55 protein-coding genes (2 of these 55 cut by a window edge) are annotated in these 57,542 nt (G+C 62.8%); 23 read left to right on the plus strand and 32 right to left on the minus strand.

What is annotated here, in order from left to right; all coding sequences use genetic code 11:
- The 3 genes from gatB to APH25_RS13125 form a co-directional block, all read left to right on the plus strand.
- On the plus strand, positions 1-504 hold the end of the coding sequence (gatB, locus tag APH25_RS13115) for an Asp-tRNA(Asn)/Glu-tRNA(Gln) amidotransferase subunit GatB (RefSeq protein ID WP_060482230.1). The gene continues 942 nt to the left of window position 1, outside the view; 504 of the gene's 1,446 nt are visible here — the last part of the coding sequence; its start codon lies beyond the left edge, outside the window; the stop codon is at positions 502-504.
- 128 nt (positions 505-632) lie between these two features.
- Positions 633-1,007 carry a septal ring lytic transglycosylase RlpA family protein gene (locus APH25_RS13120; RefSeq protein ID WP_060482231.1) on the plus strand — a complete coding sequence of 125 codons (375 nt, stop codon included), beginning with the start codon at positions 633-635 and terminating at the stop codon, positions 1,005-1,007.
- Between the two features lie 60 nt (positions 1,008-1,067).
- Positions 1,068-2,111: a calcium/sodium antiporter gene (locus tag APH25_RS13125; RefSeq protein WP_060482232.1), complete on the plus strand. Its 1,044-nt coding sequence runs from the start codon at positions 1,068-1,070 to the stop codon at positions 2,109-2,111.
- A 51-nt stretch (positions 2,112-2,162) separates the two neighbouring features.
- Here the strand turns inward: APH25_RS13125 and APH25_RS13130 are convergent, their stop codons facing one another.
- The 4 genes from APH25_RS13130 to APH25_RS13145 all read right to left on the minus strand — a co-directional run bounded on the left by APH25_RS13130 (position 2,163) and on the right by APH25_RS13145 (position 6,425).
- Positions 2,163-3,521 carry an amino acid permease gene (locus tag APH25_RS13130; protein WP_060482233.1) on the minus strand — a complete coding sequence of 453 codons (1,359 nt, stop codon included), beginning with the start codon at positions 3,519-3,521 and terminating at the stop codon, positions 2,163-2,165.
- Between the two features lie 55 nt (positions 3,522-3,576).
- Complete coding sequence (locus APH25_RS13135) at positions 3,577-4,518, minus strand: AEC family transporter (protein WP_028631554.1); 942 nt, start codon at positions 4,516-4,518, stop codon at positions 3,577-3,579.
- 90 nt (positions 4,519-4,608) lie between these two features.
- Positions 4,609-5,169, minus strand: a complete 561-nt coding sequence (locus APH25_RS13140) for a response regulator transcription factor (protein WP_028631555.1) — start codon at positions 5,167-5,169, stop codon at positions 4,609-4,611.
- Positions 5,166-6,425, minus strand: coding sequence for an ATP-binding protein (locus tag APH25_RS13145; RefSeq protein WP_028631556.1), 1,260 nt, complete (start codon positions 6,423-6,425; stop codon positions 5,166-5,168). Before APH25_RS13145 ends, APH25_RS13140 begins: the two co-directional genes overlap by 4 nt.
- A gap of 203 nt (positions 6,426-6,628) precedes the next feature.
- On the opposite strand from APH25_RS13145, the gene APH25_RS13150 reads away from it, so the two are divergent.
- The 9 genes from APH25_RS13150 to APH25_RS13190 all read left to right on the plus strand — a co-directional run bounded on the left by APH25_RS13150 (position 6,629) and on the right by APH25_RS13190 (position 18,264).
- Positions 6,629-7,345: an SIMPL domain-containing protein gene (locus tag APH25_RS13150; RefSeq protein ID WP_028631557.1), complete on the plus strand. Its 717-nt coding sequence runs from the start codon at positions 6,629-6,631 to the stop codon at positions 7,343-7,345.
- A gap of 330 nt (positions 7,346-7,675) precedes the next feature.
- Positions 7,676-9,301: an ABC transporter substrate-binding protein gene (locus tag APH25_RS13155; RefSeq protein WP_060482234.1), complete on the plus strand. Its 1,626-nt coding sequence runs from the start codon at positions 7,676-7,678 to the stop codon at positions 9,299-9,301.
- Between the two features lie 144 nt (positions 9,302-9,445).
- A complete protein-coding gene (locus APH25_RS13160; protein ID WP_028631558.1) occupies positions 9,446-11,038 on the plus strand; it encodes an ABC transporter substrate-binding protein in 1,593 nt (530 codons plus the stop codon).
- 173 nt (positions 11,039-11,211) lie between these two features.
- The gene (locus APH25_RS13165) at positions 11,212-12,591 is read left to right on the plus strand and encodes an OprD family porin (RefSeq protein WP_060482235.1); all 1,380 of its coding nucleotides are present in this window, start codon (positions 11,212-11,214) and stop codon (positions 12,589-12,591) included.
- 77 nt (positions 12,592-12,668) lie between these two features.
- Positions 12,669-14,279 (plus strand): ABC transporter substrate-binding protein, encoded by a 1,611-nt coding sequence (locus APH25_RS13170; protein WP_060482236.1) that lies wholly within the window; start codon positions 12,669-12,671, stop codon positions 14,277-14,279.
- An 89-nt stretch (positions 14,280-14,368) separates the two neighbouring features.
- On the plus strand, positions 14,369-15,379 hold the full coding sequence (locus APH25_RS13175; RefSeq protein WP_028631561.1) for an ABC transporter permease subunit: 1,011 nt from the start codon (positions 14,369-14,371) through the stop codon (positions 15,377-15,379).
- Between the two features lie 10 nt (positions 15,380-15,389).
- Positions 15,390-16,316 carry an ABC transporter permease subunit gene (locus APH25_RS13180; RefSeq protein ID WP_060482237.1) on the plus strand — a complete coding sequence of 309 codons (927 nt, stop codon included), beginning with the start codon at positions 15,390-15,392 and terminating at the stop codon, positions 16,314-16,316.
- 11 nt (positions 16,317-16,327) lie between these two features.
- The gene (locus APH25_RS13185; RefSeq protein ID WP_060482238.1) at positions 16,328-17,296 is read left to right on the plus strand and encodes an ABC transporter ATP-binding protein; all 969 of its coding nucleotides are present in this window, start codon (positions 16,328-16,330) and stop codon (positions 17,294-17,296) included.
- Complete coding sequence (locus APH25_RS13190) at positions 17,296-18,264, plus strand: peptide ABC transporter ATP-binding protein (RefSeq protein ID WP_028631564.1); 969 nt, start codon at positions 17,296-17,298, stop codon at positions 18,262-18,264. Before APH25_RS13185 ends, APH25_RS13190 begins: the two co-directional genes overlap by 1 nt.
- A 183-nt stretch (positions 18,265-18,447) precedes the next feature.
- Here APH25_RS13190 and APH25_RS13195 read toward each other — a convergent pair whose 3' ends face one another.
- Positions 18,448-19,347, minus strand: a complete 900-nt coding sequence (locus tag APH25_RS13195) for a hypothetical protein (protein WP_028631565.1) — start codon at positions 19,345-19,347, stop codon at positions 18,448-18,450.
- A gap of 212 nt (positions 19,348-19,559) precedes the next feature.
- On the opposite strand from APH25_RS13195, the gene APH25_RS13200 reads away from it, so the two are divergent.
- The 4 genes from APH25_RS13200 to APH25_RS13215 all read left to right on the plus strand — a co-directional run bounded on the left by APH25_RS13200 (position 19,560) and on the right by APH25_RS13215 (position 23,333).
- Positions 19,560-20,360 (plus strand): nuclear transport factor 2 family protein, encoded by an 801-nt coding sequence (locus APH25_RS13200; protein WP_060482239.1) that lies wholly within the window; start codon positions 19,560-19,562, stop codon positions 20,358-20,360.
- 63 nt (positions 20,361-20,423) lie between these two features.
- Positions 20,424-21,830, plus strand: coding sequence for an FAD-binding oxidoreductase (locus APH25_RS13205; protein WP_060482240.1), 1,407 nt, complete (start codon positions 20,424-20,426; stop codon positions 21,828-21,830).
- Positions 21,831-21,859: 29 nt separating this feature from the next.
- Positions 21,860-22,201: a cupin domain-containing protein gene (locus APH25_RS13210; RefSeq protein WP_028631568.1), complete on the plus strand. Its 342-nt coding sequence runs from the start codon at positions 21,860-21,862 to the stop codon at positions 22,199-22,201.
- Between the two features lie 52 nt (positions 22,202-22,253).
- On the plus strand, positions 22,254-23,333 hold the full coding sequence (locus APH25_RS13215) for a polyamine ABC transporter substrate-binding protein (RefSeq protein ID WP_060482241.1): 1,080 nt from the start codon (positions 22,254-22,256) through the stop codon (positions 23,331-23,333).
- A 133-nt stretch (positions 23,334-23,466) separates the two neighbouring features.
- Here the strand turns inward: APH25_RS13215 and APH25_RS13220 are convergent, their stop codons facing one another.
- Positions 23,467-25,050 (minus strand): peptide chain release factor 3, encoded by a 1,584-nt coding sequence (locus tag APH25_RS13220; RefSeq protein ID WP_060482242.1) that lies wholly within the window; start codon positions 25,048-25,050, stop codon positions 23,467-23,469.
- A 509-nt stretch (positions 25,051-25,559) separates the two neighbouring features.
- Between APH25_RS13220 and APH25_RS13225 the strand changes: the two genes are divergently transcribed.
- The 6 genes from APH25_RS13225 (at position 25,560) to APH25_RS13250 (ending at position 33,388) form a co-directional block, all read left to right on the plus strand.
- The gene (locus APH25_RS13225; protein WP_028631571.1) at positions 25,560-26,270 is read left to right on the plus strand and encodes an ABC transporter permease; all 711 of its coding nucleotides are present in this window, start codon (positions 25,560-25,562) and stop codon (positions 26,268-26,270) included.
- Between the two features lie 16 nt (positions 26,271-26,286).
- Positions 26,287-27,198, plus strand: coding sequence for a glycine betaine ABC transporter substrate-binding protein (locus APH25_RS13230; RefSeq protein ID WP_060482243.1), 912 nt, complete (start codon positions 26,287-26,289; stop codon positions 27,196-27,198).
- Complete coding sequence (locus APH25_RS13235; RefSeq protein ID WP_028631573.1) at positions 27,195-27,848, plus strand: ABC transporter permease; 654 nt, start codon at positions 27,195-27,197, stop codon at positions 27,846-27,848. The genes APH25_RS13230 and APH25_RS13235 overlap by 4 nt, the downstream gene beginning before the upstream one ends.
- Entirely contained in the window at positions 27,845-29,002 is a 1,158-nt protein-coding gene (locus APH25_RS13240; protein ID WP_028631574.1) for a betaine/proline/choline family ABC transporter ATP-binding protein, read from the plus strand. Before APH25_RS13235 ends, APH25_RS13240 begins: the two co-directional genes overlap by 4 nt.
- A 469-nt stretch (positions 29,003-29,471) precedes the next feature.
- Positions 29,472-30,635 carry a type III PLP-dependent enzyme gene (locus APH25_RS13245; protein WP_028631575.1) on the plus strand — a complete coding sequence of 388 codons (1,164 nt, stop codon included), beginning with the start codon at positions 29,472-29,474 and terminating at the stop codon, positions 30,633-30,635.
- A 197-nt stretch (positions 30,636-30,832) separates the two neighbouring features.
- Complete coding sequence (locus APH25_RS13250; RefSeq protein ID WP_060482266.1) at positions 30,833-33,388, plus strand: sulfite reductase flavoprotein subunit alpha; 2,556 nt, start codon at positions 30,833-30,835, stop codon at positions 33,386-33,388.
- 33 nt (positions 33,389-33,421) lie between these two features.
- Here APH25_RS13250 and APH25_RS13255 read toward each other — a convergent pair whose 3' ends face one another.
- The 21 genes from APH25_RS13255 to trmJ form a co-directional block, all read right to left on the minus strand.
- The gene (locus APH25_RS13255; RefSeq protein WP_060482244.1) at positions 33,422-34,213 is read right to left on the minus strand and encodes an amidohydrolase; all 792 of its coding nucleotides are present in this window, start codon (positions 34,211-34,213) and stop codon (positions 33,422-33,424) included.
- A complete protein-coding gene (locus tag APH25_RS13260) occupies positions 34,201-35,349 on the minus strand; it encodes a pyridoxal phosphate-dependent aminotransferase (RefSeq protein ID WP_060482245.1) in 1,149 nt (382 codons plus the stop codon). Before APH25_RS13260 ends, APH25_RS13255 begins: the two co-directional genes overlap by 13 nt.
- Positions 35,350-35,507: 158 nt before the next feature.
- Positions 35,508-36,971 carry a ribosome biogenesis GTPase Der gene (der, locus tag APH25_RS13265; RefSeq protein WP_060482246.1) on the minus strand — a complete coding sequence of 488 codons (1,464 nt, stop codon included), beginning with the start codon at positions 36,969-36,971 and terminating at the stop codon, positions 35,508-35,510.
- 117 nt (positions 36,972-37,088) lie between these two features.
- Positions 37,089-38,231 carry an outer membrane protein assembly factor BamB gene (gene bamB / locus APH25_RS13270; RefSeq protein ID WP_060482247.1) on the minus strand — a complete coding sequence of 381 codons (1,143 nt, stop codon included), beginning with the start codon at positions 38,229-38,231 and terminating at the stop codon, positions 37,089-37,091.
- Positions 38,232-38,870 (minus strand): tetratricopeptide repeat protein, encoded by a 639-nt coding sequence (locus APH25_RS13275; RefSeq protein WP_060482248.1) that lies wholly within the window; start codon positions 38,868-38,870, stop codon positions 38,232-38,234.
- Between the two features lie 39 nt (positions 38,871-38,909).
- Entirely contained in the window at positions 38,910-40,199 is a 1,290-nt protein-coding gene (hisS, locus tag APH25_RS13280; RefSeq protein ID WP_060482249.1) for a histidine--tRNA ligase, read from the minus strand.
- A 25-nt stretch (positions 40,200-40,224) separates the two neighbouring features.
- Positions 40,225-41,334 (minus strand): flavodoxin-dependent (E)-4-hydroxy-3-methylbut-2-enyl-diphosphate synthase, encoded by a 1,110-nt coding sequence (gene ispG, locus APH25_RS13285; RefSeq protein WP_028631583.1) that lies wholly within the window; start codon positions 41,332-41,334, stop codon positions 40,225-40,227.
- 3 nt (positions 41,335-41,337) lie between these two features.
- On the minus strand, positions 41,338-42,339 hold the full coding sequence (locus APH25_RS13290; RefSeq protein ID WP_028631584.1) for a RodZ domain-containing protein: 1,002 nt from the start codon (positions 42,337-42,339) through the stop codon (positions 41,338-41,340).
- A complete protein-coding gene (gene pilW / locus APH25_RS13295) occupies positions 42,336-43,097 on the minus strand; it encodes a type IV pilus biogenesis/stability protein PilW (RefSeq protein ID WP_060482250.1) in 762 nt (253 codons plus the stop codon). Before pilW ends, APH25_RS13290 begins: the two co-directional genes overlap by 4 nt.
- Before the next feature lie 14 nt (positions 43,098-43,111).
- Entirely contained in the window at positions 43,112-44,257 is a 1,146-nt protein-coding gene (rlmN, locus tag APH25_RS13300; RefSeq protein WP_060482251.1) for a 23S rRNA (adenine(2503)-C(2))-methyltransferase RlmN, read from the minus strand.
- A gap of 28 nt (positions 44,258-44,285) precedes the next feature.
- Positions 44,286-44,711 carry a nucleoside-diphosphate kinase gene (ndk, locus tag APH25_RS13305; RefSeq protein ID WP_028631587.1) on the minus strand — a complete coding sequence of 142 codons (426 nt, stop codon included), beginning with the start codon at positions 44,709-44,711 and terminating at the stop codon, positions 44,286-44,288.
- 88 nt (positions 44,712-44,799) lie between these two features.
- The gene (iscX, locus tag APH25_RS13310) at positions 44,800-45,000 is read right to left on the minus strand and encodes a Fe-S cluster assembly protein IscX (protein WP_028631588.1); all 201 of its coding nucleotides are present in this window, start codon (positions 44,998-45,000) and stop codon (positions 44,800-44,802) included.
- A 10-nt stretch (positions 45,001-45,010) separates the two neighbouring features.
- The gene (gene fdx / locus APH25_RS13315; protein WP_028631589.1) at positions 45,011-45,352 is read right to left on the minus strand and encodes an ISC system 2Fe-2S type ferredoxin; all 342 of its coding nucleotides are present in this window, start codon (positions 45,350-45,352) and stop codon (positions 45,011-45,013) included.
- Between the two features lie 3 nt (positions 45,353-45,355).
- Positions 45,356-47,218: a Fe-S protein assembly chaperone HscA gene (gene hscA / locus APH25_RS13320; RefSeq protein ID WP_060482252.1), complete on the minus strand. Its 1,863-nt coding sequence runs from the start codon at positions 47,216-47,218 to the stop codon at positions 45,356-45,358.
- A 42-nt stretch (positions 47,219-47,260) separates the two neighbouring features.
- Entirely contained in the window at positions 47,261-47,782 is a 522-nt protein-coding gene (gene hscB / locus APH25_RS13325) for a co-chaperone HscB (protein WP_028631591.1), read from the minus strand.
- 8 nt (positions 47,783-47,790) lie between these two features.
- Complete coding sequence (iscA, locus tag APH25_RS13330) at positions 47,791-48,114, minus strand: iron-sulfur cluster assembly protein IscA (protein ID WP_028631592.1); 324 nt, start codon at positions 48,112-48,114, stop codon at positions 47,791-47,793.
- 28 nt (positions 48,115-48,142) lie between these two features.
- Complete coding sequence (gene iscU / locus APH25_RS13335; protein WP_003248539.1) at positions 48,143-48,529, minus strand: Fe-S cluster assembly scaffold IscU; 387 nt, start codon at positions 48,527-48,529, stop codon at positions 48,143-48,145.
- Between the two features lie 46 nt (positions 48,530-48,575).
- Positions 48,576-49,790 carry an IscS subfamily cysteine desulfurase gene (locus APH25_RS13340; RefSeq protein WP_060482253.1) on the minus strand — a complete coding sequence of 405 codons (1,215 nt, stop codon included), beginning with the start codon at positions 49,788-49,790 and terminating at the stop codon, positions 48,576-48,578.
- 46 nt (positions 49,791-49,836) lie between these two features.
- On the minus strand, positions 49,837-50,328 hold the full coding sequence (iscR, locus tag APH25_RS13345; protein ID WP_028631594.1) for a Fe-S cluster assembly transcriptional regulator IscR: 492 nt from the start codon (positions 50,326-50,328) through the stop codon (positions 49,837-49,839).
- Positions 50,329-50,509: 181 nt separating this feature from the next.
- A complete protein-coding gene (cysE, locus tag APH25_RS13350; RefSeq protein WP_028631595.1) occupies positions 50,510-51,295 on the minus strand; it encodes a serine O-acetyltransferase in 786 nt (261 codons plus the stop codon).
- 3 nt (positions 51,296-51,298) lie between these two features.
- The gene (gene trmJ, locus APH25_RS13355; RefSeq protein WP_060482254.1) at positions 51,299-52,054 is read right to left on the minus strand and encodes a tRNA (cytosine(32)/uridine(32)-2'-O)-methyltransferase TrmJ; all 756 of its coding nucleotides are present in this window, start codon (positions 52,052-52,054) and stop codon (positions 51,299-51,301) included.
- A gap of 151 nt (positions 52,055-52,205) precedes the next feature.
- Here trmJ and suhB point away from each other — a divergent pair, with 151 nt between their 5' ends.
- Positions 52,206-53,024, plus strand: a complete 819-nt coding sequence (gene suhB, locus APH25_RS13360) for an inositol-phosphate phosphatase (RefSeq protein ID WP_028631597.1) — start codon at positions 52,206-52,208, stop codon at positions 53,022-53,024.
- Positions 53,025-53,172: 148 nt separating this feature from the next.
- Here the strand turns inward: suhB and APH25_RS13365 are convergent, their stop codons facing one another.
- From APH25_RS13365 to tgt, 5 genes are all read right to left on the minus strand, one after another.
- Positions 53,173-53,715, minus strand: coding sequence for a glycine zipper 2TM domain-containing protein (locus APH25_RS13365; protein WP_060482267.1), 543 nt, complete (start codon positions 53,713-53,715; stop codon positions 53,173-53,175).
- 119 nt (positions 53,716-53,834) lie between these two features.
- Positions 53,835-54,743: a protein translocase subunit SecF gene (gene secF, locus APH25_RS13370; RefSeq protein WP_028631599.1), complete on the minus strand. Its 909-nt coding sequence runs from the start codon at positions 54,741-54,743 to the stop codon at positions 53,835-53,837.
- 10 nt (positions 54,744-54,753) lie between these two features.
- Entirely contained in the window at positions 54,754-56,616 is a 1,863-nt protein-coding gene (gene secD, locus APH25_RS13375) for a protein translocase subunit SecD (protein ID WP_060482255.1), read from the minus strand.
- A gap of 64 nt (positions 56,617-56,680) precedes the next feature.
- Positions 56,681-57,016, minus strand: coding sequence for a preprotein translocase subunit YajC (gene yajC / locus APH25_RS13380; protein ID WP_016484964.1), 336 nt, complete (start codon positions 57,014-57,016; stop codon positions 56,681-56,683).
- A 42-nt stretch (positions 57,017-57,058) separates the two neighbouring features.
- Positions 57,059-57,542: the final stretch of a tRNA guanosine(34) transglycosylase Tgt gene (gene tgt / locus APH25_RS13385; protein WP_161629574.1), read on the minus strand. Its footprint extends 632 nt past the window's final position; the window shows 484 of its 1,116 coding nt (coding positions 633-1,116); the start codon falls outside the window, past its right edge — the gene reads right to left on this strand; the stop codon is at positions 57,059-57,061.

The raw sequence follows: 57,542 nt of genomic DNA on the forward strand, positions 1-57,542 counted from the left end.
TATGATGCCAACGTGCTGGCCTCCAGCCGTGAGCAGGCCGACTACTTCGAGGAAGTGGTCAAGATCGGTGGCGATGCGAAGCTTGCGGCCAACTGGGTCATGGTCGAGCTGGGCAGCCTGCTGAACAAGCTGGGCATCGAAATCGACCAGGCCCCGGTCAGCGCTGCGCACCTGGGTGGCATGTTGCTGCGCATCCGCGACAACACCATCAGCGGCAAGATCGCCAAGACGGTATTCGAAGCCATGGCTGCCGGTGAAGGGGATGCCGACAGCATCATCGAAAGCCGCGGCCTGAAACAGGTGACCGACAGCGGCGCCATCGAGCAGATGCTCGACGAAGTGCTGGCGGCCAACGCCGAACAGGTCGAGCAGTACCGGGCAGCCGACGAGGCCAAGCGCGGCAAGATGTTCGGCTTCTTCGTCGGCCAGGCGATGAAAGCCTCCAAAGGCAAGGCCAACCCCGGGCAGGTGAACCAACTGCTCAAGGCCAAGCTCGAAGGCTGACTGTTTTACCCATGTAGACCTGCGAGGGCCCGGCCCTCGTTCGCGGCATGACCCGCGCTCACAGCGGCCCCATTCAATACGCTGTGGGCGCGGTTTACCCGCGATGTGGCCACACTGGAGTGCCCCACTTGCTGAAACGATCCCTGGGCACCTTCGCCCTCTTCGCCCTTCTGGCAGGCTGCGCCAGCCATGACATCGACCCACGCGGTTATGACAAGACCGGCACCGCCTCGTATTACGGCTCACGCCACCACGGCAAACGCACAGCCAGCGGCGAGCCCTTCAACCAGCACAGCCTCACCGCCGCCCACCGCACCTTGCCATTCGGCAGCCGCGTACTGGTGACCAACCTGGCCAACCAGCGCAGCGTGGTGGTGCGCATCAACGACCGCGGCCCACATGCCCGCAACCGCCTGATCGACCTGTCACGCGCCGCCGCAGAAAAAATCGGCATGCTGCGTAGCGGAACAGCGCGCGTGCGGGTACAAGGGCTTAGTGACTGACGCGACTGGAGCCCTATCATCTTCGACCTGGCCACCCTTCCCACCTTCAGCCTTCTGCAGTTGGGCATCGCCCTGCTGCTGCTGGTCGGCGGCGCCGAATTGCTGGTGCGTGCGTCGCTGCGCCTGGCGCAAAGGCTGCATGTTCGCCCGCTGATCATCGGCCTGAGCCTGGTGGCCTTCGGCAGCACGGCACCCCAGCTCACCGTCAGCCTGCAGGCCGCCTACCAGGGCGCACCGGACGTTGCCGTAGGCAGCGTGATCGGCAGCAACATCTTCAACGTACTGGCCATCCTCGGCTTGGCCGCGCTGATTATTCCGCTGCGGGTATCGCGCCAGCTGGTACGCCTGGACATCCCGTTGATGATCGTGGCAAGCCTGCTGGTATACGGCTTGGCCGCCAACGGCTACCTGGGGAGGCTGGAAGGGGCATTGCTGCTGCTTGGGCTAGTGGGTTACCTGGCGATGCTATGGCATCAGTCGCGCCACTACGCACGCACGTACCCGGCCCCGCGCACGGCTACCTCCAGCGCCGGCCGTTTCTGGGCGGGCACGGCCCTGCAGGTGCTGATCGGCCTAGGCTTGTTGACCCTTGCCGGCCACCTGTTGCTGGACGCCGTGGTAGAAGTGGCCACCGACCTGGGGCTGTCGGAGCGAGTGATCGGCCTGACCGTGGTGGCCATCTGCACCTCCTTGCCCGAACTGGCGGCGGCGCTGATCGCCGCCCTGCGCGGCGAGCGTGAAATTGCCGTGGGCACGGTGATCGGCAGCAACCTGTTCAACCTGCTCGGCGTACTGGGGCTCACGGCCCTGGTCACACCCGAGCCACTGTCGATATCGCCCAACGCACTGGATTTCGACCTGCCTGTGATGCTTGGCGTGGCGGTGCTGAGCCTGCCCGTGTTCTATTCGGGCTACCGCATCACCCGCGCCGAAGGGCTTGTGTTTCTGTGCCTGTACCTGGCATATGGGCTACACGTTGCAGCATTCACCATGGGCATGCCACTGGCTGGCCGCCTGGAACGCCTGATGCTGCTCTACGTGCTGCCAGTGCTAGCGCTGGTGCTGCTGTACACCACCGTGCGAGCCTGGCGCCGCCAGCATTAGCGGCAGGCGACGCGCTTTTCGCGGGCTTACCCGCGATGAGGCCAGGCCTGCCTAGCTAGCCTGGCGAGCCTTTTTCAGCCTGAACGCCACCCACAACGCAGCAATCCAGGCCGGGATCAGCATCACCGAGATGCGAATCGGCGGGGTCAGGTACATCACCACCAAGATCAACACGATGAACGCCAGGCACAGGTAATTGCTCAGCGGGTGCCACAGGCTCTTGTAGAACGGCGTCACCCCTGCTGCGAGCTTGGCCTTGCGGAACTTCAGGTGGGTAATGCTGATGCTCGCCCAGTTGATCACCAGCGCCGACACCGCCAGGGCCATCAGCAAACCAAAGGCTTCACCCGGCATCAGGTAGTTGATCACCACACACAAGCCCGTAGCCAGTGCCGACACACCCAGGGCTGTAAGCGGTACGCCACTGCGGCTGACCTTGAGCAACTGGCGCGGCGCATCACCCTGGCTGGCTAGGCCGAACAGCATGCGGCTGTTGGCATACACGCAGCTGTTGTAGACCGACAGGGCTGCCGTGAGCACCACGACGTTGAGGATGGTGGCCACCACATCGCTGTTGGCATTGTGGAAGATCATCACGAATGGGCTCCCGCCCTGCACCACCTTCTGCCACGGGTACAGCGACAGCAGCACGGCCAGCGCACCGATGTAGAAGATCAGAATGCGATACACCACCTGGTTGGTGGCCTTGGGGATGCTTTGGCGTGGGTTGTCGGCTTCTGCAGCGGTGATGCCCACCAGCTCCAGGCCACCGAACGAGAACATGATCACAGCCAGGGCCATGACCAGCCCGGTGACGCCATTGGGGAAGAACCCGCCGTACTGCCACAGGTTGGCGACACTGGCATCCGGGCCGCCCGTGCCGCTGGCCAACAGCCAGGCGCCAAAGCCGATCATGCTGAGGATGGCCACGACCTTGATCAGGGCGAACCAGAACTCCATTTCGCCATACACCTTCACCTGGGTGAGGTTGATCAGGTTGATCACCACGAAGAAGATCGCCGCCGTCGCCCAGGTGGGGAAGCCCGGCCACCAGTACTGCACGTAAATGCCCACAGCGGTCAGCTCTGCCATGCCCACCAGCACGTAGACCACCCAGTAGTTCCAGCCTGAAACAAACCCTGCGAACTCGCTCCAGTAGCGGTGGGCAAAATGGCTGAAGCTGCCGGCTACCGGCTCCTCCACCACCATTTCACCCAGCTGGCGCATGATCAGGAAGGCCATCAGGCCGGCGATGGCATAGCCCAGCAGCACGGAGGGGCCGGCCAGCTGGATGGTCTGGGCGATGCCCAGGAACAACCCGGTGCCAATGGCACCGCCCAGTGCGATCAGCTGGATATGGCGGTTCTTCAGCCCGCGCTGTAACTGCTCGGGCCTGTTCTGGTCTTGCATGAAGTGTCCTTTCGCTGGTGAGGCAGTGTTATCGCTTTCGTTGTCGGCCAAGGATCTAGATCCATCCGCCCCACTGCAAGATGAAAATACCAATATTGGTGGTAATTGCCGCCATTAGCGTAGTAATCACGATGATAGAGGCTGCCAGTTCATGGTTGCCATTGGCTGCCCTGGCCATCACGTAGCTGGCCGCAGCGGTGGGGCTGCCGATGTACAGGAACAGGATGCCCAACTCGGCGCCCCGAAAACCGCACAGCCACGCACCCAGGGTGCCGGCCAGCGGCAGCCAGACCATCTTCACCAGGCTGGCATCCATGGCCAGCCGGCCGCTGTCGCGCAGCGCCGTCAGCGACAGGGTGCCGCCAATGCAGATAAGCGCCAACGGCAGGGTCATCTGGGCCAGGTAGTCACCCGAGGTGAGCAACCAGTTGGGCAGCGGTACCTGGCCGTAGGCCATGGGGGTGGCCACCAGCACGCTGATGATCAGCGGGTTGCTGAAGATACTCTTGCAGATGCTCCAGGGGTCGGACTTGAGGTCTGGGCTGTAGACCGCCAGCACCACCGCCGACAGCGAGTTGTACATGAGGATGACCAGCCCGGCGAGCACTGCCCCCAAAGAAATGCCGTAGTCCCCATACAGGCTTGCTGCCAGGGCCAGGCCGATGACGCCGTTATTGCCGCGAAACGCACCCTGGGTGTAGATACCACGGTCTGCGACCGGGCTGCGCCATACTGCCATGCCCCAGGCGATGGCAAACCCGACCAGGGTGGCAATCACGAAGTAGAGCATCACGCCCGGTTTTACCGCGGCGGCCAGGTCGGCGTGATAGATGCCCAGGAACAGCAACGCGGGCATGCAGACGTTGAACACCAGCTGCGAGGCGACCCGGTTGAAGTTGTCGTCGATAAGGTTGATGCGCCGCAGCAGCACGCCCATGAACAGCATGGCAAAGACAGGCGCCGTAATGTTCAGCGTCTGGACGAGAAGGGCAAGCATGCGCGCACCATCCGGATGGGGGTTACCGTTAGGCGGCTAATGATACACCGGTCGGCGCGTGCATGGCGCGCGCCAACTACGGGCAGCGACTCAGCGGCGGACGGGGCGCTTCTGCAGCTTGCGTTGCAGGGTACGGCGGTGCATGCCCAGGGCGCGTGCGGTGGCCGAGATATTGCCCTCGTGCTCATTGAGCACGCGCTGGATGTGCTCCCACTGCAAACGGTCGACCGACATGGGGTTTTCCGGCACCAGGGTGTCCAGGTCGGTGTGCTCCGACAGCAGCGCCGCCAGTACATCATCAGCATCGGCCGGCTTGCACAGGTAATTGCAGGCACCGCGCTTCACGGCTTCCACCGCTGTGGCGATGCTGGAATAACCGGTCAGGATCACCACACGCATCTCCGGGTCCAGGGCCAGCAGCTTGGGCAGCAACACCAGCCCCGAGTCGCCTTCCATTTTCAGGTCCAGGGTGGCGTAGTCCGGCAGGTCCTGCTGGGCCAGCACCAGGCCCTCTTCGGCAGAGCTTGCGGTGCTCACCCGGAAGCCGCGACGGCTCATGGCCCGGGCCATCACCCGGGTGAAGGTGGCGTCGTCATCCACCAGCAACAGGTGGGGCAGCTCTTCGCTTTCGACCTGGTTTTCTTCGCTCATCTTTCTTCTCCTCGCGTGCCGTGGGGCAGGCGCAATTCGGTCAGGGTGCCACCTTGATCATGACTATAGAGTTTCACCGAACCACCCGCACGGGTCACGCTGGCCTTGCTCAGGAACAGGCCCAGGCCAAAACCCTTGCCCTTGGTGGTGATGAAAGGTTTGCCAATGGCTTCGGCAATGGCCGGTGGCACACCCGGGCCATGGTCGCGGATGCTGATGACGATGTCCTGGGCGTCCCAGTCCAGGCGCACTTCCAGGTCATCGGGGCAGGCATCGGCAGCATTGTTCAGCAGGTTCAGCAACGCCTGGGTCAGGTCTGGCGGTGGGGTCAGGCGCGGCACCTGGCCATCGCGCAGGCGCTGGAAGCGGTAGCTGGCTTCGGGGCGCATCAGGTGCCAGCGGTTCAGCGCCTCGTCCAGCCAGGCGGTCACGTCCTGCTCAACCAGCGCCAGGCGCCGATTGGCTTCAGCAGCGCGCACCAGGTGCTGCAGGGTCTGCTTGCACAGCTTTACCTGGTCCTGAAGGATCTGCAGGTCTTCCTGCAGCAGAGGGTCGTGGTGGTCCTGGCGCATTTCGTTCAGCAGCACGCTCATGGTCGCCAGCGGCGTGCCCAGCTCGTGGGCGGCGCCGGCAGCCTGGGTGGCCACCGCCAGCAATTGCTCGTCGCGCAGGCTTTCTTCGCGCCGCTCGGAACGCAGTTGCTCCTGGCGCCGCAGCTCTTCGGCCATGCGTGCGGCAAAGAAGGTGATCACCGCAGCGGCCAAGGCAATGCTCAGCCACATGCCGTACACCTGCATCTTGTCCCGCGCCAGGGGCAGGCCTTCCAGCGGGTAGAACTGCACCAGCAGCAGGCTGTAGGCAGTCAGCGCGATGCCGGACAGTATCAGCGAGTACAGCCAGGGCAGCGTCACCGCCGCGATCGCCAGGGGCACCAGGTAATACGACACGAACGGGTTGGTGGAACCGCCCGAGTAATACAGCAGCGCACTGTGGATCAGCAGGTCGCAGGCCAGTTGCAGGGCGTATTCCAGTTCGGTGACCGGGAGCGACAGGCGCAGGCGCAGGGCCGTGAACGCGCACAGCAACGAGGACAAAGCCAAGGTGCCCGCCAACGATAGCCAGGGCAGCGGCAGCAGTTCGGTCCAGTAGGCCACGCCCACGGAACCCGCCTGGGCGGCCAGGACCAGAACCCGGATGACAGTCAGGCGCCAGAGGTTCTGGCGGGTAGCGGACAGCGGTTGTACGGCGGCGAGCATGAGCTCTCCTGATGAGTGCTCCAGAAAATCGGCTGGAGTATACCGAAGCCGGGCGCCTCGCTGCAGCAATGCGGCAAAGCGCCACACTTTGTCACAGGTTGCCGATGGCACCGCTGAACCCACTACACTGTTTTCCGGTCTGACTGGCCATGCGTGGAATGGATGGCCAACACCCCACGCCTTTCTCTGCCAAGGAGCACCTTATGCACATTCAACGTCGCGGCGCCGCCCTCCTGCTGTCCTGTGGTCTGCTCGCCAGCCTGCCGGCCCTGGCCGCCGATGAGCCGCGCTTCAACCAGGTCTCGCTGCGCGCCGAAGTCAGCAAGGAAGTGGCGCGCGACCTGATGGTCGTGACCCTGTACAGCGAAGCGCAGAACACCGACCCAGGCAAGCTTGCCAAGCAGATCACCGAAACCATGAACAAGGCCGTGCAGCAGTCGCGCCAGGTCAAGGACGTCAAGATCAGCCAGGGCAGCCGTAACAGCTACCCCGTATACGACACCAAGGGCCAGAAGATCACCGGCTGGCGCGAGCGCGCCGAACTGCGCCTGGAAAGCGCCGACTTCCCTGCCCTGTCTCAATTGACCGCCGACCTGCTGCAGGACCTGAAAATGGGCGGCATGGACTTCTCCATCGCCCCGGCTACCCGCAAAGCCAGCGAGGACGCGCTGCTCAAGGATGCAGTGGACGCCTTCAAGGCCCGTGCGCAGCTGGCCACCGAAGCCCTGGGCGGTACCGGTTACAAAGTGGTCAACCTGAACCTCAACAGCAGCGGCTACCCACGCCCGTACCTGCGCAGCGCACCGATGGCGATGAAAGCCATGGCGGCTGACGAAGCGGCACCCGCGCCGGACATCGAGGCCGGTACCAGCGAAGTCAGCATGAACGCCGATGGCCTGATCGAGGTGCAAATGCCCTGACGGCAGCGCGCTGTAAACAGGGGCCCGGTCGTGAATGCGATCGGGCTTTTGCGTGTCTGGGCATACATATCAGCCCCGTCTTACACATCTTTGAGATGTGTCCTACATCATTCCCTAAGCAGAAATAATCCGAAAAACGCCATCATTTTGCCAACGCAAACGTTTAACTTCGCCTAAAGTTACATGAATGCGACATCCATGTACGACCGTACTACCTTTCCGGTGCCATCTATCCTTGTGCCTGTTGCATTGGCAATCAGCCGTGCACGAGTATCCGCAGGTCGGCTCACGAGGCCACCTCATCCGAACAATGACAACAATGAGGCCATCATGCTCAAACATGCAGTCATTCCGTTCCTGCTAGGCGCAGGCATGCTCACCGGCGCACCGTCAGCACTGGCCGCGTCCAACCTGGTGTTCTGTTCGGAGGGCAGCCCGGCCGGGTTCGACCCGGGGCAATACACCACCGGGACCGACTTCGACGCGTCGGCCGAGACCATGTTCAATCGCCTCACCCAGTTCGAACGCGGTGGCACTGCAGTGGTGCCGGGCCTTGCTACCCGCTGGGAGGTGTCGGACGACGGCAAGGCCTACACCTTCCACCTGCGCGAAGGCGTGAAGTTCCACACCACCGACTACTTCAAGCCCAGCCGGCCCTTCAACGCCGACGACGTGCTGTTCACCTTCAACCGCATGCTCGACAAGGACCAGCCGTTCCGCAAGGCGTACCCCACCGAGTTCCCCTATTTCACCGACATGGGCATGGACAAGAACATCGCCAAGGTGGAGAAACTGGACGAACACACGGTCAAGTTCACCCTCAACGACGTCGACGCCGCGTTCATCCAGAACCTGGCCATGAGCTTTGCTTCCATTCAGTCAGCCGAGTACGCCGACCAGTTGCTCAAGCAGGGCAAGCCGGCCGACATCAACCAGAAGCCCATCGGCACCGGCCCGTTCGTGTTCAGCAAGTACCAGAAGGACGCGCAGATCCGCTTCAAGGGCAACAAGGACTATTGGCAACCTGATGACGTGAAGATCGACAACCTGATCTTCGCCATCACCACTGACGCTTCGGTGCGCATGCAGAAGCTGAAGAAGAACGAATGCCAGGTCACCCTGTTCCCCCGCCCCGCCGACATCGAGCCGCTGAAGGCCGACAAGAACCTGCAGATGCCCCACCAGGCCGGCTTCAACCTCGGCTACATCGCCTACAACGTGATGGACAAGGTAAAGGGCAGCAACGAGCCCAACCCGCTGGCCCAGCTGAAGGTGCGTCAGGCGCTGGACATGGCTGTGGACAAGCAGAAAATCATCGAGTCGGTGTACCAGGGCGCCGGCCAGCTGGCGGTCAACGCCATGCCGCCAACCCAGTGGTCGTATGACACCACTATCAAGGACGCCCCCTTCGACCCGGAAAAAGCCAAGCAACTGCTGAAAGAGGCAGGCATCAAGGACGGGACCGAAATCACCCTGTGGGCCATGCCCGTGCAGCGCCCCTACAACCCCAACGCCAAGCTGATGGCCGAGATGCTCCAGTCTGACTGGGCCAAGATCGGCATCAAGGCCAAGATCGTCAGCTACGAGTGGGGCGAATACATCAAGCGCTCCAAAGGCGGCGAACAGGGCGCCATGCTGATTGGCTGGAGCGGCGACAACGGCGACCCGGACAACTGGCTGGGCACCCTGTACGGCTGCGATGCGGTCGACGGCAACAACTTCTCGAAGTGGTGCTACAAGCCTTACGACGACCTGATCAAACAGGCCAAGGCCACCCCCGACCAGGCCAAACGTACCGAGCTGTACAAACAGGCCCAGCACATCCTCAAGGAGCAGGTGCCGATCACCCCGATCGCCCACTCCACCGTCTACCAACCCATGAGCGCCAAGGTGAAGGGCTTCAAGATCAGCCCCTTCTCGCTGAACGCGTTCTACGGCGTCAGCGTGGACCAATAGCCTGACCGGGCACCCGCCAGCATCGGGTGCCCGGGTTTTCCGCTACTCACTGTGTTGCCCGGCCGCCTTTGGCTGCGGGGTCGACGAACTGTTGCCGCCATTCCTGCCACACGGCGGTGCAACCCTGACGCACAAGGATTTGCCATGCGTAACGCTACCTGCTTCACCACCCTGCTCGCCCTGGGCGTGCTGGGCCTTTCCCCTGCGCTGCAGGCCCGCAACCTGGTGTTCTGCTCCGAGGGCAGCCCTGCCGGTTTCGATACCGCCCAATACACCACGGCCACCGACAACGATGCCGCCGAGCCCCTCTACAACCGCCTGGTGGAGTTCGAACGCGGCGCCACCGCGGTGCAGCCGGCGCTGGCCACCCGCTGGGAGGTTTCCGATGATGGCCTGCGCTACACCTTCCACCTGCGCGAAGGGGTGAAGTTTCACAGCAACAAGGGGTTCACCCCCAGCCGCGACTTCAACGCCGATGACGTGCTGTTCACCTTCAACCGCATGCACGACAAGGCTCACCCGTTCCGCAAGGCCTACCCCACCGAGTTCCCTTACTTCGTCAGCATGGGCCTGGACAAGACCATCGCCCGCGTCGAAAAGACCGACCCGATGACTGTGGTGTTCACCCTGAACACGGTCGATGCGGCGTTCATCCAGAACCTGGCCATGAGTTTTGCCTCCATTCTGTCTGCCGAGTACGCCGAGCAATTGCTGGCAAGCGGCCGCCCCAGCGACATCAACCAGCACCCTATCGGTACCGGCCCGTTCGTGTTCCAGCGTTACCAGAAGGACTCGCAGATTCGCTACAAGGGCAACCAGAACTACTGGGCGCCGGAAAACGTGAAGCTCGACAACCTGGTGTTCTCGATCAACGTCGACCCGTCGGTGCGGATCCAGAAGCTGCGCCGCAACGAATGCCAGGTCACCCTGCACCCACGCCCGGCCGACCTGCCAGCGCTGCGCCAGGACAGCAAGCTGCAGGTCATGCAGCAGGCAGGCTTCAACCTGGGCTACATCGCCTACAACACCCAGCATCCACCCTTTGACCGCCTGGAGGTACGCCAGGCCATGGACATGGCGGTGAACAAGCAGGCCATCCTCCAGGCGGTGTACCAGGAGGCCGGGCAGCGGGCGGTCAATGCCATGCCGCCTACCCAGTGGTCCTATGATGAAAGCATCAAGGACGCCCCCTACGACCCGGAAAAAGCCCGGCAACTGCTGGAGCAGGCCAAGGTGGCACCCGGTACCGAAATCACCCTGTGGGCCATGCCCGTGCAGCGCCCCTACAACCCCAACGCCAAGTTGATGGCCGAGATGCTGCAGGCGGACTGGAGCAAGCTGGGTTTCAAGGTGCGCATCGTCAGTTACGAGTGGGGCGAGTACGTCAAACGCCTCAAGAGTGGTGAGCACGACGTGGCCCTGATCGGCTGGACCGGCGACAACGGCGACCCTGACAACTGGCTGGGCACGCTCTACAGCTGCGATGCCATTGGCAGCAACAACTACTCGCTGTGGTGCGACCCGCAGTACGACAGCCTGGTCAAGCGTGCCAAGCAGGTTACCGACCCGGCCCAGCGCACCACGCTGTACCAGCAGGCCCAACAGCGGCTCAAGCAACAAGTGCCCATCACCCCCGTCGCCCATTCAACCGTCAACCAGCCCCTGAGCACACAGGTGAGCGGGTTCAAGGTGAGCCCATTCGGCCGCAACAACTTTTCTGGCGTGAGCGTCGACTGACGCGCCGTCGGCCGCGCCGCCCTGCAGGGGGGAGGGACCTGCAAGGCGGGCCTGCGCAGCAGGCGTAAAACGCTGTTTCAGCCATGGCGATCCCATGGCGCCCCAGGCAACACCGCAGCAACCACCCGGCCCACGAGGCCGGCAATAACTAGAAATGAAAAGGAGCTTCCAACGTGAGACTGTTCACTTCAAGCACACTCGCTCTAGCGATTAGTGCCGCAACCACCGTGGCCCACGCCGAGCCGCAAAGCCAGGCTTACCAACCGCTCACACTTGCCTCAGGCAACGCGCAGAGCCAGGCCAGCGGCTTTCTGGAAGGCCAGAGCCTGTCCGGCAGCACGCGCAACTGGTACGCCCGTGAGCGTGCCGCCCGCGCGCCGCTGTGGAAGTACTACAAAGGCGACGGCACCCGCCACCCGACACACAGCCGCGAGAACTGGGTGCAGGGCAGCATCCTCAATTACAGCTCCGGGTTTACCCAGGGCACTGTGGGCTTCGCCGTGGAAGCCGCTGGCTACAATGCCATCGCCCTGCAGCAAAGCCGCCAGGCCATCGCCGGGCCCAACAACCGTACCCTCACCCACAGCGATGGCGACCCGTTGGGGCAGTGGAGCAAGCTCGGCCTGGGCAACGTCAAGGCGCGGGTGTCCAACACCACCCTTACCCTGGGCCGCCAGTCCGTAGACACCCCGATGATCGCCTTCATCGGCAACCGGGCCCTGCCGTCGAGCTTTCAGGGTGCCTTTCTGCACAGCGCCGAGTTCGAGAACCTGACGTTCGACGTGGGCACCTTCGACCGGGTATCGCCGCGCACCGAGCAGAGCCTGAGCAAGTTTCGCAGCGAGTACGGCGCCCTGGGCGTGGAAACCGACCGCGCCAGTACCGCCGGCATCAACTACCAGCCCTTCAAGAGCCTGACCACCAGCCTGTACGCCACCAAGGTGGACGACTTCTGGAACCAGTACTACTTCGGCGCCAGCCACGTGCTCGGCGACAGCGGGGTGCTAAGCCTGACCACCGGTTTGAACTACTACAAGACCAAGGACGCCGGCAGCCGCAAGATGGGGCAGATCGACAACGATACCTACAGCCTGTCGCTGGGCCTGACGCACCAGGCGCACACCCTGACGGCTTCCTGGCAGCAGGTCAACGGCAACGAGTACTTCGACTACCTGCACGAAACCAACGGCATCTACCTGGCCAACTCGCTGCTGTCGGACTTCAACGGCCCCAACGAGAAGTCGCTGCAGCTGTCCTATGTGCTGAACATGGCGCCCTACGGCGTGCCAGGCCTCAAGTTCAACCTGTACAACGCGCGCGGCTGGGGCATTGACGGCACCCACTACCGAGGCACCGCCTACGACGTGAGGGGCCTGGATGGCGAAACCCATTACGAGTGGGGTATCGGCACCAGCTATGCAGTGCAGAGCGGGCCGTTGAAAGACACCAGTATCCGCGCCACCTACACCACGCACAGGGCCAGCAAGGCCCAGGGCGACGGCAGCCTGGACGAGTTCCGGGTGGTCACCACCATTCCGTTCAACATCCTCTGACCGCAGCCGCCCCGGCCGGCTTCCTGGCGGGCCGGGGCAGCTACGCTGGAATCAGTCACGCAGGGAGACATCAACCCATGCACAAGGTAGTCAACAGATCACTGGCACTGCGCCTGGCGGTGGCCGCAATGATGATGGGCGCCGCCGCGCAGCTGGCGGCCAAACCACTGGTGGTATGCTCCGAAGCCAGCCCGGAAGGCTTCGACGTGGTCCAGTACACCACCGCCGTCACCTTCGATGCAGCCTCCGAAACACTGTTCAACCGCCTGGTCGAGTTCAAGCCTGGCACCACCGACATCCAGCCGTCCCTGGCCGAGCGCTGGGAGGTGTCTGCAGACGGCCTGACCTACACCTTCCACCTGCGCCAGGGGGTGAAGTTCCACAGCACCGGCTACTTCACCCCCACCCGCGACTTCAATGCCGATGACGTGCTGTGGAGCCTGCGTCGCCAGCTCGACCCGGCCCATCCGTGGCACGACAAGACCAGCATCGGCTTCCCGTACTTCGAAAGCATGGCCTTCAAGCAGTTGCTCAAATCGGTGGACAAGACCGACGACCATACCGTAGTCATCACCCTCACCCGCCCGGAAGCGCCCTTCTTGCGGGACATGGCCATGGCCTTCACCTCCATCTATTCCGCCGAGTACGGCGACCAGCTGCTCAAGGCCGGCAAAACCGCCGAGCTCAACAGCAAGCCTATCGGTACCGGCCCGTTCATCTTCCAGCGCTACAACAAGGACGCCCAGGTACGCTTCAAGCCCAACCCTGACTACTTCCGCGGCAAGCCGCCTGCCGACGCGCTGATCTTCGCCATTGCCACCGACAGCAACGTGCGCCTGCAAAAACTGCGTGCCAACGAATGCCAGGTGGCGCTCTACCCCAAACCGGATGACGTGCCGTCGATCATCAAGGACCCCAACCTGAAGGTGGCGCAGACCGAAGCGCTGGTCACCGGCTACATCGCCATGAACACCCAGCACCCGTACCTGAGCGACGTGCGCGTGCGCAAGGCCATCAACATGGCCTTCGACCGCCAGACCCACGTGGACCAGCTGTTCGGCAAGGGCAATGCGCTGGTGGCGGTGAACCCCTACCCGCCGACCATGATGGGCTACAACACCACCAACCGTAACCTGCCCCGCGACCTCGACCAGGCACGCGCCCTGCTGCGCCAGGCCGGCGTGCCGGAGGGCACCGTGATCACGCTGTTCACCCGCAACGGCGGCGGCCCCACCAACCCCAACCCGCGCTTGTCTGCCGAAATGCTGCAGGCTGACCTGGCGCAGATCGGCCTGAAGCTGGACATCCGCGTCATGGAATGGGCCGAGATGCTGCGCAGGGCCAAAAAAGGCGAGGCAGACCTGGTGTCCAGCGGCTGGGCCGGCGACAACGGCGACCCGGACAACTTCCTTACCCCGTTGCTCAGTTGCGAGGCTGCCAAGAACGGCGAGAACTATGCCCGCTGGTGCAACTCGAAATTCCAGCAACTGATTACCCGCGCCCGCGAGGTGATCGACAACGACGAGCGTGCAGCGCTCTATAGCGAGGCATTGAAGGTGTACGATGACGACCAACCCTGGATCAGCATGGCCCACCCCAAGGTGTTCACCGCCATGCGTGACAACGTGGAGGGCTATGTGATCAGCCCCCTGACCACCAACAACTTCGCTACCACCAAGGTGAAGTAGAACAACAACGACCGCCGGCAACCCAGACGGGGACCGGCGGCATTGCCGTGAGGGCGGCCAGCCCCACGGCCTGATGAGGTACCCCGACGATGTTGAGTTTTATTGCCCGGCGCCTTGGCCTGCTGATACCGACGTTCTTTGGTATTACGCTGCTGACCTTCGCGCTGATACGCCTGATCCCCGGCGACCCGGTGGAAGTGATGATGGGCGAGCGCAGGGTCGACCCGGAAATGCACGCCCAGGCCATGGAGCGCCTGGGCCTGAACAAGCCGCTGCCGGCCCAGTACCTGGACTACGTGGGCAAGCTGGCCCAGGGCGACCTGGGTGAATCGCTGCGCACCCGCGAGAGCGTTTGGCGCGAGTTCATGACCCTGTTCCCGGCCACCCTGGAACTGGCCATGGCCGCCCTCCTGTTCGCCGGCATCGTCGGCCTGCTGGCAGGCGTGATCGCCGCACTCAAGCGCGGCTCGCTGTTCGACCACGGGGTGATGGGCCTGTCCCTGGCGGGGTACTCCATGCCGATCTTCTGGTGGGGCCTGATCCTGATCATGTTCTTCTCGGTGAGCCTGGGCTGGACGCCGGTTTCCGGGCGTATCGACCTGCTGTACGACATCGAGCCCAAAACCGGCTTCATGCTCATCGACACCTTGCTCAGCGACGAGGAAGGCTCGTTCAAAGATGCCGTGATGCACCTGATTCTGCCGGCCATCGTGCTGGGCACCATCCCCTTGGCGGTAATCGCGCGCATGACCCGCTCCTCGATGCTGGAAGTGCTGCGCGAAGACTACGTGCGCACCGCCCGCGCCAAGGGCCTGTCACCGGCCCGCGTGGTGTTCGTGCACGGTTTGCGCAACGCGCTGATCCCGGTGCTCACGGTGTTCGGCCTGCAGGTGGGCACCTTACTGGCCGGTGCGGTGCTGACCGAAACCATCTTTTCCTGGCCGGGCATCGGCAAATGGCTGATCGAAGCCATCGGTGCCCGTGACTACCCCGTGGTCCAGAACGGCATCCTGTTGATCGCCTGCCTGGTGATTCTGGTCAACTTCGTGGTGGATATCCTCTACGGCCTGGCCAACCCACGCATCCGTCATCAGCGCTGAGGGCCACGCCATGAACAACCCGATTGCAAAACCCGTGTCGCCGGCAAGCCCGGTAGACCACAGCCTGCTCTACCCCTCGCCCTACAAGGAATTCTGGCAGGCCTTCGCCCGTAACAAAGGCGCAGTGATGGGCCTGGCATTCATGTGCGTGGTGGTGTTCTGCGCACTGTTCGCACCCTGGGTCGCGCCCCATGACCCCAGCGAGCAGTACCGCGACTTTCTGCTGACGCCGCCGGTATGGCTTGAAGGCGGCACCTGGAAGTTCATCCTGGGCACCGACGAACTGGGCCGCGACCTGCTTTCGCGGCTGATCCAGGGTGCGCGGCTGTCGCTGCTGATCGGCCTGTCGTCGGTGGTGATGTCGCTGATCCCGGGCATCCTGCTGGGCCTGCTGGCCGGGTTCTTCCCGCAGCTGCTCGGCCCGTCGATCATGCGCCTGATGGACGTGATGCTGGCCTTGCCCTCGCTACTGCTGGCGGTGGCCATCGTCGCCATCCTCGGCCCTGGGCTGATCAACACCGTGATTGCCATCGCCATCGTGTCGCTGCCTTCGTACGTACGCCTGACCCGCGCCGCCGTCATGGGCGAACTGAACCGGGACTACGTCACCGCTGCGCGCCTGGCCGGTGCCGGGCTGGGGCGGCTGATGTTCGTCACCGTACTGCCCAACTGCATGGCCCCGCTGATCGTGCAGGCCACGCTGAGTTTTTCTTCAGCCATTCTCGACGCGGCAGCCCTTGGCTTCCTTGGCCTGGGTGTCCAGCCACCCACGCCTGAGTGGGGCACCATGCTCGCTTCTGCCCGCGACTACATCGAGCGCGCCTGGTGGGTGGTGAGCCTGCCCGGCCTGACCATTCTGCTCAGCGTGCTGGCAATCAACCTGATGGGCGACGGCCTGCGCGATGCGCTGGACCCGAAACTCAAGAACGCCGCCTGAGGAGCACGCCCATGTCACTGTTGCAAATCAACAACCTCAACGTGCGCTTTGGCGATGCCAATGCGGTGCCCGTGGTCGACGGCCTGGACCTGAGCGTGCAGGCCGGGGAAATCCTGGCCATCGTCGGCGAGTCCGGCTCTGGCAAGTCGGTGACCATGATGGCCCTGATGGGGCTGATCGACGCCCCCGGGCGCATTACCGCCGACGCCCTGACCTTTGACGGCACCAACATGCTCACCCTCAGCGGCCGCCAGCGGCGCAAGGTGGTGGGCAAGGACATCGCCATGGTCTTCCAGGACCCGATGACCGCCCTCAACCCCAGCTATACCGTGGGCTATCAGATTGAAGAAGTGCTGCGCCAGCACCTGGGCCTGAAGGGCAAGGCGGCGCGCCAGCGTGCCCTCGAGTTGCTGAACAAGGTCGAGATTCCGGCCGCAGAAAGCCGCCTGGATGCCTACCCTCACCAGCTGTCGGGCGGCATGAGCCAGCGGGTGGCAATCGCCATGGCCATTGCCGGCGAGCCGAAACTGCTGATTGCCGACGAACCCACCACGGCCCTGGACGTGACCATCCAGGCACAGATCATGGAGCTGCTGGTGAACATACAGCAGGAGCGCAATATGGCGCTGATCCTGATTACTCACGACCTGGCGGTGGTGGCCGAAACGGCCCGGCGCGTGTGCGTGATGTACGCAGGCCAGGCCGTGGAGGTGGGCCAGGTGCCGGAGCTGTTCGACATCCCGGCCCACCCCTACACCGAGGCGCTGCTGGCAGCGATCCCCGAGCACAGCGCCGGCGCCGAGCGGCTGGCCACGCTGCCCGGCATCGTGCCTGGCCGCTATGACCGGCCCCAGGGCTGCCTGCTGTCGCCCCGCTGCCCCTATGTGCAGGACAACTGCCGGCAACAACGCCCGGCCCTGGAGGCCAAGGCCCACAGCCAGGCCCGTTGCTTCTACCCGCTGAACCAGGAGGTGGCGTGATGGCCGTCGTTCTATCCGCCCGGGACCTGACCCGGCATTACGAAGTGTCTCGCGGGCTGTTCAAGGGCCATGCCCTGGTGCGTGCACTGAACGGTGTGTCGTTCGAGCTGGAAGCCGGCCAGACCCTGGCAGTGGTGGGCGAGTCCGGCTGTGGCAAGTCGACCCTGGCCCGTGCGCTGACCCTGATCGAGCAACCCACGTCCGGCTCCCTGCAGATTGCCGGCACCGAGGTCAACGGCGCCAGCAAGGCCGAGCGCAAGCAGCTGCGGCGCGATGTGCAGATGGTGTTCCAGAGCCCCTACGCATCGCTGAACCCGCGCCAGAAGATTGGTGACCAACTGGCCGAGCCGCTGCTGATCAACACGTCGCTGAGCAAAGCCGAGCGCCGTGAAAAAGTGCAGAAGATGATGGAACAGGTGGGGCTGCGCCCGGAGCACTACCAGCGCTATCCGCACATGTTCTCCGGTGGCCAGCGCCAGCGCATCGCCCTGGCCCGGGCAATGATGCTGCAACCCAAGGTGCTGGTGGCGGACGAGCCGACCTCGGCACTGGACGTGTCGATCCAGGCCCAGGTGCTGAACCTGTTCATGGACCTGCAGCAACAGTTCGGCACCGGCTATGTGTTCATCTCGCACAACCTGGCGGTGGTGCGGCACGTGGCGGACCAGGTGCTGGTGATGTACCTGGGCCGGCCGGCAGAAATGGGGCCCAAGGCCGACATCTACGAAAAGCCGTTGCACCCTTACACCCAGGCACTGTTGTCAGCCACCCCGGCTATTCACCCGGACCCGCTCAAGCCACGCATCCGCATTGCCGGTGAACTGCCCAACCCGTTGAACCCACCTGATGGCTGCGCGTTCCACAAGCGCTGCCCCTATGCCACTGACCGGTGCAGCAAGGAACTGCCGGGGTTCCGGCAGGTGGGGACGCGGCAGGTGGCATGCCACTACGCCGAGCAGTTCCTGTAACGAATCGGGCCGCAGGTTCAGGCGGCCCGGCAAAAACAAAAGGGCCGCTTGCAGCGGCCCTTTTGTATTCAGTGCATGTTGTCAGTGCATCGATCAGTGCACGAACAATGCGATAAGAATGATGATTGGAATTGGGATACCCAGCATCCACAGTAGAATCGAGCGCATAGTTATTCTCCTTGCTTATCGTTGAATGGTGCGGTGAGCGACGTAGTCGCCTTCAACCCACTGCACGTGATCGCGGCGACGGCCACCGTACAGGGCGGCGACGCTGGCGAAGAAGGCGCCGCACAGCAGGGCGACGAAGGTCCACAGGGCAGTCCATGCGGCCACTTTGGCAGCGGTGTCGGCCGCCTGCTTGGCGTCGGTCTTGAGCTGCTGGATCTGAGCCATCACCTGGTCCACACGGGCTTCGGCTTCAGCCTGGGTCATGCGGGTACGTTGAGCCACCAGCTGTGCCAGGTAGGCGCGGTCTTCCGGGGCCAGTGCACCGTCACCGGCAGCACCTTTGGCAAGAATGCGGGCCGCTACACCATTGGCAGCATCATCGCTGACCGGTGCCGGGCCTTCGCCACGGAACAGGCCATCAACGAAGTAGCCCAGGGAGTCGTCCGAGGCTTGCGAAGCCGCTGCACCGCCTGCCGCTACCGTTACACCCGCTGCCTGCGACGCAGCACTGGCGCCGGCACCTACCAGGTTGCCTGCGGTACCCAGTATCAGCATGGCCGCCACCAGTGTGGCGACAGCCCAGGACAGGAAGCCATGCGCAGTATCACGGAAATACACTTCATCGCCATGCAGGTTCGCCCATTTGACGCGCAGGCGACCGGCCAGGTAGCCACCCAGGCCGGAAGCGATGATCTGCGTCACCAACAACCAGACAATGGTGGAAATGCCCAAGGCTTTCGCGCTTGCCCCCTCATTGGCCCAGGGCGAGGTGGCCGCAAAGCCAAGCCCCGCACCCAGCACTACCAGTATGAGAGATACGGCGGCTGCAGCAGCGGCGCCAGCGAAGATCGCCGCCCAGGAAACACCTGAGCGGCTTTGTGTATCGACAACGGAGTAGTCGGCAGAGGGGATCATGATGTGTTCGCCTGTATGTTGTTAGCGAGAAGTCCATTCGCGCAGTAAACGTTGCAGCGGCTGTGCCAGTTGTCACAAAAAATGACGTCTATACAAATCAAGCACTTAGAAAAAAACGCCATGTTTTCATCGTGCAAAATGCGCGAATGGGCTGCCGGGGTCAGGTGTTCTGCATTCTTGTGGCAAGCCGGGCGACGAGGCATCATTTGCCCATGACCCTACCCGATGGCGCGGCCCAGACGCCGCTCACTGCCGATACCGTCCTGCGCTACCACCTGCGCTGGAAGTACCGTGACCTCGATGGCGTGCTGGCCCTGTACCACCCCGATATCCAGTACCACGACTTCTTCCAGAACCGCGTGCTGGGGTACCAGGACTTGCGCGACTACGTGCGCGCCTGCCTGCCCCACGCGGCCGGGGAAGACATCGTGCACAGCGACCGGATACGCGTTGACGGCTGTACCGCATTCATCCAGTACCAGGTCACTGTGCAAGGGGGGGATGGGCTGGTGGCGTTCCAGTCCAGCGAGGCGATCACGGTCCGGGACGGACTGATCTGGCGGGTGAATGAATACGCTACCCTGGTGCGCCAGGACGGCAGCCCCCACAGCGGGGGTGGTTTACGCCCGGCCACCAGCCGCCTGGGCCTTTCACCCCGCCAGCTGTCGACCATGGCCCAGGACCTGGAGCATTACTTCCAGGGGCATCGCCCTTATCTGGACCCGGAACTGGACCTGCAGCAGGTGGCCGACGCCAGCGGCTACAGCCGCAACCAGATCTCCTACCTGCTGAACCAGGTGCTGGGGCAAAGCTTTTACCGCTATGTGAACCAGGCGCGCCTGCACCACCTGATGGCGACCCTGGACGAGGACAGCGCCACCACGCCCATCGACGACCTGGCGTTCAGCGCCGGTTTCAACTCGCTGTCGGCATTCTATAAATGCTTCCGCGAACACACCGGCCTTACGCCCAAGGCGTACCTGAAGCAGATTTCCCTGCGTGCACGCACGTAAGACAACCGCCAGGGTTCGCCACTAGGATCGCCACATACCCCGCCGGATGTGGAGCCCGCCCCGATGCAACCCCTGCGCAGCCTGAGCTTGTGGATGGACCAGCTTGACGAGCCGCTGTGCGCTCGCCCGGCCCTGCGCGAGAGCCTCGAGGCAGACGTGTGCATCATCGGCGCCGGCTACACAGGCCTGTGGACCGCCTATTACCTCAAGCGCCAGGCGCCCCAGCTGAAGATCGTGGTGATCGAGGCCAACATCGCCGGCTTCGGCGCGTCAGGGCGCAATGGCGGCTGGCTGATGGGCAACCTGCTGGGTGAGGACCGCCTGCTGGCGAGCCTCTCGCCGCAACAACGCCGGGCCAGCATCGACCTGCTGCACGCCATTCCCGACGAGGTTGGGAACGTGCTGCAGCGTGAGGGCATCGACTGCGACTACCGCAAGGGGGGCGTGCTGTACTGCGCCGCCCGCTACCCGGAGCAGGAGCGCAGCCTGCGCGCCTACCTCGACGACCTGTATCGCCAAGGCATGACCGAGGACGACTACCGGTGGCTGCGCCCCGAGCAGCTGGACGCCCAGGTGCGTATCAGCAATGCCTATGGCGCCATCTACAGCCCGCACACCGCCACCATCCAACCGGCGAAGCTGGCCCGCGGCCTTGCCCGTGCCGTAGAAGCCCTGGGGGTGCCGATTTATGAGAACACGCCCGCGCTTGACTGGCGGTCGGGCGAGGTCAGCACGCCCTTGGCACGCATCCGCTGCCAGTGGATCGTGCCGGCAGTGGAAGGCTATGCGGCCAGCCTGCCACCGCTGGGCAAGCATCAACTGCCGGTACAGAGCCTGCTGGTCGCCACCGAGCCGCTACCCGACACCACGTGGGATGAAATCGGCCTGGATCGGGGGCAGGCATTCAGCGAAGGCAGCCGCCAGGTCACCTATGGCCAGCGCACCACCGACAACCGCCTGGTTTTCGGCGCACGGGGCGGCTACCGCTTTGGCGGCAGGCTGCGGAACGACTTCAACCTCCAAGCCCATGAAGTGGAACTGCGCCGCTACCTGTTCAGCGACCTGTTCCCGCAGCTGCGGCACGCGCGCATTACCCACACCTGGGGCGGCAACCTGGGCATGGCCCGGCGTTTCCGCCCGCACATGCTGTGCGACCGCCAGCGTGGCATTGCCCTGGCGGGCGGGTACGGCGGTGAGGGCGTGGGGGCCACCAACCTGGGCGGTCGCACACTGGCGGCGCTGATTCTGAACCAGCACAACGCCCTCACCGGCCAGCCCTGGGTGCACGACAACCGCCCGCTCGCCAGCCTGGCCAGCTGGCCGCCCGAACCCTGCCGCTGGCTGGGCTACAACGCCATCATCCAGAGTTTCGTCCACGAGGATCGGACCCTCGCCAACCCGGCTACCCCGCCTTGGCGTCGGCGCCTGGCCAGCCACCTTGCGGACTTCATGGAAGGCTTCATGCACTGACTTCCCTTCACCCAGACAGGACCTCGTTCATGAGCATCACCCAGTTCAAACAGACAGACACGGCTGTACTGCAAACCAGCAACCCGGTGGCGGTGCCGCTCGGCGAACCCGTGGCGGTCACCTCGGTCACCTGCGTGGAACGCAGCGACGGGGTGGAGACCGGTATCTGGGAGTGCACCCCGGGCCGCTGGAGGCGGCAGATCGTGCAGCAAGAGTTCTGCCATTTCATCAAAGGCCGCTGCACCTTCACCCCCGACGGTGGCGAGCCCCTGGTGATAGAAGCCGGAGACGCACTGATGCTACCGGCCAACAGCACCGGCACCTGGGACATCCAGGAAACCGTGCGCAAGACGTACGTGCTTATTTTCTGATCCGCTGATCGCCTGCCTTCGATAACAACAGACAAAGCAAGGTAAACCCGACATGCGCACACTCCTGATCGCCCCCCTGATGCTGGCCGCCAGCGTGGCCGGTGCCGCCGAAACGGTAAAGATCTACAACTGGTCCAGCTACGTCGCGCCCGACACCCTGAAGAACTTTCAGCAAGCCACCGGCATCGTGCCCACCTATGACGTGTACGACAGCAACGAGACCCTGGACGGCAAGTTGATGACGGGCAATTCCGGGTACGACGTGGTGTTCCCTTCCAACCACTTCATGGCCCGGCAAATCCAGGGCAAGGCACTCAAGCGCCTGGACAAGTCGCAGTTGCCCAACTGGAAAAACCTTAACCCGGTGCTGCTCAAGGCACTGGAGGTCAATGACCCAGGCAACCAGTATGGCTTCCCGTACCTGTGGGGCAGTACCGGCATCGGCTACAACATCGACAAGGTCAAGGCCGTGCTTGGTGACAATGCACCGGTCGACTCCTGGGACTTGATTTTCAAGCCTGAGTACATGAGCAAGTTGAAGCAGTGCGGCGTGGCGGTGCTGGACAACGGCCCGGAGCTGCTGCCAATCGCCCTGCACTACCTCGGCCTGCCCCACCACAGCCAGAACCCGGCGGACTACGACAAGGCCAAGGCGCTGCTGATGCAGGTACGGCCCTACATCAGCTACTTCCATTCATCGAAGTACACCGGCGACCTGGCCAATGGTGATATCTGCGTCGTGGTGGGCTTCTCGGGGGATGTACTGCAGGCCAAGAACCGCGCAGAGGAAGCGCATAACGGGGTAAAGGTCGGCTACTCGATCCCGAAGGAGGGTGCCCCGCTGTGGTTCGACATGGTGGCAATGCCGGCCGATGCACCGGATGAAAAGGCAGGGTATGCCTACATGAACTACCTGCTGGAGCCGCAGGTGATGGCCAACATCAGCAACTATGTGCAGTACGCCAATGGCAACCTGAACGCTGACGGCCTGGTGGACCCGGCGCTGAAGGGCAACAGCATGATCTACCCGAGCGAAGCGGTGATGGGCAAGCTCTACGCCCTGGAGGCCATGCCCGCCAAGATCGACCGCATCCGCACCCGGATATGGACCAGCATCAAGGCCGGCAATTGACAGCGGCCGCAAGCCGCACAAGCCACCAGCTTTAAGCTGCAAGCTGCAAGAAGCGCAGGCCGACACAGGTCCGCTTCTTCTTGTAGCTTGCAGCTTGAGGCTTGAAGCTGCTGACAGCTGCTTTCAGCAGCTGTCAGTGGTGCTCGCGGGTAGCGCGGAACTTGATGTCAGGCCAGCGCTCTTCCATCAGTGCCAGGTTGACCCGGGTGGGTGCCAGGTAGGTCAGGTGACCACCACCGTCGATGGCCAGGTTTTCCATGGCCTTGTTCTGGAAGTCCTCGAGCTTCTTCTTGTCGTCGCAGGTGATCCAGCGCGCCGACCAGACGGTGATGGGCTCATAGGCGCACTCGACCTTGTATTCTTCCTTCAAACGGCTGGCCACCACGTCAAACTGCAGCACACCCACGGCGCCTAGGATGATGTCGTTGCTGCGCTCGGGGAAGAACACTTGGGTGGCGCCTTCTTCAGCCAGCTGCTGCAGGCCCTGGCGCAACTGCTTGGACTTCAGCGGGTCTTTCAGGCGCACGCGGCGGAACAGCTCCGGGGCGAAGTGCGGGATGCCGGTGAAGCCCAGCGCCTCGCCCTCGGTGAAGGTGTCGCCGATCTGGATGGTGCCGTGGTTGTGCAGGCCGATGATGTCGCCGGCAAAGGCCTCTTCCAGCTGTTCACGCTCGGAGGAGAAGAACGTCAGCGCATCCCCGATACGCAGGTCCTTGTTGGTGCGCACATGGCGCATTTTCATGCCTTTTTCGTACTTGCCCGAGCAGATGCGCATGAAGGCAATGCGGTCCCGGTGTTTCGGGTCCATGTTCGCCTGGATCTTGAACACAAAACCGGTGAACTTCTCTTCCACCGGCTCCACGGTGCGTTCGTGTGCTGCCCGGCCCAGCGGGCGCGGCGCCCAGTCGACCACGGCGTCCAGCACATGGTCCACACCGAAGTTGCCCAGCGCAGTACCGAAGAACACCGGCGTGAGCTGGCCATCGATGAACTCCTGCTGGTTGAACTCATGGCAGGCGCCCTGCACCAGCTCAAGCTGCTCGACGAACCCATCGTACTGATCGCCGAGGTGGGCACGGGCCTCGTCGGAGTCCAGGTGCTGGATGATCTTGGCTTCGGTGCGTTCGTGGCCGTGGCCCGGCGTGTACACCACGATGTAATCGCCGGTGAGGTGGTACACACCCTTGAAGTCACGGTAGCAACCGATCGGCCAGGTAATCGGCGCGGCCTTGATCTTCAACACCGCCTCGATCTCGTCCAGCAGTTCGATCGGGTCGCGGATGTCGCGGTCGAGTTTGTTGATGAAGCTGACGATGGGGGTGTCACGCAGCCGGCACACATCCATCAGGGCGATGGTGCGCGGCTCGACGCCTTTACCGCCGTCAAGCACCATCAGCGCCGAGTCCACCGCGGTGAGGGTACGGTAGGTGTCTTCCGAGAAGTCTTCATGGCCGGGGGTGTCGAGCAGGTTGATCATGTGCTCGCGGTACGGGAACTGCATCACCGAGGTGGTGATGGAGATACCACGCTGCTTCTCCATTTCCATCCAGTCGGAGGTGGCGTGGCGGTCGGACTTGCGCGACTTCACGGTACCGGCGACGGAGATGGCCTTGCCCATCAGCAGCAGCTTCTCGGTGATGGTGGTCTTACCGGCGTCGGGGTGGGAAATGATTGCGAAAGTGCGGCGCTTCGCGACTTCGGCGGCCTGGTTGGTCATGGGAAATCGCCTGACTGGGGGATGAAAAAGGGGCGGTATCATACCTGAAATTGGCCCTGGACTAAAACCGGAGGAATCAGCTGTGCCTGCGCCGGCCGCTTCGCGAGTGAACCCGCGCCCACAGCCGGCACTTGTGGCTTACCAGCCAATGCCAAGCCACACGATAAATGCCTGATCCTGACAAAGGGCCGCAGGGCAGTTATTTCAACGCCTACAGCGTATTTAACCGCTGCTTTTTCTCGCTAGAATTCACCTGAACCAGTGATTAACACTGGCCAAATGCCGCCTCAGATGGGAACCTTATGCCCCCCGGAGACGTCCACTCCCCTGCAACCCACCTCGGTTCAGGGCTGGTTTCACCAGCATTCACGAGCCTGACGGGGCTCGACTCATGGCATGACCGCCCTGCCCTGCAGGCATCACGCTGCTACTCGCGAACACACCACCCGCCGCCCGATCGGGCCGGCCAAGAAGAAGTGTGCTCGCCGACGACAATAAGGAGTCCACCTGTGGCGAAACGCTACGGAAAAGGGCTGTTGGGATGGGCCACCGTGCTCGTCATCCTGGCCCTGCTGGTCCACTGGATCGGCCTCGACACAATCGCGCGCTATCGCGACGATCTGACGTTCTACCTGCAAGCGCACCTGGTGCTGGTGCTGGCTTCGATGGCGGCGGCACTGGCCGTGGGCATCCCCGCCGGCATTGCCTTGAGTCGACCGCACAGGGTCGACAAAGCCGAGCGCTTCATGCAGTTCTTCAACGTTGGCAACACCATCCCCCCCCTGGCCGTACTGGCCATCGCCCTCAGCGTTCTGGGCATCGGCGCAGGGCCTGCGATCTTCGCCCTGTTCCTCGCCTCCCTCCTGCCCATCGTGCGCAACACCTACGAAGGCCTCAAGAACGTACCCGCCTCGCTCAAGGAAGCCGCCACTGGCATCGGCATGACGCCGCGCCAGCAACTGTGGCAGGTGGAACTGCCCAACGCCGTGCCCATCATCGTCGGTGGCGTGCGGGTGGCCCTAGCGCTGAATGTGGGCACTGCGCCGCTGGCGTTTCTGATCGGTGCCAACAGCTTGGGCAGCCTGATCTTCCCTGGCATCGCCCTGAACAACCAACCGCAGTTGCTGCTTGGCGCAGCCTGCACCGCACTGCTGGCGCTACTGCTGGATGCGTTGGTGAGTTTTTCCAGCAGACGCTGGCTGGAACGCGGCCTGGCCTGACCACTTGAGGGAACCCATGAAAAAAGTTATCGCCTTGCTCCTGGGCGCGGGCCTGCTGTTGTCAGGTTTTGCACAGGCAGCGGAAAAACCGCTGATCCGTATCGGCGCCCGGGTGTTCACCGAACAGACCGTGCTGGCCGAAATCACCGCCCAATACCTACGCGCCAACGGCTTTGACGTTCGCGTCACCGGCGGCCTGGGCAGCAGCCTGGCACGCCAGGCCCAGGAAACCGGCCAGCTCGACCTGATGTGGGAATACACCGGCGTATCGCTGGTGTCGTACAACCACATCGACGAGCGCATGCCCAGCCCCGAGGCCACGTATGCCAAGGTCAAGGAACTGGACGCACGCAAGGGCCTGGTATGGCTCAAGCCATCGAAGTTCAGCAACACCTATGCCCTGGCCCTGCCCAGTGAAATCGCCCGTGAATACCCGCAGGTGAACACCATCAGCCAGCTGAACGAAGTGCTTGAGGCCGAGCAATCGCGCAAGCACCTGGTGGCGCTGGACACCGAGTTCGCCAACCGCCCGGACGGCCTTGATGGCCTGCAGGCGCGCTACGGCATGCACTTGGGCCGAGCCAACATCCGGCAGATGGATGCCGGGCTGGTCTATACGGCCCTGCGCAACAACCAAGTGTTTGCAGGGCTGGTGTACACCACTGACGGCAGGCTCAACGCGTTCAAGCTCAAGCTGCTGGAAGACGACAAGCATTACTTCCCCGACTACACCGCAGGGCCGGTGATCCGCAAAGCCGTACTGGACGCCCACCCCCAGCTCGCCGAGCTGCTGGCGCCCCTGGCCGACCAACTGGATGACGAGACCATGCGCCAGCTCAACGCCAAGGTGGACGTGCAGCACCAGAGCCCGTCTTCGGTGGCCGCGGCCTTCCTGCGTGAGCATCCCCTGCACGAGGTGACCCCATGAGCCTGTTCGACACGTTCGCCCACCTGGACTGGGCATTGGTCCTGCAACTGACCTGGCAGCACATCATGCTGGTGGGCATCGCCGTGGGCCTGGCCATCCTCATCGGCGTGCCGCTGGGCATCCTGATGACCCGCTTCCCGTTCCTGGCCGGCCCGCTGCAGGCCAGCGCCACGGTGCTGCTGACCATCCCCTCCATCGCCCTGTTCGGGTTGCTGTTGCCGTTCTACTCCAAGTTCGGCCAGGGCCTGGGCCCGCTGCCGGCGATCACGGCAGTGTTTCTTTACTCACTGCTGCCCATTCTGCGCAACACCTACCTGGCGCTGACCAACGTCGAGCCAGGCATCCGTGAAGCCGCGCGCGGTATCGGCATGACCTTTGGCCAGCGCCTGCGCATGGTCGAATTGCCCATCGCCGTACCGGTGATCCTGGCCGGCGTGCGTACCGCCGTGGTGATGAACATCGGGGTGATGACCATCGCCGCCACCATCGGCGCTGGCGGCCTTGGCGTGCTCATCCTCACCTCCATCAGCCGCAGCGACATGTCGATGCTGCTGGTTGGCGCCGTACTGGTCAGCCTGCTGGCAATCATTGCCGACCTGCTGCTGCAAACCCTGCAACGTGCCCTGACTCCAGAAGGAATGCGCTCATGATCGAACTGAAAAACCTCAGCAAAACCTTCAACGCCAACGGCAAGGATGTCAAAGCCGTGGACGCGGTCAGCCTTACCGTCAACGAAGGCGAGATCTGCGTGTTCCTTGGCCCCTCGGGCTGCGGCAAGAGCACCACGCTGAAGATGATCAACCGCCTGATTACCCCGACGTCCGGGCAGGTGTTCATCAATGGCGAGGACACCAGCGGCCTGGACGAGGTGACCCTGCGTCGTCACATCGGCTACGTGATCCAGCAGATCGGCCTGTTCCCCAACATGACCATCGAAGAGAACATCACCGTGGTGCCACGGCTGCTCGGCTGGGACAAGCAGCGCTGCCACGACCGCGCCCGCGAGCTGATGCACATGATCAAGCTTGAACCCAAGCAATACCTGCAGCGCTACCCCCGCGAGCTGTCCGGTGGCCAGCAGCAGCGTATCGGCGTGATCCGTGCCCTGGCGGCAGATGCACCGGTGCTGTTGATGGACGAACCGTTCGGCGCGGTGGACCCGATCAACCGCGAAATGATCCAGAACGAGTTCTTCGAAATGCAGCGCGCGCTGAACAAGACGGTGATCATGGTGAGCCACGACATCGACGAAGCGATCAAGCTGGGCGACAAGATCGCCATCTTCCGCGCCGGCAAACTGCTGCAACTGGACCACCCGGATACCTTGCTGGCGCACCCGGCAGACGATTTCGTCAGCAACTTCGTCGGCCAGGACAGCACGTTGAAGCGCCTGTTGCTGGTGCGTGCCGAAGACGCGGCAGACAACGCGCCCTCGGTAAGCCCGCAGACGCCGGTAGGCGAAGCCCTGGAGCTGCTGGACGAACACGACCGCCGCTACGTGGTGGTGACCGACGGCCAGAACAAGGCACTGGGCTACGTGCGCCGCCGCGACATGCACCGCCAGCAAGGTACCTGTGCCGACTTCCTGCGCCCCTTCAACGCCACCGCCTCCCACGACGAGCACTTGCGCATCCTGCTGTCGCGCATGTACGAGTTCAACCGCGCCTGGTTGCCGGTACTGGATGCCGAACAGGTGTTCCTGGGCGAGGTGACCCAGGAGTCGATCGCCGCCTACCTGAGCTCGGGGCGCTCCCGCGGGATGAAGACCAGTATCGTCTCGCCAGCTGAGGTGGCCGCCTCGTAACGTGCCAACTGCCAGCCGCAAACGAGGAATCGCCGGTCAGTAACAAAAAATTTATGCACAAATACCGGTACGCCCGTACCCGATAAATGTGGCCATAAATATGAACACCCCCGCGCCCTTCACCACCGGCGCTGCCCCCACCAGAAGGTGCAAGTCCTTGTGGGGGCGGGCCTGTGTACACCACCTGGAAACAGGGCTATTCCACAATTCTTTACGCTTGAAACAGCCCGGGGAACATCGGCCGGTCATACGAGTCGGTTATTCGAAGGGTGGCGGGTGTATCCACGGCGATCACGCCGGGATTGCCTGTTGATTCTGCATTCTTCACGCCCTAAAGTGCGCGCCGAACGTCCATGCTGGAAACGATCCATCCGGCTCAAGTACTGAGTAGGCGAACCAAAGTGGGGATACGGAGGGCGTTCAGTTTGCAGCCACTTAAATTTTCAGTTTGCCCATGGAGTCCCTGAGCATGTCGATCCAGGTCGAAGATTATTTCGCACGCGACACCTTCCAGAAAATGAAGGCTTTTGCCGACAAGCAGGAAACGCCGTTCGTACTCATCGACACCCAGATGATCAGCAAAGCCTACGACGACCTGCGCGCTGGCTTCGAATTCGCCAAGGTCTACTACGCGGTCAAGGCCAACCCGGCAGTCGAGATCATCGACCTGCTCAAGGACAAAGGCTCGAACTTCGACATCGCTTCCATCTACGAACTCGACAAGGTGATGGACCGCGGCGTCAGCGCCGACCGTATCAGCTACGGCAACACCATCAAGAAGTCCAAGGACATCCGCTACTTCTTCGAGAAGGGCGTGCGCCTGTACGCCACCGACTCGGAAGCCGACCTGCGCAACATCGCCAAGGCTGCACCGGGCTCGAAAGTGTACGTGCGCATCCTCACCGAAGGTTCCACCACGGCTGACTGGCCGCTGTCGCGCAAGTTCGGTTGCCAGACCGACATGGCCATGGACCTGCTGATCCTGGCCCGCGACCTGGGCCTGGTGCCTTACGGCATTTCCTTCCACGTGGGTTCCCAGCAGCGTGACATCAGTGTGTGGGACGCCGCGATCGCCAAGGTGAAGGTGATCTTCGAGCGCCTGAAGGAAGAAGACGGCATCGAACTGAAGCTGATCAACATGGGGGGTGGCTTCCCGGCCAACTACATCACCCGTACCAACAGCCTGGAAACCTATGCCGAGGAAATCATCCGCTTCCTGAAGGAAGACTTTGGTGATGACCTGCCCGAAATCATTCTGGAGCCAGGCCGTTCGCTGATCGCCAACGCCGGTATCCTGGTCAGTGAAGTGGTGCTGGTAGCGCGCAAGTCGCGTACCGCCGTGGAGCGTTGGGTGTATACCGACGTGGGCAAGTTCTCTGGCCTGATCGAAACCATGGACGAGTCCATCAAGTTCCCGATCTGGACCGAGAAAAAGGGTGAGATGGAAGAAGTGGTCATCGCCGGCCCCACTTGCGACAGTGCCGACATCATGTACGAGCACTACAAGTACGGCCTGCCGCTGAACCTGGCCATTGGCGACCGCCTGTACTGGCTGTCTACCGGTGCCTACACCACCAGTTACAGCGCTGTGGAATTCAACGGCTTCCCGCCGCTGAAGTCCTACTACCTGTAACACCGAACGGGGCCGCAAGGCCCCGTTTTCGTTGGGGCCTGCCTTCGCAGGCAGCGCAGCAGACGGGTTTTTACCCCTGGGGCTGTAAAGATTGTAAAGCCTCACGAATGTTAACCAATCTCAATTGCTGGCCACTATCACTTCCATTAACATCCCCGGGCGCCGCGCCTATGCGGCCGTACACAGGGTGATCGATGGTGGTGAAGAAGACGCTGTTCCAACTGCACTGGTTGTTTGGCATCACCGCCGGGTTGGTGCTGGCGTTGATGGGCATCACCGGCGCCCTGTATTCGTTCCAAGAAGAACTGCTACGCGCGTTCAATGGCGAAGTGCTGCGGGTCGAGGTGCGGCCCGAAGGTGTATTGCCGCCTGCCGAGCTGGTCAAACGCGTGGAGGCCCAGCAGCAGGACAAGGTGGCAATGCTGTGGGTAGATGTGCGCGAGGGCGATGCAGCCCGCGTATTCTTCACCCCCGCGCCAGGCGAGCGCCGTGGCGAACTGCGCTATGCCGACCCTTACACCGGTGAACTGAAGGGGGACGTGGTGGGCCAAGGCTTCTTCAGCCTGATGCTCAACCTGCACCGGTTTCTGGCCATGGGTGACACCGGTCGCCAGATCACCGGCGCCTGCACCCTGATGCTGGTGTTCTTCTGTTTGTCCGGGCTGTACCTGCGCTGGCCACGCAAGGCCCTGGACTGGCGCACCTGGCTTACCTTCGACTGGGCCAAGAAAGGCCGCGCATTCAATTGGGACCTGCACGCCGTGGCCGGTACCTGGTGCCTGCTGTTCTATCTGCTGTTCGCGCTTACCGGTTTGTTCTGGTCCTACGAATGGTACCGGGAGGGCCTCAACAGGTTGCTGGCCGATGCCCCGGCCGCAAGCCAGCAGCAAAAACGCGGCGAAGGCCGTGGCCGCCACGGCCCCCAGCACGTCGACAAGAACGCCCCGCCGCTGGTGGTCGATTACGACGCCATCTGGGCTACCCTCAGCAACGCTGCCGGCCCTGGGCTGGCCAGCTACAACCTGCGCCTGCCACCTGTGGGTGGGCAACCCGCCAACCTGTTCTACCTGCAGGCCGATGCCGAGCACCCCCGGGCCTTCAATACACTGGTGCTGGACCCGGCCAACGGCCAGGTGCAGCGCCATGAGCGCTACACCGACAAGTCGTTCAAGGCCCAGCTGCTGCAGAGTGTCTATGCCCTGCACGTGGGCGAGTACTTCGGCCTGGTGGGGCGTATCGCCCTGACCATCGCCAGCCTGACCATGCCGGTGTTCTTCATCACCGGCTGGCTGTTGTACCTGGACCGGCGCCGCAAGCAGCGCCAGGTACGCGCAGCCCGGGGTAATGTAGCCACGGCGAGCACGGCGGGCGACGGCTGGCTCGTCGGTTTCGCCAGCCAGAGCGGCTTTGCCGAGCAGTTGGCCTGGCAGACCGCCGCCCAGCTTCAGGCGGCAGGCCTGGCTGTGCAGGTGCGGGCGCTGGGTACACTGAAAGAGGAGGATTTGCGCCAGGCCAGGCGTGCCGTGTTCGTGGTCAGCACCTTCGGTGACGGTGAGGCGCCGGACAGCGCCCGGGGCTTCGAGCGCAATGTACTGGGCAAGGCCTTGGCACTGAACCACCTCAACTATGCCCTGCTCGCCCTCGGCGACCGTCAGTATCCACACTTCTGCGGCTTCGCCCGCCGCCTGCAGGGGTGGCTGGGTGAGCGTGGGGCCTCCTGCGCATTCAGCCCGGTCGAAGTGGACAGCGCCGACCCTGCGGCCTTGCAGCAATGGCAGCAGGCACTGACACGTCTGACCGGGGCGGAGCCGGTGACAGCGTGGCAACCGCCGAGCTTCGGTAGCTGGTCACTGGTCAGCCGCACACTGTTGAACCCGGGCAGCCTGGGGCAGCCGGTCTACCTGCTGGGCTTGCAGCCGCAGGAGCCTGCTACTTGGGAAGCCGGCGACCTGGTGGAGATCCTGCCGCTCAACGGGCCTTGCCGGGTCGAGGCATTTCTCAAGGGCCTGGCGCTGGATGCCATGGCCCCGGTGCAAATAGGCGGCCTGACCGAAACCTTGGCCCAGGCGCTGGCGGGCCGGCAGTTGCCGGTGCGCCGGGATCACTTGGTGGGCCTGCACGCGCAGGCACTGGTGGAGGCACTGGTGCCCATCGGCACCCGCGAGTACTCGATTGCCTCCATCGCCAGCGACGGCGTGCTGGAGCTGATTGTGCGCCAGGAGCGACACACCGATGGGCAACTGGGCCTGGGCTCGGGCTGGCTGACCGAATACCTGCCCCTGAATGGCTCACTCAGCCTGCGCCTGCGCCGCAACAGCGGCTTCCACCTCCCGGAAACTGCCGCGCCGATGGTGCTGATTGGCAATGGCACTGGCCTTGCGGGGTTACGCAGCCTGGTTCGCGCACGGATCAGCGCGGGCGAGCAGCGCAACTGGCTGCTATTCGGCGAGCGTAATCGGGCACATGACCTGCTGTGTGGCAGTGAGCTGCAAAGCTGGCTGGCCAGTGGCGACCTCACGCGCCTGGACCTGGCCTTCTCCCGTGACCAGGCAGAAAAGGTGTACGTGCAGGATGTATTGCTGCAGCAGGCCGATGAACTGCGGCGCTGGGTGGCCGAGGGTGCCTGCATCTATGTCTGCGGCAGCCTGCAAGGCATGGCCGCGGGTGTGGATGCGGCGCTCAACGGCATACTGGGCGAGGCAGCTGTGCAGCAACTGATCGAGGACGGGCGCTATCGGCGGGATGTGTACTAGGGTAGCCCGGTACCTGCCGACAGCAGCCGCCAGTCAATGCAAGTCGAAGGTGTCGGCGTCCAGGTTGGCCGGGAATTTGGTGCGGTAAGCGGCCAACTCCGCTGCGCTGAGCACCACCGTGAACACGCCATCCGCCTCGCCCGCGCTCAACAGGCTTTCGCCCTGAAAATCCAGCACCTGGCTGTCGCCGGAATACGCAAACCCTTTGCCGTCGGTGCCCACGCGGTTTACCGCAGCCACATAGCACAGGTTCTCGATGCCCCGCGCCGGCAACAGGCGGTTCCAGTGCTGGCGACGCGCAGCGGGCCAGTTGGCGGTGTACAGCAGCAGGTCGGTGTCCTGGGCATCGCGGCTCCACACCGGGAAGCGAAGGTCGTAGCAAATCAGCGGGCGGATACGCCAGCCCTTGAGCTCGAACTGCACCTGACGCTCCCCTGGGGTGTAATGCTTGTGCTCACCGGCCATGCGGAACAGGTGACGCTTGTCGTAATGCAGGATCTCACCATCCGGCCGCGCCCACAGCAAGCGGTTGCGATGGCTACCGTCGGCTGCCTGAATGATGACGCTACCGGTGATCACCGCGCCGTGCTTCCTGGCCTGGGCCTTCAACCACTTGTAGGTTGGCCCGTTTTCCTGCTCGGCCAGGCTTTCGGACTGCATCGAAAACCCTGTGGTGAACATTTCTGGCAGGATCACCAGGTCCACCTCGCCCACTTGCTCCAGCAGCACTTCGAAATGCGCGTAGTTGGCCTCGCGGTCGTGCCAGGCGAGTGTGGTTTGCACCAAGGCAATTTTCAGATTCGGCAGCGTACTCAAATCGCGCATAGTTTCTCCGCTGCCTGGCGCAGCGTCTCCTCTCGTTTGGCAAAGCACAGGCGCACCAGGCGCTGCCCGGTGATGGCCTGCTGGTAGAACACCGACACGGGGATGGTCGCCACCCCGTGCTCGCGGGTGAGCCACAGCGACATCTGCACATCGTCCAGGTCGGGGCGTATGCGCGCGTAGTCCACCAGCTGGAAATAGGTGCCTGCGGTGGGTGTGAACGTAAACCGCGAACTCGCCAGTAAACCGCAGAAGAGGTCGCGCTTGGCCTGGTAGAACGCCGGCAACTGCTCGACATGTTCAGGGTGCGCGGCCATGAAGTCGGCCAGGGCACACTGCAGCGGGGTGACGCCGCAGAAGTTCACGTACTGGTGCACCTTGCGCAGTTCTGCGCTGAGCGCTGGCGGTGCGATCACGTAGCCGGTCTTCCAGCCAGTGACGTGGTAGGTCTTGCCGAACGAACTGACCACGAACGCGCGCCGGTACAACTGCTCATGGGCCAGCACGCTGGCATGGCGGACACCGTCGTACACCAGGTGTTCGTAGACTTCATCGCTGACCACGAACACGTCGCGCTCGCCGATCAGTGCAGCGAGCTGGTTCAGGTCTTCGTGAGTGACCAGCGCGCCGCTGGGGTTGTGCGGCGAGTTGAGAATGACCATGCGGGTACGCGGGCTCAGGGCATCCGCGAACCGCTGCCAGTCGATACGAAAGTCACCGTCACCAAGCTGCACGTGCACACAGCGCCCACCCGCCAGTTGCACGGAGGGTTCGTAGCTGTCGTAGCAAGGGTCAAAGACGATCACCTCGTCACCGGGGTGAACCATCGCCTGGATGGCGCAGAAAATCGCCTCGGTGGCACCGGGCGTGATGGTCACTTCCTGGTCGGCATCGACCTGGGCGCCATACAACCGCTGCACCTTGCCCGCCACCTGCTGACGCAGCGCAGGCAAACCGGTCATCGGCGAATACTGGTTGTGCCCGGCAGCCACATGGCGCCCTACCGCGTCGAGCAGCGCCTGTGGCCCATTGAAGTCAGGGAAACCTTGCGACAGGTTCAGCGCACCCGTCTGCGCGGCAAGCTGAGACATGGTCGTGAAAATGGTAGTGCCGACATCCGGCAGTTTACTGCTGATCATGTCTCCCCCCTTTCCTAGCGGCAAGCTACAAGCTTCAAGCTTCAAGCTTCAAGCTCCAAGCTTCAAGCCGTGAGCCGCGAGCTTGAAGCTGCAAGAAAAAGCAAAGATAACGCGGTCTGCTTTTACTTGCAGCTTGCCGCTTGCAGCTCGCAGCTGCTTTACCGCTTGTCGCGGCGTTTTTTCTCGGCTTTTTTGTGGTGGGACATCAAGCGGCGTTTCTTGTTGACCTGGCGGTCGGTCAGGGTGTTTTTCTTGCCTTCGTACGGGTTGTCACCACCCTTGTACTCAATGCGGATCGGCGTACCGACCAGCTTCAGTACCCGGCGGTAGGTGTTTTCCAGGTAACGGGAGTACGACTTCGGAATCTTGTCGGTCTGGTTGCCGTGGATCACGATCAGCGGCGGGTTGGCGCCACCCAGGTGGGCATAGCGCAGCTTGATGCGGCGGCCGTTGACCAGCGGCGGCTGGTGTTCGCTGACCGCATCCTCGAGGATCTGGGTCAGGCGGCTGGTCGGCCAGCGGGTGACCGCAGACAGGAACGCAGCCTGCACCGACTTGTACAGGTGGCCTACCCCAGTGCCGTGCAACGCCGAGATGAAGTGGATGTCGGCGAAATCGACGAAGAACAGCCGGCGCTCCAGCTCGGTCTTCACGTAGTCGCGCTCACCCGGCTCCATGCCGTCCCACTTATTCAGGGCGATGACAATGGCACGGCCCGCTTCCAGGGCAAAGCCCAGCAGGTTGAGGTCGTGGTCAACCACCCCTTCGCGGGCATCCATGACGAAGATGACCACGTTGGCGTCCTTGATCGCCTGCAGCGTCTTCACCACCGAGAACTTCTCGACTTCCTCGTGGATCTTGCCGCGCTTGCGCACACCCGCCGTGTCGATGAAGGTGTACTTGTCACCATCACGCTCGAACGGAATATAGATACTGTCACGGGTAGTGCCTGGCTGGTCGTACACCACCACACGCTCTTCGCCAAGCATGCGGTTTACCAGCGTCGACTTGCCCACGTTGGGGCGGCCGATGATGGCGATCTTGATCCCATCCTTCTCGCTCGGGCCCGGAATGCGCACGGCCTCTTCGCCTTCGGCCACGTCGGCGTCCAGCGCCTCTTCGACCTGGTCGCGCGGGATGTGGCCCAGCACGGCTTCCATCAAGGCGTTGATACCGCGCCCCTGGGAACCTGCTACCGGAATGGCATTGCCCATGCCCAGCGGCGAGAATTCGGCGCGGGCAACATCGGCGTCGATGTTGTCGATCTTGTTGGCGACCAGAATCGCTTCTTTGTTGCGCTTGCGCAGGTGCTCGGCAATCATCTGGTCGGCGGCAGTCATGCCGGCACGGGCATCCACCAGGAACAGCACATAGTCGGCCTCTTCGATGGCCATCAGCGACTGCTCGGCCATCTTTTCGTCCATGCCCACTTCGTCACCGGTAATACCACCGGTATCGATCAGGATGAAGGAGCGACCCTGCCAGCTGGCATCACCATACTGGCGGTCACGGGTCAGGCCCGACAGGTCACCGACGATGGCATCGCGGGTTTTGGTCAGGCGGTTGAACATGGTGGATTTGCCAACGTTCGGGCGGCCCACCAGGGCAATTACGGGAACCATTGGCTCTCCACTCTTGAATTCTTGAAAATGCAAAGGCCGCTGCAAGGCAGCGGCCGGAGTTCGGGCGGCGTGTCCTACGCCGCGGCCTGAAGCCCTATCAAGGCTTCAAGCATAGCTTCAGCGGATGGTCAGTGCCTCGAGCTTGCCGCTGTTGCCAAATACATAGATGGTGTCGCCGACCACCAGTGGTCGGGCGCGCAGGCCATCGCTGTCGATACGCTCACGGCCAACGAAGCGACCATCGACCTGGCTCAGCAGGTGCAGGTAGCCTTCGAAGTCACCCACTGCCACGTAGCTGCTGTACACCTCGGGGGCGGTAAGCTGCCGGCGAGCCATGGCATCGTTGGACCAGATGGCGCTGGAAGAACGCTCGTCCACCCCTTCGACGGTACCGGACGCTTCGCTGACGTAGACGTTGCCGAAGCCCTGGGCCACACCCACATAGCTGGAGGCGTCGCGCTGCCAGATCACGCGGCCGCTTTCCAGGTCCAGGCCCGCAACGCGGCCCTGATAGGTACTGACGTACAGGGTACCACCGGAGAGCAGCAACCCGCCGTCGATATCCACGACACGGTCCAGCTCGGAGCGGCCCTTGGGAATGGCCACGCGGCTTTCCCACACGGGTACGCCGTTGTTGATATCCACCGCAACCACCTTGCCGGTGGACAGGCCGGCCACGGCCAGGCGGTTGGTGGCGATTGGCGCGCCGGTGCCACGCAGTGTCAGCACGGCGGGGCTGCTTTCGTAGATCCAGCGACGATCACCGGTAGCCGCATCCAGGCCGATCAGGCGATCGTCCTGGGTTTGTACAACGACCACATCACCGTTGTTGGCAGGCGGCGCCAGTACTTCGCTGGTCACCCGCGAACGCCAGCGCTCTTCACCGGTGCTCGAGTCCAGGGCGATCACTTCACCCTTGAGGGTGCCGAGCATCACCAGGCCATAGCCCACGCCGACAGCGCCGGACACTGGCAGGTCAAGGTCCTTGTTCCACACCACGTTACCGGTGATGCGATCAAGGGCATAAACGTCGCCCTTCACGTCGGACGCGTAGATGCGGTCGTTTTCAATGGCCGGCACCAGGGTGTTGTAGGTTTCGCCCTGGCCGTCACCAATCGAACGGCTCCACTGCTTTTTCAGCACCACTTCCTCGGTGAACTTGGTCAGCTCGGCCGGGGGCAGTTCCTTCTTGCTGTTGCTGCTGCAACCTGCGGCCAGTACGGCCAAGGTCAGCACTGCTGCTTGTTTCCAACCGATCACTTACGCGTCCCCTTTGGCCAGATCATCCAGCTTCAATTGCAAGCCACCGACCGCCGCCTCGTCGGACAGCGCAGCCTTGGCTTTTTCGTAAGCGCTGTGGGCGTCGTCAGCGCGCCCCAGCTGCACCAGCAGGTCACCCTTCAACTCTTCACGGCTGGCCAGAAACGCCTTGTCAGCGTCACCGTCCAGCAGCTTCAGGGCATCCTCGGCCTTGTTCTGAGCAGCCATCACCCGGGCCAGGCGCTGGCGGGAAATCTCGCCCAGGGTGGTATCGGCGGGCTTGTCCACCACAGACTTGAGCTCGGCAGCGGCGTCGTCAAGTTTGCCGGTTTCTACCGCCACCTTGGCCACGAACAGGCTACCGTACTGGGCATAGGCGGTACCGCCGAACTCGCTCTTGAGCTTGCCGGCCAGTTCCGCAACCTTGGTCGCGTCAGGCTGGCCGCTAGGCGTCAGGCTGGTTTCCAGCAAGGCCTGGTACAGCTGCGAAGCACCTTGCGACTGGTTGTTCTGGTACTTGTGCCAGGTATTCCAGCCCAGCACCACCACACCCGCCAACAGGGCGCCGGTCAGCAGCGGCTTGCCGTTGCGGTTCCACCAGTCCTTGACCCCTACCAGTTCATCATCGGTACTCGACACCCCAATACTCCTTTTCGCCTATTCGCTTGTTGAACCGCGTTACGCCTGGGCGATCGCGGTTTCCAGGTGCTCTGCAAGAGCATCCCAGGCAATGTTCTGTTGTTCGCCCTGACCGCGCAGGGGCTTGAAGCCGATCTGCTGGCTGGCCAGTTCGTCGTCGCCGAGAATCAGGGCGAACAGCGCGCCACTCTTGTCGGCCTTCTTGAACTGGCTCTTGAAGCTGCCAGCACCGGCGTTCACCGCCAGGCGCAGGCCCGGCAGGCGATCGCGCAACTGTTCCGACAGGCGCAACCCGGCCAGCTCGGCCTGCTCGCCGAAGGCGCACAGGTAGACGTCAACCTGACGGCTGATGGATTCAGGCACCTTGCCGAGCGTTTCCAGCAGCAGGATCAGGCGTTCGATACCCATGGCGAAACCAACGCCGGGGGTCGGCTTGCCACCCATCTGCTCGACCAGGCCATCGTAACGCCCACCCGCACACACCGTGCCTTGGGCGCCGAGTTTGTCGGTGACCCACTCGAAGACGGTCTTGCTGTAGTAGTCCAGGCCACGCACCAGCTTGGTATTGAGCTGGAACGGGATACCGGCAGCGTCCAGGCGCGCCTTGAGGCCTTCGAAGTGCACCCGCGATTCTTCGTCCAGGTAGTCTTCGAGCTTCGGTGCGCCCACCAGTACCGCCTGAGTGTTCGTGTCCTTGCTGTCGAGGATGCGCAGCGGGTTGCTCTTGAGGCGACGCTGGCTGTCTTCGTCGAGCTGCTCCAGGCGCGCCGAGAGGAACTCGACCAGCGCATCACGGTAGCGGGCCCGTGCTTCGCTGGTGCCCAGGCTGTTGAGTTCCAGCTTGACCGCGTCCTGGATGCCCAGCAGGCCCCACAGGCGCCAGGTGAGCATGATCAGTTCGGCATCGATGTCCGGGCCGTCCAGGTTGAACACTTCCACACCGATCTGGTGGAACTGGCGGTAGCGGCCTTTCTGTGGGCGCTCGTGGCGGAACATCTGGCCGATGTACCACAGTTTCTGCACCTGGCCGTTGCCGGTGATGCCATGCTCCAGCACCGCACGTACGCACGCTGCCGTGCCCTCGGGGCGCAGAGTCAGCGAATCGCCGTTGCGGTCCTCGAAGGTGTACATCTCCTTTTCGACGATGTCGGTCACTTCGCCGATGGAGCGTTTGAACAGCTCGGTGAACTCCACGATGGGCGTGCGGATCTGGCTGTACCCGTAGGTGTCCAGCAGGCCGGCAACGGTACCCTCGAAGTAGCGCCACAGCGGCGACTGTTCTGGCAGGATGTCGTTCATGCCACGGATGGCTTGCAGCGATTTGCTCACGAATAGTCCTTACGAATTCTGTGTATCAGCCACGGGCAATCAGTGCCGCGTCGGCTTCGGCCTTTTCGGCCGCTTTCTGGCGAATGAGCTTTTCCAGCTCATCCACCAAGTTGTCATTGGTGAGCTTCTGTGCCGGCTTGCCGTCGATGTACACCAGGTTCGGCGTACCACCCGTCAGGCCCACATGGGATTCCTTGGCTTCACCGGGGCCGTTGACCACGCAACCGATTACTGCAACGTCCAGCGGTACCAGCAGGTCTTCCAGCCGCCCCTCCAGCTCGTTCATGGTCTTGACCACATCGAAGTTCTGCCGCGAGCAGCTCGGGCAGGCGATGAAGTTGATGCCACGCGAACGCAGGTGCAGCGACTTGAGAATGTCGTAACCGACCTTCACTTCCTCGACCGGGTCGGCCGCAAGCGAAATACGGATGGTATCGCCAATGCCTTCGGCAAGCAGCATACCGAGGCCCACCGCAGATTTCACCGTCCCCGAGCGCAGGCCGCCGGCTTCGGTGATGCCCAGGTGCAATGGCTGCACGATCTGCTTGGCCAGCAGGCGATAGGCTTCGACGGCCATGAATACATCGGAGGCCTTGACGCTGACCTTGAAGTCCTGGAAGTTCAGGCGATCGAGATGCTCCACATGGCGCAACGCCGACTCTACCAGCGCAGCCGGGGTCGGTTCGCCGTACTTCTTCTGCAGGTCCTTCTCCAGGGAGCCTGCGTTGACGCCGATACGGATCGGGATACCCCGGTCGCGGGCGGCATCCACTACAGCCCGCACACGGTCCTCACGGCCGATGTTGCCCGGGTTGATACGCAGGCAGTCCACACCCAGTTCGGCCACGCGCAGGGCAATCTTGTAGTCGAAGTGGATGTCGGCCACCAACGGGACGCTGACCTGCTGCTTGATGCGGCCGAAGGCCTCGGCGGCGTCCATGTCCGGTACCGAGACGCGAACGATGTCGACGCCGGCATCGACCAGACGCTGGATCTGCCCGACGGTAGCCGCCACATCGTTGGTGTCGGTGTTGGTCATGCTCTGTACTGCAATGGGGGCATCACCACCCACCGGCACATTGCCGACCCAGATTTTGCGGGATTCGCGACGTTTGATCGGGGATTCGCCGTGCATGAGTTACTGTCCCAACTTCAGGCGAGCGGTTTCGCCACTGGTGAACGGGGCAACGTCGACGGGCTGGCCGTTGTAGCTGACCTGGGCGCCACGGGCAAAGCCCAGGCGTACCGCGAAGGGCGGCTTGCCGGTCAGTTCGAGGTTGTCCCCCTTGCGCTTGATGGCGCTGAACAGCACCTTGCCGTTGCCATCGGAAACCTGGGTCCAGCAATCGGCCACGAACTGGATGGCGACCTTTGCACTGCCCGCTGGCACGGCGGCTGGTTGAGCAGCGGCCTCGGCCGATGGCGCAGGGGTAGCCGGTGCACTGGGTGCCGCCACGGTTGGGCTGACGGTGCTGGGGGCAGGTGCCTGTTGCACCGTGGCCGGGCTGCTGGCCGGGGCCGTGGCGGCCGCAGGCGCCTGTTCGGCAGTGGCGGCTTGCTGGCCGGCCGTGTTCTGCTCCAAAGGCAACGGCGCGCTCTCGGGCTGCTGCCCTGCCGAAACCGCCTGGTCTTCAGGCTCATCGAGCGGGTGGATCTGGGTGGTGCCGTCTGCGCTTTCGACCTCGACGTGTTCAAGGGCGATCTTCGACAGGTCCTTGCCACGCTGGCTGCCCTGGTCCTGCCACCAGGCGAAGCCGCCCCCTACCACCGCCAACAGCAGCAGCAGGCTGACGCCGCGCAGAATGTTATGGGACAGGCGCATGGGCTCCTCGATGCGGCCCAGCGAGTGCACGTCGCTGCCCTTGGCGTGGGTGCCGGTGTAGCGGTCGAAGGCCTCGACCAGCGCGGCCTGGTCCAGGTCCATCAGCTTGGCGTAGGCACGGATATAGCCACGGGCGAAGGTGTGCCCCGGCAGCTTGTCGAAGGCGCCGGTTTCCACATGGTTCAACGAACTGAGGGTGAGGTTGAGCTTGCGGGCCACCTCGGCTTGGGACCAGTCCCGTTTTTCACGGGCCAGGCGCAAAAGCTCACCGGGGTTCTGGCCAGGCGCTACGGCTACTTCGGGATGCGCGGCGTTCATCGTTGCTCCGACAGGTATTGCTGATATTCCGGCGTACCGGGATAAAGTCGTTGTAATTGCTGGCCCAGCTCGGCCAATGTGCCTTGTTGGTCGAAGACCCTGGCAAGGCGGCTACCCAGCAACAAGCTACGGGCGTCGTGGTCGCTCAGCTGGCTGAAACGATCGTAGTAGTCCCGGGCCGGCACATAATGCCTGTTTTCGTAGGACAACTCAGCCATTTCCAGCAAGGCTTTCGGCTGCCGTTGGTCCAACTGCAGTGCTTTGTGCAAATAGGCGTGCGCCTGGTCGCGGCGATTGAGCCGCAGGGCAGTCAGGCCGAGGTTCTCGAACACACGCGAGCGCTCAGGATACAGGGTATCGGCGCTGGCCAGGCGAAACATCTGCTCGGCCTCGGCAAATCGCCCCTGAGCATAAAGGAAACTGCCGTAATTGTTGCGAATTCGTGTGGTGCCGGTACTGGCCTGCAGGGCCTGGCGAAAATGCCGCTCGGCCAGGGCGGGCTCACCTTCAGCCTGGTAAACCAGCGCCAAAGCCGCGTGGGCATCGCTGTCGTGGTTGTCCAGTGCCAGCGCCTGGCCCAGTGGCACCTTTGCCTGCCCGGTCAAACCCTGTTGCAAATAACCCAGGCCCAGCTGCACGTAGGCGCGCCCCGCTTGCGCCCTGCCCTCGCGGCTGGCCAGCGGGTCGCCGGTGCCGCCCGACACGCAACCGGCCAGCAGCAGGAGCGCAAGGATCGACAGCGCGGCGCGCAGGGTCATGGGCAAAGTACCGGTCAGTGGCTGGCGGGGCTGTCTTGGCGCTCCACATCAGCCGAAAGCTGACGCACGGCAATGTAACGCTCGCTGCGGCGGGTGCGGTCGTTGACCTGGCCGACCAACTGACCACAGGCCGCGTCGATGTCTTCGCCACGGGTGGTACGGGTGGTAACGTTGAAACCACCGTGGTGCAGCATGTCCTGGAAGCGACGAATGGCATTGTTGCTCGGCCGCTCGTAGCCCGAGTGCGGGAACGGGTTGAACGGGATCAGGTTGATCTTGCACGGCACATCGCGCAGCAGTTCGATCATCTGTGCAGCATGCTCGGGCTGATCGTTGACATCCTTGAGCAGCGTGTACTCGATGGTGAGCACGCGCTTGCCACCCAGGGTGTCCATGTAGCCCATGCACGATTGCAGCAGCATCTTCAGCGGGTACTTCTTGTTGATCGGTACCAGCTTGTTGCGCAACTCGTCGTTGGGCGCGTGCAGCGACAGGGCCAGCGACACATCGATGTGCTTGGCCAGCTCATCGATCATCGGCACCACGCCCGAGGTGGACAGGGTGACGCGACGCTTGGAGATGCCGTAGCCAAGGTCATCCATCATGATTTTCATGGCGGCGATGACGTTGTCGAAGTTAAGCAAGGGCTCGCCCATGCCCATCATGACCACGTTGGTAATCGCGCGGTCGATCTTGGCGGGGACGGTCCCGAAGGATTTGTTGGCAAGCCACACCTGGCCGATCACTTCGGCGGCAGTGAGGTTGCTGTTGAAGCCTTGCTTGCCGGTGGAGCAGAAGCTGCAGTCCAGGGCACAGCCGGCTTGCGACGACACGCACAGGGTGCCGCGATCGTCGGTAGGGATGTAGACGGTTTCGACGCAGCTGCCGGAGGCAACGCGGATGACCCATTTGCGGGTACCGTCAGCGGAAATGTCTTCACTGACCACTTCCGGTGGGCGAATTTCGGCAACGGCCTCGAGCTTTTCGCGCAAGACCTTGCCGACGTTCGTCATGGCGGCGAAATCATCGACGCCAAAATGGTGAATCCATTTCATCACCTGGCCGGCACGGAAGCGTTTCTCCCCGATCGAGTCGAAGAATTGTTCCATTTCCGGCTGGGTCAGACCCAACAGGTTGATTTTGCCAGTAGATGTCGTCATGGATTCACCCTCACCCGTAAGCTTTCGCTTAGCGAGTGGTTACCTCGGTAGCAGCGAAGAAGTAAGCGATTTCGCGAGCAGCAGCAGCTTCGGAGTCCGAACCGTGAACGGCATTGGCGTCGATGGACTCGGCGAAGTCGGCACGGATGGTACCGGCGGCAGCTTCTTTAGGGTTGGTGGCACCCATCAGCTCACGGTTCTTGGCGATGGCATTCTCGCCTTCCAGAACCTGAACAACTACCGGGCCGGAAGTCATGAAGGCAACCAGGTCACCGAAGAAGCCGCGCTCGCTGTGCTCGGCGTAGAAGCCTTCAGCTTCGGCCTTGGACAGTTGCTTGATTTTCGAGGCAACGATTTTCAGGCCGGCTTCTTCGAAGCGGCTGGTGATCTTGCCGATGACGTTCTTGGCAACGGCGTCAGGCTTGATGATGGAGAAGGTACGTTGAACAGCCATGGATAACTCCAGAATATGAGTGTTGCGAAAAATTAAACCCGCGAATTATACGCGGGTTCCGGGGGATTGCCTAACCTGCAGATAACGCTTAATCGGCTTCGTCGATCCAGGCGGCCTGGATAGCTTCGAGCACTTTCTCACCGCCGCGTGACGGATCGTCGCTGAAGCCTGGCAATGCCAGCACCCAGCGGTGCAGGTCGACGAAATTCACATAACGAGGATCAACGTCAGGCTTGCTTTCTGCAAGCTCGATGGCGATATCAAGTACATCAACCCATTTCAGACTCATGTACTGGCCCTCAGTGCGGTGCTTCGGCAGCATGGTTGAGCGAATACTTGGGGATCTCGATGGTGAGGTCCTGGTCCTTCACCACCACCTGGCAACCCAGGCGCGACTGGGCTTCCAGGCCCCAGGCCTTGTCCAGCATGTCCTCTTCCAGCTCGTCGGCTTCTTCAAGGGAGTCGAAGCCCTTGCGCACGATGCAGTGGCAGGTGGTGCAGGCCTTGACCCCACCACAGGCACTTTCCATCTCGATGTGATGATCGTGGGCCAGCTCCAGGATATTGGTCCCGGCCGGCACCTCCACGGTCAGCCCTTCAGGGCAGAACTTCTCATGCGGCAGGAATGTCACCAGCGGCATCGATTACTCCTCGATCTCATTCAGGTTGCGCCCGGCCAGTGCGGCTTTGACCGTCGAATCAAGGCGACGGGCGGCAAATGCATCGGTCACCTGCGACAGACGCTTGGTCTGTTGCTCGATGGCAGCGCCATCAGTGCCGGCCAGCAAATCACGTAGTTCTTGCATCTGGAATTCGATAGCCTGGCGCTCTTCGCCGCTGAGCAGGCGCTCGCCATCGGCGTCCAGGGCGCCTTGTACCGCCTCCAGCAGGCGCTCGCCGTCCACCTGGTGCTCGCGCAGCTGACGTGCCTGCTTGTCGGTGCCGGCATGCTGGAAGGAGTCTTTGAGCATGCGGGCGATTTCACCGTCGGTCAGGCCGTAAGACGGCTTCACCTGAATGCTCGCCTCCACGCCCGAGGCCAGTTCGCGCGCCGCGACGCTGAGCAGGCCATCGGCGTCCACCTGGAAGGTCACGCGGATTTTCGCAGCACCGGCAACCATGGCCGGAATGCCGCGCAGCTCAAAACGGGCCAGCGAGCGGCAGTCGCTGATGAGCTCGCGCTCACCCTGCAGCACGTGGATCATCATGGCCGTCTGGCCATCCTTGTAGGTGGTGAATTCCTGGGCGCGGGCCACCGGGATGGTGGTATTGCGCGGGATCACCTTCTCCATCAGCCCGCCCATGGTCTCAAGCCCCAGGGACAGCGGGATCACATCCAGCAGCAACAGCTCACCGCCTTCGCGGCGGTTACCGGCCAGGGTATCGGCCTGGATGGCAGCGCCAATGGCCACCACCTGGTCGGGGTCGATCGAGGTCAGCGGGGCACGGCCAAACAGCGTACCCACCGCCTCGCGCACGCGCGGCACGCGGGTAGAGCCGCCCACCATGACCACGGCGCTGACGTCTTCGAGTTCCACACCGCTGTCACGCACGGCGCGGCGGCAGGCCTTGAGGCTGCGGGCGACCATGGGCTCGATCATGGCGTCGAAGGCCGCTCGGCTGAGCTCGCCCTGCCAGGCGCCATGGCTGACCGCGACCACGTCGGCGTCGGTGAGGGCTTCCTTGGCCGCGCAGGCAGCTTGCAGCAGGGCACGCTGGGTAGCCGGGTCGAGGTCGGACGACAGGCCCGCCTGCTCGATGATCCAGCCAGCAATGGCATGATCGAAATCGTCACCGCCCAAGGCAGTATCACCGCCAGTGGCCAGCACCTCGAACACACCTGCGGTCAGGCGCAGGATGGAGATATCGAAGGTACCGCCACCCAGGTCGTAGATGGCCACCACGCCTTCGGCGTTCTGGTCCAGGCCGTAGGCCACGGCAGCGGCAGTAGGCTCGTTGAGCAGGCGCAGCACGTTCAGGCCGGCCAGGCGCGCAGCGTCCTTGGTAGCCTGGCGCTGGGCATCATCGAAGTAGGCAGGCACGGTAATCACCGCACCCACCAGGTCGCCGCCAAGGGTAGCCTCGGCACGCTCGCGCAGTACCTTGAGGATGTCCGCCGACACTTGCACCGGGCTCTTGGGCCCCTGGACGGTATCGATGAACGGCATGTGCGACTCGCCGCCAACAAAGCGGTAGGGCAGTTGCTCACCCAGTTGCTTGACGTCGGCCAGCCCACGCCCCATCAGGCGCTTGACCGAGAGCACGGTATTGAACGGGTCGCTGGAGGCGGCATCACGTGCAGCCTGGCCGACTTCGCTGCGCCCTTCGAGGTAGCGCACCGCCGACGGCAGAATGACATTGCCCTGCGCATCGGGCAGGGGTTCGCTGACACCGCTGCGCAGTGCAGCGACCAGAGAATTGGTAGTACCCAGGTCGATTCCCACCGCCAGGCGGCGCTGGTGCGGCTGAGGGGTTTGACCGGGTTCGGCAATCTGCAGTAGGGCCATGCTTATCTGAGTACCTTAGGTGCCATCACGGGCAGCACCGGGTTAATCGTCGAGGCGCTCTTCGAGTTGGCGCACTTCTTGGGCGAGCTTGTCGAGGAACTGCATGCGGCGCATCAGGCGCTCGGCCTGCTCGCGCTCTGCAGCAACATCCCAGCAGGCGGCGAAATCGTCGTTCAGCGTGTCCTGGGCAACCTTCAGGCGCTTCTTGAACACGGCAACGCCGTCGAGATCCGCTTCATCCTGCAGCTCTTCGAGCTCTTCACGCCACTGCATCTGCTGCAACAGGAAGTCCGGGTCGTGGACCGTGACTTCCTGGGGCACTTCGTGGCCACCGATGGCCAGCAGGTAGCGTGCGCGGCGCGGCGCGCTGCGCAAGGTCTGGTACGCATCGTTGAGGGCTGCGGACTTTTCCAGCGCCACGCGCTGCTCACGCTCGGAAGCGTCGGCAAAGCGATCAGGATGAACATCACGGGCCAACGCGCGATAGCGAGTGGCCAGCTCGTCGAGATCCAGGCGGAAGCTTGGCTGCAGGTCGAATAATGCGAAGTGACAAGGAGTACCCACGGCCAGCCTCAGACGTTGAAGCTTTCGCCGCAGCCACACTCACCGCGCACGTTGGGGTTGTTGAACTTGAAGCCTTCGTTCAACCCTTCCTTGACGAAGTCCAGCTCGGTACCGTCAAGGTAGACCAGGCTCTTGGGATCGATGATCACCTTGACACCGTGGTTCTCGAACACCTCGTCTTCCGCCGCCAGCTCGTCGACGAACTCCAGCACGTAGGCCAGGCCCGAGCAGCCGGTGGTGCGCACGCCCAGGCGAATGCCTTCACCCTTGCCGCGCCCTTCCAGGGAACGCCGCACGTGGTTGGCGGCGGCTTCTGTCATGCTGATAGCCATCAGAGCTCCTTACCTCGCAACAGGCGACTTAGATCAAGCCTTTTTTCTGCTTGTAATCGCGTACAGCTGCCTTGATGGCATCTTCGGCGAGTACCGAGCAGTGGATCTTGACCGGCGGCAACGCCAGTTCTTCGGCCAGCTGGGTGTTCTTGATGGTTTCGGCTTCGTCCAGGGTCTTGCCCTTCATCCACTCGGTGGCCAGGGAGCTGGAAGCGATGGCCGAACCGCAGCCGTAGGTCTTGAACTTGGCGTCTTCGATGACGCCCTGCTCGTTGACCTTGATTTGCAGACGCATCACGTCGCCACACGCAGGGGCGCCGACCATGCCGGTACCGACATCGGGGTCCTCGGCATTCATCTTGCCGACGTTGCGCGGGTTTTCGTAGTGGTCGATGACCTTTTCACTGTATGCCATGGTGCAATTCCTTCCTCATCAGGGAGCCGCTCTTGCCGGCGACTGCTTAGTGGGCGGCCCACTCGATCTTGGAGATGTCAACGCCGTCTTTGTACATATCCCACAGCGGCGACAGTTCACGCAGTTTGTTCACCGCCTCGCAGACTTTCTGCGCGGCGTAGTCCACTTCTGCCTCGGTGGTGAAGCGGCCGAAGGAGAAACGGATCGAGCTGTGCGCCAGCTCGTCGTTGCGGCCCAGCGCACGCAGTACGTACGAAGGCTCGAGCGAAGCGGATGTGCAGGCCGAACCGGACGATACGGCAATGTCCTTCAGCGACATCAGCAGCGACTCGCCTTCGACATAGTTGAAGCTCAGGTTCAGGTTGTGCGGCACACGGGCAGTCTGGCTGCCGTTGACGTACAGCTCTTCCAGGCTGGACACCTGCTTGAAGAAGCGATCGCTCAGGGCCTTGATGCGCACGTTCTCGGCGGCCATTTCCTGCTTGGCGATGGCGAAGGCTTCGCCCATGCCAACGATCTGGTGGGTTGGCAGGGTGCCCGAACGCATGCCGCGCTCGTGGCCACCGCCATGAATGGTGGCTTCGAGGCGTACCCGCGGTTTGCGGCTGACGTACAGCGCGCCGATCCCTTTGGGGCCGTACACCTTGTGCGCCGAGAACGACATCAGGTCGACCTTGAGCTTTTGCAGGTCGATTTCGACCTTGCCGGCGGACTGCGCAGCGTCGACGTGGAACAGCACACCGCGCGAGCGGGTGAGTTCGCCGATGGCGGCGATGTCGTTGATCGAGCCGACTTCGTTGTTCACGTGCATCAGCGACACCAGGATGGTGTCATCGCGCAGCACCGCCTCGACCATGGCCGGGGTGACGATGCCGTCTGCGCCTGGCTCGAGGTAGGTCACTTCAAAGCCTTCACGCTCCAGCTGGCGAGCCGTGTCCAGGACCGCCTTGTGCTCGATCTTGGAGGTGATGATGTGCTTGCCCTTGGTGTGATAGAAGTGCGCCACACCTTTGAGGGCGAGGTTGTCGGACTCGGTGGCACCGCTGGTCCAGACGATCTCGCGCGGGTCGGCATTGATCAGTTCGGCAACCTGGCGACGGCCGTGCTCGACCGCTTCTTCGGCCTTCCAGCCGAAAACGTGGGAGCGCGAGGCAGGGTTACCGAAGTTGCCGTCCGCCGTCAGGCAGTCGGCCATCTTCTGGGCCACGCGTGGGTCAACCGGCGTGGTCGCGGAGTAATCGAGGTAGATCGGCAACTTCATTTTTCTCTCCTATCAGGCGGTGGCGTCGCTCGTCGTCCCTGGGGGATCAATCGACGGCGGACGTCTCAATCTTGTCCAGCTGGGCAGACAGGCCGGCGACACGGCGCAGGTCCTGGCGCTGGGCGACTTCCTGCACCTCACGGCGCTTGACGAGGTCGGCCAGGCTGATGCCGCTGAGGAATTCGTGAATTTGCTGGCTGAGGTCGCACCACAGGTGGTGGGTCAGGCAGGTATCACCGGCGTGGCAGTCCCCGAGCCCCTGGCAACGGGTGGCATCGACCGATTCGTTGACCGCGTCGATGACCTGGGCAACCTGGATGGTTTCCATGCCCCGCGAGAGCTGGTAGCCGCCGCCCGGGCCGCGCACGCTGGATACCAGGCTGCTGCGGCGCAGCTTGGCGAACAGCTGCTCCAGATAAGAGAGGGATATGCCCTGGCGCTCGGAAATGTCCGCCAAAGACACCGGCCCATGCTGCGCGTGCAACGCCAGGTCGAGCATGGCAGTGACGGCGTATCGGCCTTTGGTAGTCAGTCGCATGGCTATTGGGTACCACGGGAGTTTCGGGATGTGTGCGAGTATGCGATTCCCGAGCATTTAAGTCAACTATTAGACCTACTGCTTTAGTCGGGTTTGCACACGGGAGGGCGGCGCGATTGTAGCAGACAGGGGGCGTTTAGCACACGCCCCCTGTCCGGGGCGTGCTTCGGGTGTGGCGCAATCAATGCGACCGAGCGTCGCGCTGGGCCAACTGGGCGGCCTCGGTGAACTCATCCTCCGGCAGCGCCGGCAGCTCCTTGGCGCAGTAATCGCTGCCCATGCGGGTCAGCGCACCACACATACCCTCCAGGCGTTCGTCCACGGCTTGCAAGTGGTCGAGCATCTGACCGATGGCACGGGCGACTGGGTCTGGCATGTCGCCGCTGACGCCATAGGCGTCGAAGCCGATCTTTTCCGCCATCGCCTTGCGCCGGGCTTCCAGCTCGGTGTCTTCGCTCTTGACGATGATTCGCCCCGGGATGCCAACCGCAGTGGCGCCAGCCGGCACCGCCTTGGTCACCACCGCATTGGAACCGATCTTGGCCCCGGCACCTACCGTGAAGGGCCCCAGCACCTTGGCCCCCGCCCCTACCACCACGCCGTTTTCCAGGGTGGGGTGGCGCTTGCCCTTGTTCCAGCTGGTACCGCCCAGGGTGACGCCTTGGTAGAGGGTGACATCGTCGCCGATCTCGGCCGTTTCACCGATGACGATGCCCATGCCATGATCGATGAAGAAACGCCGGCCAATGGTGGCGCCGGGGTGAATCTCGATGCCGGTCAGCCAGCGCCCGAAGTTGGACACCAGCCGCGCCAGCCACTTGAAGTCGCGTTTCCACAGGGCATTGCCCAGGCGGTGCAGCCAGATGGCATGCATGCCCGGGTAGCAGGTCAGCACTTCGAAGGCGTTGCGGGCAGCCGGGTCACGGTGGAAAACGCTTTGAATATCTTCACGCAGGCGTTCGAACATCTGTCAGTCCTTCCGTTTATGCGGCTCGCCACGGACCACTTTCTGGGTCTCGGTGAGGATGCCGCGCAAAATGCTCATTTCCGAACGCTCGACCGCTACCCGACCATACAGCCTGCGCAAGCGCGGCATGAGGTGCTTGGGTTTCTCCGGGTCGAGGAAGCCGATACCCACCAGGGTTTTTTCCAGGTGGTCGTAGAACAGCTCCATTTCGTCCATGGTTGCCAACTCGTTGGCATCAACCTTTTCGACCTTGCCCAGCGCGGGCTCGGCCGCCAGCCATGCCATGCGCACCTCGTAGGCAAGCACCTGCACGGCGGCGGCCAGGTTCAGCGAACTGAAGCCGGGGTTGGAGGGAATGTGCACGTGGAAGTGACATCGCTGCAGTTCTTCGTTGGTCAGCCCGGCGTGTTCACGCCCGAATACCAGGGCGACCTCCTCACCGGTGCCAGCGTGCTCCACGGCCTTGGCGCCGCAGTCACGGGGGCCGATCAGCGGCCAGGGGATACTGCGCTCACGGGCACTGGTACCCATGACCAGGTTGCAGCCAACTAACGCCTGTTCGAGGCTGTCGACCACTACGGCGGCGCCCAGCACATCGTCGGCACCGGACGCGCGGGCACTGGCGTCCGCTGCCGGGAATTCCTTGGGCTGCACCAGCACCAGGCGCGTCAGGCCCATGTTTTTCATGGCACGCGCAGCGCCGCCGATGTTGCCGGGGTGGCTGGTATTGACCAGAACAACACGAATATTTTGCAGCAAGGTGTTGTGCTCACAGATGCAGAAATCAGGGCCATCGATCTTACAGAACCGACGGGCGTAACGCCAAGGAAGCGCATGTGACCCTTTTGCCGTCAAAGTTTTCTGCTAGAATGATCGGCTTTCTTCTTTAACATCTCCAGGTGACCCGCCCATGCAGCCTATGCTGAATATCGCCCTGCGCGCCGCTCGCAGCGCCAGTGAACTGATTTTCCGCTCCATCGAACGCCTGGATAGCATCAAGGTCGATGAGAAAGAGGCCAAGGACTACGTTTCCGAAGTCGATCGCGCTGCCGAGCAAAGCATCGTCAATGCCCTGCGCAAGGCCTACCCGAACCACTCCATCCAGGGCGAGGAAACCGGGCTGCACGCCGGCTCCGGCGAGGAAGGCAAGGACTACCTGTGGGTCATCGACCCGCTGGACGGCACCACCAACTTCCTGCGCGGCATCCCGCACTTTGCCGTCAGCATCGCCTGCAAATACCGCGGCCGCCTGGAGCATGCCGTCATCGTCGACCCGGTTCGCCAGGAAGAATTCACCGCCAGCCGCGGCCGTGGCGCCCAGCTCAATGGCCGTCGCCTGCGGGTCAGCTCGCGCACCAGCCTTGATGGCGCCCTGCTGGGTACCGGTTTCCCGTTCCGTGACAGCCAAATGGCCGACCTGGACAACTACCTGGGTATGTTCCGCGCCCTCACCGGCCAAACTGCCGGCATCCGCCGCGCCGGCTCTGCCAGCCTGGACCTGGCCTACGTGGCCGCCGGCCGCTTCGATGCCTTCTGGGAATCGGGCCTGTCGGAATGGGACATGGCAGCAGGCGTGCTGCTGGTGCAGGAAGCTGGCGGCCTGGTGAGCGACTTCAACGGGGGCCACGACTTCCTCGAAAAAGGTCACATCGTTGCCGGCAACATCAAGTGCTTCAAGGCAGTACTGACGGCTATCCAGCCGCACCTGCCAGAGAGCATGAAGCGCTAAGCGCAGATCGCCGAAATGCAAAAAGCACCCCTCGGGGTGCTTTTTTGTGCCTGATGCCTTTGTGGAGCCTGAACCTGCCTATTCGCTAATAAACGCCCTCTAGCAGGAGTGGGTTTACCCACGAAGAGGCCAGCTCACGCCACATCAATCACTGGCCAGCATCACTCAAAATCAACTTGCCGTTCTTGTCCAACGGAATGGTCGAGCCGGGCTCGCGGTCCATCTTCACATGGCCGACCTGGTCGCCGATGGTGTACTTCACGTTATACCCCACCACCTTCTCACTGATGTCATTGACCGTGTTGCAGCGGGTTTGCGTGGTGGTGTAGGTGTCACGCTGCTGCATGCCTTCCTGCACCTTGTTGCCGGCGTAACCGCCACCTACCGCACCGGCCACCGTCGCGATCTTCTTGCCGGTGCCGCCACCGATCTGGTTACCCAACAGGCCACCGGCCAGCGCACCCACCACAGTACCTGCAATCTGGTGCTGGTCTTTCACCGGGGCCTGACGGGTGACGGTAACGTCCTTGCACACTTCGCGCGGCGTCTTGACCTGCTGCTTGATCGGCTGCACGTCAGTGACCTGGGCATATTCAGGCCCTTTGTTCACCAAGCTGTAGGTCGCCACAGCACCTCCGGCGGTAACACCGACAGCACCCAGAACCGCACCCACCAGCATTGATTTATTCACGTGAACCTCCTGATCGTACATACGGGGCTGTGCCCGCCTTCTCCCTGCCTTGGAGCAAAAAAAAGGGCGCGAGTTCAATACTTGCGCCCTTTTGCCTGCCCAACGGAAGGAAGATTCCGTTACGGGCGGTCGTCCACGCCCTCGGCCTTGGCCGGCGGGATCAGGTCTTCGCTGTTCAGGTTCAGCCAGATCAACACCACGTTGGCGATGTAGATCGACGAGTAGGTACCCGCCATCACACCAATGAACAGCGCCAACGAGAAGCCGAACAGGTTGTCGCCGCCGAAGAACAGCAGCGCAGCGATGGCCAGCAAGGTAGACACCGACGTGGCGATGGTACGCAGCAGGGTCTGGGTGGTGGACACGTTGATGTTCTCGATCAACGACGCCTTGCGCATCACCCGGAAGTTTTCACGTACCCGGTCGAATACCACGATGGTGTCGTTCAGCGAGTAACCGATGATCGCCAGCACGGCCGCCAGCACGGTCAGGTCGAAGGTGATCTGGAAGAACGACAGAATACCCAGGGTGACCACCACGTCGTGGATCAGCGAAATGATCGCACCCACGGCGAACTTCCACTGGAAGCGGAACGCCAGGTAGATGAGGATGCCGCCCAACGCCAGCAGCATGCCCATGCCACCCTGGTCGCGCAGCTCTTCACCCACTTGCGGCCCCACGAACTCGACGCGCTTGAGCGTGGCCGGGTTGTCCCCGCCCGCCTTCTGCAGCGCGGCAGCCACCTTGTTGCCCAATTGTGGGTCATCACCCGGCATGCGCACCAGCAGGTCGGTGGTGGCACCAAAGCTCTGCACGATGGCTTCATGGAAGCCAGAATCGTTCAGCTCGGCGCGCACCGCCTTCAGGTCAGCCGGGCGCTCGTAGGTCAGCTCGATCAGCGTACCGCCGGTGAAGTCCAGGCCGAAGTTAAGGCCTTTCTGCCACCAGCTGACCAATGCCAGCACGGTGAGGAGTACGGTAATGGCGAACGCGACATTGCGCACGCCCATGAAATTGATGGTTTTCATCGCAGCTCCCTCATACCCACAGCTTCTTGATGTCACGCCCGCCGCAGGTCAGGTTGACCATTGCACGGGTCACCATGACGGCGGTGAACATCGAGGTGAAAATCCCGAGGGACATGGTGACCGCAAAGCCCTTGACCGGGCCGGTACCCATGGCGAACAGGATGCCGCCCACCAGCAGGCTGGTCAGGTTGGCGTCGATGATCGCGGTATAGGCGCGGTTGAAACCTTCGTGAATGGCGCGCTGCACCGACATGCCGGCTTTGAGCTCTTCGCGGATACGCGAGAAGATCAACACGTTGGCGTCCACCGCCATACCCATGGTCAACACGATACCGGCGATACCCGGCAGGGTCAGCGTGGCGCCCAGCAGCGACATCAACGCCAGCAGCAACACCATGTTGCCCGCCAAGGCGATGGTGGCGATCACGCCGAAGCCGCGGTAGATGGCGATGATGAACAGCGAGACGAACAACATGCCCCACAGCGACGCGTCGATGCCCTTGGTGATGTTGTCGGCACCCAGGCTTGGGCCAATGGTACGTTCTTCAGCGAAGTACATCGGCGCCGCCAGACCACCGGCGCGCAGCAGCAGTGCCAGTTCCGACGACTCACCCTGGCCGTTGAGGCCGGTGATGCGGAACTGGCTGCCCAGCGGCGACTGGATGGTCGCCAGGCTGATGATCTTTTTCTCTTCCTGGAAGCTCTGCACCGCGACGTCTTTCTCGACGCCATCGACAGTTTGCTTGACGTAGCGGGTGATCGGTTTCTGCTCGATGAAGATCACCGCCATGCTGCGGCCCACGTTGCTACGCGTGGCGCGGCTCATCAGCTCGCCACCGTGGCCATCCAGGCGAATGTTCACCTGTGGGCGGCCGTGCTCGTCGAAGCTGGCCTGGGCATCGGTCACCTGGTCGCCGGTGATGATCAAGCCACGCTCGACAGGGGCAGAACGGCCACCTTCACGGAACTCGAACACCTCGGTGGTGGCCTTGGAAGCGCCTGGCTCGGCACCGAAGCGGAACTCCAGGTTGGCGGTTTTACCCAGGATACGCTTGGCTTCGGCAGTGTCCTGCACACCCGGCAGCTCGACCACGATACGGTTGGCGCCCTGGCGCTGTACCAGCGGCTCGGCGACACCCAGTTCGTTGACCCGGTTACGCACGGTGGTGAGGTTCTGCTTGATGGAGTATTCGCGGATTTCGGCGACCTTGGCCTGGGTAAGCGCCAGGCGCAGCACAGCGAGGTCGTTACGCTCGGTGGTGGTCAGGTCGAAATCGCTGAAATTCTTGCGTACCAGGGCACGTGCCTGTTCGCGGGTCGCGTCGTCGGAGAAGCCCAACATGATGCCGCCATCCTGCTGCGGCAGGCTGCGGTAGCGTATGCGCTCCTTACGCAGCAAGGTCTTGACCTCGCCTTCGTAGACTTTCATGCGGGCGCTCATGGCCTTGTCCATGTCCACTTCCAGCAGGAAGTGCACACCACCGGACAGGTCCAGGCCCAGCTTCATCGGGCTGGCACCCAGGTTGCGCAGCCACGTCGGCGTGGTCTGGGCCAGGTTCAGGGCCACGACGTAGTCATCGCCCAGCGCCTTGCGCACTACATCCTTGGCTGGCAGCTGGTCTTCCTGGTTGGTCAGACGGATCAGGCCACTGCCCTTCTCACCCAGGCTGGTGCCTTTTACGGTGATATTGGCATCGACCAGCGCTTTGCTGACGCGATCGAGGTCGGCCTGACTGACCTGCAGCGCCGAGCTGGCACCACTGATCTGTACAGCCGGATCATCCGGGTAGAGGTTGGGAGCGGAATAAATAAAACCGATCGCCAGTACCACCAGGATCAGTGCGTATTTCCACAGAGGGTATTTGTTCAGCATCACGCCGCCCGTTCAAGACGCGGGGCGCGTTGCGCGCCCCGACTGGAAAAATGAAACCGGTAACTCAGATAGCCTTGAGCGTACCTTTTGGCAGGGTGGCCGCAATGGCACCCTTCTGGAACTTCAGTTCGACAGTGTCGGACACTTCCAGCACCACGAAATCATCGGACACCTTGACGATCTTGCCGGCGATACCGCCGTTGGTGACAACTTCGTCACCTTTTTGCAAGTTGCCCAGCAGGTTCTTCTGCTCTTTGGCACGCTTGGCCTGCGGGCGCCAGATCATCAGGTAGAAGATGACCAGGAAGCCGACCAGGAAGATCCACTCGAAACCGGTGCCGGCAGGGCCAGCGGCAGGTGCAGCAGCGTCCGCGTACGCGGCGGGGATGAAGAAGCTCATTGGGCACTCCTAATGCAATGTTCTAATAATGGATGCAAACAGTCAGTCCAAGGGCGGCACAGGCAGCCCGCGCTTGGCGTAGAAGGCGTCGACAAAGGCGGCCAATTTACCCTGTTGAATAGCCTCGCGTAAACCGGCCATCAAGCGCTGGTAATGGCGCAAGTTGTGGATGGTATTCAGCATGCTGCTCAGCATTTCGCCGCACTTGTCCAAGTGGTGCAGATACGCGCGGGAGAAGTTGCTGCAGGTGTAGCAATCACAGGTCGGGTCCAGCGGCGATTCATCATGACGATGGAACGCGTTGCGGATCTTGATCACCCCTGTATCGACAAACAGATGGCCGTTACGTGCGTTACGCGTTGGCATCACGCAGTCGAACATGTCGACGCCGCGGCGCACACCCTCAACGAGATCTTCCGGTTTGCCTACCCCCATAAGGTAACGAGGTTTGTCAGCAGGCATCTGGCCTGGCAGGTAATCCAGCACCTTGATCATCTCGTGCTTGGGTTCGCCCACCGACAGGCCA

The organism is Pseudomonas sp. NBRC 111119 (assembly GCF_001320125.1).
Lineage (GTDB): Bacteria > Pseudomonadota > Gammaproteobacteria > Pseudomonadales > Pseudomonadaceae > Aquipseudomonas > Aquipseudomonas parafulva.

Excerpts from the sequence above, each read along its gene's own strand:
- APH25_RS13130 (WP_060482233.1), bottom strand. The coding sequence starts at position 3,521 with ATGCAAGACCAGAACAGGCCCGAGCAGTTACAGCGCGGGCTGAAGAAC.
- APH25_RS13135 (WP_028631554.1), bottom strand. The coding sequence starts at position 4,518 with ATGCTTGCCCTTCTCGTCCAGACGCTGAACATTACGGCGCCTGTCTTT.
- APH25_RS13140 (WP_028631555.1), bottom strand. The coding sequence starts at position 5,169 with ATGAGCGAAGAAAACCAGGTCGAAAGCGAAGAGCTGCCCCACCTGTTG.
- APH25_RS13145 (WP_028631556.1), bottom strand. The coding sequence starts at position 6,425 with ATGCTCGCCGCCGTACAACCGCTGTCCGCTACCCGCCAGAACCTCTGG.
- APH25_RS13150 (WP_028631557.1), top strand. The coding sequence starts at position 6,629 with ATGCACATTCAACGTCGCGGCGCCGCCCTCCTGCTGTCCTGTGGTCTG.
- APH25_RS13155 (WP_060482234.1), top strand. The coding sequence starts at position 7,676 with ATGCTCAAACATGCAGTCATTCCGTTCCTGCTAGGCGCAGGCATGCTC.
- APH25_RS13160 (WP_028631558.1), top strand. The coding sequence starts at position 9,446 with ATGCGTAACGCTACCTGCTTCACCACCCTGCTCGCCCTGGGCGTGCTG.
- APH25_RS13170 (WP_060482236.1), top strand. The coding sequence starts at position 12,669 with ATGCACAAGGTAGTCAACAGATCACTGGCACTGCGCCTGGCGGTGGCC.
- APH25_RS13175 (WP_028631561.1), top strand. The coding sequence starts at position 14,369 with ATGTTGAGTTTTATTGCCCGGCGCCTTGGCCTGCTGATACCGACGTTC.
- APH25_RS13180 (WP_060482237.1), top strand. The coding sequence starts at position 15,390 with ATGAACAACCCGATTGCAAAACCCGTGTCGCCGGCAAGCCCGGTAGAC.
- APH25_RS13185 (WP_060482238.1), top strand. The coding sequence starts at position 16,328 with ATGTCACTGTTGCAAATCAACAACCTCAACGTGCGCTTTGGCGATGCC.
- APH25_RS13190 (WP_028631564.1), top strand. The coding sequence starts at position 17,296 with ATGGCCGTCGTTCTATCCGCCCGGGACCTGACCCGGCATTACGAAGTG.
- APH25_RS13195 (WP_028631565.1), bottom strand. The coding sequence starts at position 19,347 with ATGATCCCCTCTGCCGACTACTCCGTTGTCGATACACAAAGCCGCTCA.
- APH25_RS13200 (WP_060482239.1), top strand. The coding sequence starts at position 19,560 with ATGACCCTACCCGATGGCGCGGCCCAGACGCCGCTCACTGCCGATACC.
- APH25_RS13205 (WP_060482240.1), top strand. The coding sequence starts at position 20,424 with ATGCAACCCCTGCGCAGCCTGAGCTTGTGGATGGACCAGCTTGACGAG.
- APH25_RS13210 (WP_028631568.1), top strand. The coding sequence starts at position 21,860 with ATGAGCATCACCCAGTTCAAACAGACAGACACGGCTGTACTGCAAACC.
- APH25_RS13215 (WP_060482241.1), top strand. The coding sequence starts at position 22,254 with ATGCGCACACTCCTGATCGCCCCCCTGATGCTGGCCGCCAGCGTGGCC.
- APH25_RS13220 (WP_060482242.1), bottom strand. The coding sequence starts at position 25,050 with ATGACCAACCAGGCCGCCGAAGTCGCGAAGCGCCGCACTTTCGCAATC.
- APH25_RS13230 (WP_060482243.1), top strand. The coding sequence starts at position 26,287 with ATGAAAAAAGTTATCGCCTTGCTCCTGGGCGCGGGCCTGCTGTTGTCA.
- APH25_RS13235 (WP_028631573.1), top strand. The coding sequence starts at position 27,195 with ATGAGCCTGTTCGACACGTTCGCCCACCTGGACTGGGCATTGGTCCTG.
- APH25_RS13240 (WP_028631574.1), top strand. The coding sequence starts at position 27,845 with ATGATCGAACTGAAAAACCTCAGCAAAACCTTCAACGCCAACGGCAAG.
- APH25_RS13245 (WP_028631575.1), top strand. The coding sequence starts at position 29,472 with ATGTCGATCCAGGTCGAAGATTATTTCGCACGCGACACCTTCCAGAAA.
- APH25_RS13255 (WP_060482244.1), bottom strand. The coding sequence starts at position 34,213 with ATGCGCGATTTGAGTACGCTGCCGAATCTGAAAATTGCCTTGGTGCAA.
- APH25_RS13260 (WP_060482245.1), bottom strand. The coding sequence starts at position 35,349 with ATGATCAGCAGTAAACTGCCGGATGTCGGCACTACCATTTTCACGACC.
- der (WP_060482246.1), bottom strand. The coding sequence starts at position 36,971 with ATGGTTCCCGTAATTGCCCTGGTGGGCCGCCCGAACGTTGGCAAATCC.
- ispG (WP_028631583.1), bottom strand. The coding sequence starts at position 41,334 with ATGCACGGCGAATCCCCGATCAAACGTCGCGAATCCCGCAAAATCTGG.
- APH25_RS13290 (WP_028631584.1), bottom strand. The coding sequence starts at position 42,339 with ATGAACGCCGCGCATCCCGAAGTAGCCGTAGCGCCTGGCCAGAACCCC.
- pilW (WP_060482250.1), bottom strand. The coding sequence starts at position 43,097 with ATGACCCTGCGCGCCGCGCTGTCGATCCTTGCGCTCCTGCTGCTGGCC.
- rlmN (WP_060482251.1), bottom strand. The coding sequence starts at position 44,257 with ATGACGACATCTACTGGCAAAATCAACCTGTTGGGTCTGACCCAGCCG.
- ndk (WP_028631587.1), bottom strand. The coding sequence starts at position 44,711 with ATGGCTGTTCAACGTACCTTCTCCATCATCAAGCCTGACGCCGTTGCC.
- iscX (WP_028631588.1), bottom strand. The coding sequence starts at position 45,000 with ATGAGTCTGAAATGGGTTGATGTACTTGATATCGCCATCGAGCTTGCA.
- fdx (WP_028631589.1), bottom strand. The coding sequence starts at position 45,352 with ATGCCGCTGGTGACATTCCTGCCGCATGAGAAGTTCTGCCCTGAAGGG.
- hscA (WP_060482252.1), bottom strand. The coding sequence starts at position 47,218 with ATGGCCCTACTGCAGATTGCCGAACCCGGTCAAACCCCTCAGCCGCAC.
- iscA (WP_028631592.1), bottom strand. The coding sequence starts at position 48,114 with ATGGCTATCAGCATGACAGAAGCCGCCGCCAACCACGTGCGGCGTTCC.
- iscU (WP_003248539.1), bottom strand. The coding sequence starts at position 48,529 with ATGGCATACAGTGAAAAGGTCATCGACCACTACGAAAACCCGCGCAAC.
- APH25_RS13340 (WP_060482253.1), bottom strand. The coding sequence starts at position 49,790 with ATGAAGTTGCCGATCTACCTCGATTACTCCGCGACCACGCCGGTTGAC.
- iscR (WP_028631594.1), bottom strand. The coding sequence starts at position 50,328 with ATGCGACTGACTACCAAAGGCCGATACGCCGTCACTGCCATGCTCGAC.
- cysE (WP_028631595.1), bottom strand. The coding sequence starts at position 51,295 with ATGTTCGAACGCCTGCGTGAAGATATTCAAAGCGTTTTCCACCGTGAC.
- suhB (WP_028631597.1), top strand. The coding sequence starts at position 52,206 with ATGCAGCCTATGCTGAATATCGCCCTGCGCGCCGCTCGCAGCGCCAGT.
- secF (WP_028631599.1), bottom strand. The coding sequence starts at position 54,743 with ATGAAAACCATCAATTTCATGGGCGTGCGCAATGTCGCGTTCGCCATT.
- secD (WP_060482255.1), bottom strand. The coding sequence starts at position 56,616 with ATGCTGAACAAATACCCTCTGTGGAAATACGCACTGATCCTGGTGGTA.
- yajC (WP_016484964.1), bottom strand. The coding sequence starts at position 57,016 with ATGAGCTTCTTCATCCCCGCCGCGTACGCGGACGCTGCTGCACCTGCC.